Source organism: Streptomyces sp. NPDC048295, from assembly GCF_040652135.1.
Classification (GTDB): Bacteria; Actinomycetota; Actinomycetes; order Streptomycetales; family Streptomycetaceae; genus Streptomyces.
In genome coordinates, this window is sequence record NZ_JBEZLL010000031.1 from 55,461 (window position 1) to 113,131 (window position 57,671).

50 protein-coding genes (2 of these 50 cut by a window edge) are annotated in these 57,671 nt (G+C 71.4%); 37 read left to right on the forward strand and 13 right to left on the reverse strand.

Annotated features, from left to right (window positions below):
• From AB0D53_RS34435 to AB0D53_RS34460, 6 genes are all read left to right on the forward strand, one after another.
• Positions 1-679 carry the 3' portion of a hypothetical protein gene (locus AB0D53_RS34435; protein ID WP_362453183.1) on the forward strand. The gene continues 572 nt to the left of window position 1, outside the view, so the window shows 679 of its 1,251 coding nt (coding positions 573-1,251); the start codon falls outside the window, past its left edge; it ends in the stop codon at positions 677-679.
• 67 nt (positions 680-746) lie between these two features.
• The gene (locus AB0D53_RS34440) at positions 747-1,358 is read left to right on the forward strand and encodes a TlpA disulfide reductase family protein (protein WP_362453184.1); all 612 of its coding nucleotides are present in this window, start codon (positions 747-749) and stop codon (positions 1,356-1,358) included.
• Between the two features lie 4 nt (positions 1,359-1,362).
• Complete coding sequence (locus AB0D53_RS34445; protein ID WP_362453186.1) at positions 1,363-2,127, forward strand: cytochrome c biogenesis protein CcdA; 765 nt, start codon at positions 1,363-1,365, stop codon at positions 2,125-2,127.
• A 5-nt stretch (positions 2,128-2,132) separates the two neighbouring features.
• The gene (locus AB0D53_RS34450; protein ID WP_362453187.1) at positions 2,133-3,923 is read left to right on the forward strand and encodes a cytochrome c biogenesis protein ResB; all 1,791 of its coding nucleotides are present in this window, start codon (positions 2,133-2,135) and stop codon (positions 3,921-3,923) included.
• On the forward strand, positions 3,920-5,008 hold the full coding sequence (gene ccsB, locus AB0D53_RS34455; protein ID WP_362453189.1) for a c-type cytochrome biogenesis protein CcsB: 1,089 nt from the start codon (positions 3,920-3,922) through the stop codon (positions 5,006-5,008). The genes AB0D53_RS34450 and ccsB overlap by 4 nt, the downstream gene beginning before the upstream one ends.
• A 50-nt stretch (positions 5,009-5,058) precedes the next feature.
• Positions 5,059-5,586 (forward strand): hypothetical protein, encoded by a 528-nt coding sequence (locus tag AB0D53_RS34460; protein WP_362453191.1) that lies wholly within the window; start codon positions 5,059-5,061, stop codon positions 5,584-5,586.
• Positions 5,587-5,638: 52 nt separating this feature from the next.
• Here AB0D53_RS34460 and AB0D53_RS34465 read toward each other — a convergent pair whose 3' ends face one another.
• The 4 genes from AB0D53_RS34465 to AB0D53_RS34480 all read right to left on the reverse strand — a co-directional run bounded on the left by AB0D53_RS34465 (position 5,639) and on the right by AB0D53_RS34480 (position 10,248).
• Entirely contained in the window at positions 5,639-7,204 is a 1,566-nt protein-coding gene (locus AB0D53_RS34465) for a hypothetical protein (RefSeq protein ID WP_362453192.1), read from the reverse strand.
• Positions 7,197-9,308 carry a hypothetical protein gene (locus AB0D53_RS34470; RefSeq protein WP_362453193.1) on the reverse strand — a complete coding sequence of 704 codons (2,112 nt, stop codon included), beginning with the start codon at positions 9,306-9,308 and terminating at the stop codon, positions 7,197-7,199. The genes AB0D53_RS34465 and AB0D53_RS34470 overlap by 8 nt, the downstream gene beginning before the upstream one ends.
• Positions 9,309-9,426: 118 nt before the next feature.
• Entirely contained in the window at positions 9,427-9,840 is a 414-nt protein-coding gene (locus tag AB0D53_RS34475; RefSeq protein WP_362453249.1) for a nucleoside deaminase, read from the reverse strand.
• 12 nt (positions 9,841-9,852) lie between these two features.
• Positions 9,853-10,248, reverse strand: a complete 396-nt coding sequence (locus tag AB0D53_RS34480) for a PLD nuclease N-terminal domain-containing protein (protein ID WP_362453194.1) — start codon at positions 10,246-10,248, stop codon at positions 9,853-9,855.
• A 191-nt stretch (positions 10,249-10,439) separates the two neighbouring features.
• Between AB0D53_RS34480 and AB0D53_RS34485 the strand changes: the two genes are divergently transcribed.
• From AB0D53_RS34485 to AB0D53_RS34495, 3 genes are all read left to right on the forward strand, one after another.
• Entirely contained in the window at positions 10,440-11,897 is a 1,458-nt protein-coding gene (locus AB0D53_RS34485) for a menaquinone biosynthesis decarboxylase (protein ID WP_362453196.1), read from the forward strand.
• Entirely contained in the window at positions 11,894-12,811 is a 918-nt protein-coding gene (gene mqnP, locus AB0D53_RS34490; RefSeq protein WP_362453197.1) for a menaquinone biosynthesis prenyltransferase MqnP, read from the forward strand. Before AB0D53_RS34485 ends, mqnP begins: the two co-directional genes overlap by 4 nt.
• 481 nt (positions 12,812-13,292) lie before the next feature.
• On the forward strand, positions 13,293-13,952 hold the full coding sequence (locus AB0D53_RS34495) for a DUF4232 domain-containing protein (RefSeq protein WP_362453198.1): 660 nt from the start codon (positions 13,293-13,295) through the stop codon (positions 13,950-13,952).
• A gap of 65 nt (positions 13,953-14,017) precedes the next feature.
• Here AB0D53_RS34495 and AB0D53_RS34500 read toward each other — a convergent pair whose 3' ends face one another.
• Entirely contained in the window at positions 14,018-14,653 is a 636-nt protein-coding gene (locus AB0D53_RS34500) for a rhomboid family intramembrane serine protease (RefSeq protein WP_362453199.1), read from the reverse strand.
• Between the two features lie 139 nt (positions 14,654-14,792).
• Between AB0D53_RS34500 and AB0D53_RS34505 the strand changes: the two genes are divergently transcribed.
• On the forward strand, positions 14,793-15,467 hold the full coding sequence (locus tag AB0D53_RS34505; protein ID WP_362453201.1) for a UbiX family flavin prenyltransferase: 675 nt from the start codon (positions 14,793-14,795) through the stop codon (positions 15,465-15,467).
• An 8-nt stretch (positions 15,468-15,475) separates the two neighbouring features.
• Here the strand turns inward: AB0D53_RS34505 and AB0D53_RS34510 are convergent, their stop codons facing one another.
• Positions 15,476-15,610, reverse strand: a complete 135-nt coding sequence (locus AB0D53_RS34510; protein WP_256260259.1) for a hypothetical protein — start codon at positions 15,608-15,610, stop codon at positions 15,476-15,478.
• 132 nt (positions 15,611-15,742) lie between these two features.
• Between AB0D53_RS34510 and AB0D53_RS34515 the strand changes: the two genes are divergently transcribed.
• The 6 genes from AB0D53_RS34515 (at position 15,743) to AB0D53_RS34540 (ending at position 21,094) form a co-directional block, all read left to right on the forward strand.
• Complete coding sequence (locus AB0D53_RS34515; RefSeq protein ID WP_329814571.1) at positions 15,743-16,198, forward strand: Lrp/AsnC family transcriptional regulator; 456 nt, start codon at positions 15,743-15,745, stop codon at positions 16,196-16,198.
• Positions 16,199-16,295: 97 nt separating this feature from the next.
• Positions 16,296-17,459, forward strand: coding sequence for an aminofutalosine synthase MqnE (gene mqnE / locus AB0D53_RS34520; RefSeq protein ID WP_329814572.1), 1,164 nt, complete (start codon positions 16,296-16,298; stop codon positions 17,457-17,459).
• A 120-nt stretch (positions 17,460-17,579) separates the two neighbouring features.
• Positions 17,580-18,107 carry a GNAT family N-acetyltransferase gene (locus AB0D53_RS34525; RefSeq protein ID WP_362453203.1) on the forward strand — a complete coding sequence of 176 codons (528 nt, stop codon included), beginning with the start codon at positions 17,580-17,582 and terminating at the stop codon, positions 18,105-18,107.
• 151 nt (positions 18,108-18,258) lie between these two features.
• Positions 18,259-18,513, forward strand: a complete 255-nt coding sequence (locus AB0D53_RS34530; protein WP_124722707.1) for a DUF4229 domain-containing protein — start codon at positions 18,259-18,261, stop codon at positions 18,511-18,513.
• 441 nt (positions 18,514-18,954) lie between these two features.
• Positions 18,955-20,301: a dicarboxylate/amino acid:cation symporter gene (locus AB0D53_RS34535; RefSeq protein WP_362453204.1), complete on the forward strand. Its 1,347-nt coding sequence runs from the start codon at positions 18,955-18,957 to the stop codon at positions 20,299-20,301.
• A 163-nt stretch (positions 20,302-20,464) separates the two neighbouring features.
• Entirely contained in the window at positions 20,465-21,094 is a 630-nt protein-coding gene (locus AB0D53_RS34540) for a TetR/AcrR family transcriptional regulator (RefSeq protein ID WP_362453250.1), read from the forward strand.
• Here AB0D53_RS34540 and AB0D53_RS34545 read toward each other — a convergent pair.
• Positions 21,048-21,908: a MaoC/PaaZ C-terminal domain-containing protein gene (locus AB0D53_RS34545; protein WP_362453205.1), complete on the reverse strand. Its 861-nt coding sequence runs from the start codon at positions 21,906-21,908 to the stop codon at positions 21,048-21,050. The genes AB0D53_RS34540 and AB0D53_RS34545 overlap by 47 nt on opposite strands.
• 4 nt (positions 21,909-21,912) lie before the next feature.
• Positions 21,913-23,232, reverse strand: coding sequence for a 3-oxoacyl-ACP reductase (locus tag AB0D53_RS34550; protein WP_362453206.1), 1,320 nt, complete (start codon positions 23,230-23,232; stop codon positions 21,913-21,915).
• A gap of 71 nt (positions 23,233-23,303) precedes the next feature.
• On the opposite strand from AB0D53_RS34550, the gene AB0D53_RS34555 reads away from it, so the two are divergent.
• From AB0D53_RS34555 to AB0D53_RS34610, 12 genes are all read left to right on the forward strand, one after another.
• Complete coding sequence (locus AB0D53_RS34555) at positions 23,304-24,572, forward strand: acetyl-CoA C-acetyltransferase (RefSeq protein WP_362453208.1); 1,269 nt, start codon at positions 23,304-23,306, stop codon at positions 24,570-24,572.
• A gap of 111 nt (positions 24,573-24,683) precedes the next feature.
• Positions 24,684-26,585, forward strand: coding sequence for an AMP-dependent synthetase/ligase (locus AB0D53_RS34560; RefSeq protein ID WP_362453209.1), 1,902 nt, complete (start codon positions 24,684-24,686; stop codon positions 26,583-26,585).
• 122 nt (positions 26,586-26,707) lie between these two features.
• Positions 26,708-27,670, forward strand: coding sequence for an aminoglycoside phosphotransferase family protein (locus AB0D53_RS34565; RefSeq protein ID WP_362453212.1), 963 nt, complete (start codon positions 26,708-26,710; stop codon positions 27,668-27,670).
• Between the two features lie 488 nt (positions 27,671-28,158).
• Complete coding sequence (locus tag AB0D53_RS34570) at positions 28,159-29,022, forward strand: isocitrate lyase/PEP mutase family protein (protein ID WP_362453213.1); 864 nt, start codon at positions 28,159-28,161, stop codon at positions 29,020-29,022.
• A gap of 135 nt (positions 29,023-29,157) precedes the next feature.
• Positions 29,158-29,568, forward strand: coding sequence for a hypothetical protein (locus AB0D53_RS34575; RefSeq protein ID WP_362453215.1), 411 nt, complete (start codon positions 29,158-29,160; stop codon positions 29,566-29,568).
• 324 nt (positions 29,569-29,892) lie between these two features.
• Positions 29,893-30,837, forward strand: coding sequence for an LLM class F420-dependent oxidoreductase (locus AB0D53_RS34580; protein WP_362453216.1), 945 nt, complete (start codon positions 29,893-29,895; stop codon positions 30,835-30,837).
• Between the two features lie 10 nt (positions 30,838-30,847).
• Entirely contained in the window at positions 30,848-31,645 is a 798-nt protein-coding gene (locus tag AB0D53_RS34585; protein WP_362453217.1) for an SDR family NAD(P)-dependent oxidoreductase, read from the forward strand.
• Positions 31,646-31,753: 108 nt separating this feature from the next.
• Positions 31,754-32,875, forward strand: coding sequence for an LLM class flavin-dependent oxidoreductase (locus tag AB0D53_RS34590; RefSeq protein ID WP_362453218.1), 1,122 nt, complete (start codon positions 31,754-31,756; stop codon positions 32,873-32,875).
• 168 nt (positions 32,876-33,043) lie between these two features.
• Positions 33,044-34,783: a D-aminoacylase gene (locus AB0D53_RS34595; protein WP_362453219.1), complete on the forward strand. Its 1,740-nt coding sequence runs from the start codon at positions 33,044-33,046 to the stop codon at positions 34,781-34,783.
• Positions 34,780-36,243, forward strand: coding sequence for an aldehyde dehydrogenase family protein (locus AB0D53_RS34600; protein WP_362453220.1), 1,464 nt, complete (start codon positions 34,780-34,782; stop codon positions 36,241-36,243). Before AB0D53_RS34595 ends, AB0D53_RS34600 begins: the two co-directional genes overlap by 4 nt.
• A 247-nt stretch (positions 36,244-36,490) precedes the next feature.
• Entirely contained in the window at positions 36,491-38,056 is a 1,566-nt protein-coding gene (locus AB0D53_RS34605) for an APC family permease (protein WP_362453221.1), read from the forward strand.
• A gap of 228 nt (positions 38,057-38,284) precedes the next feature.
• On the forward strand, positions 38,285-39,460 hold the full coding sequence (locus AB0D53_RS34610) for a macrolide family glycosyltransferase (RefSeq protein WP_362453222.1): 1,176 nt from the start codon (positions 38,285-38,287) through the stop codon (positions 39,458-39,460).
• Positions 39,461-39,481: 21 nt separating this feature from the next.
• Here AB0D53_RS34610 and AB0D53_RS34615 read toward each other — a convergent pair whose 3' ends face one another.
• Both AB0D53_RS34615 and AB0D53_RS34620 read right to left on the reverse strand, forming a co-directional pair.
• Positions 39,482-40,186, reverse strand: a complete 705-nt coding sequence (locus AB0D53_RS34615; RefSeq protein ID WP_362453224.1) for an endonuclease — start codon at positions 40,184-40,186, stop codon at positions 39,482-39,484.
• Positions 40,183-40,788, reverse strand: coding sequence for a DNA polymerase ligase N-terminal domain-containing protein (locus tag AB0D53_RS34620; protein ID WP_329816045.1), 606 nt, complete (start codon positions 40,786-40,788; stop codon positions 40,183-40,185). The genes AB0D53_RS34615 and AB0D53_RS34620 overlap by 4 nt, the downstream gene beginning before the upstream one ends.
• Positions 40,789-41,040: 252 nt before the next feature.
• Here AB0D53_RS34620 and AB0D53_RS34625 point away from each other — a divergent pair, with 252 nt between their 5' ends.
• The 3 genes from AB0D53_RS34625 to AB0D53_RS34635 are packed head-to-tail and all read left to right on the forward strand — an operon-like array spanning position 41,041 to position 44,033.
• Positions 41,041-42,351, forward strand: coding sequence for an MFS transporter (locus AB0D53_RS34625; protein ID WP_362453225.1), 1,311 nt, complete (start codon positions 41,041-41,043; stop codon positions 42,349-42,351).
• Between the two features lie 30 nt (positions 42,352-42,381).
• Positions 42,382-42,993 (forward strand): TetR/AcrR family transcriptional regulator, encoded by a 612-nt coding sequence (locus AB0D53_RS34630; RefSeq protein ID WP_362453226.1) that lies wholly within the window; start codon positions 42,382-42,384, stop codon positions 42,991-42,993.
• Entirely contained in the window at positions 42,990-44,033 is a 1,044-nt protein-coding gene (locus AB0D53_RS34635) for a DMT family transporter (RefSeq protein ID WP_362453228.1), read from the forward strand. The genes AB0D53_RS34630 and AB0D53_RS34635 overlap by 4 nt, the downstream gene beginning before the upstream one ends.
• A gap of 64 nt (positions 44,034-44,097) precedes the next feature.
• Here AB0D53_RS34635 and AB0D53_RS34640 read toward each other — a convergent pair whose 3' ends face one another.
• Positions 44,098-45,942, reverse strand: a complete 1,845-nt coding sequence (locus AB0D53_RS34640) for a hypothetical protein (RefSeq protein WP_362453229.1) — start codon at positions 45,940-45,942, stop codon at positions 44,098-44,100.
• A gap of 355 nt (positions 45,943-46,297) precedes the next feature.
• Here AB0D53_RS34640 and AB0D53_RS34645 point away from each other — a divergent pair, with 355 nt between their 5' ends.
• Positions 46,298-47,047 carry a hypothetical protein gene (locus AB0D53_RS34645; RefSeq protein ID WP_362453230.1) on the forward strand — a complete coding sequence of 250 codons (750 nt, stop codon included), beginning with the start codon at positions 46,298-46,300 and terminating at the stop codon, positions 47,045-47,047.
• 21 nt (positions 47,048-47,068) lie between these two features.
• Here AB0D53_RS34645 and AB0D53_RS34650 read toward each other — a convergent pair whose 3' ends face one another.
• A complete protein-coding gene (locus AB0D53_RS34650; RefSeq protein WP_362453231.1) occupies positions 47,069-48,601 on the reverse strand; it encodes a CehA/McbA family metallohydrolase in 1,533 nt (510 codons plus the stop codon).
• A gap of 278 nt (positions 48,602-48,879) precedes the next feature.
• Between AB0D53_RS34650 and AB0D53_RS34655 the strand changes: the two genes are divergently transcribed.
• The 5 genes from AB0D53_RS34655 to AB0D53_RS34675 all read left to right on the forward strand — a co-directional run bounded on the left by AB0D53_RS34655 (position 48,880) and on the right by AB0D53_RS34675 (position 57,089).
• The gene (locus AB0D53_RS34655; RefSeq protein ID WP_362453233.1) at positions 48,880-49,725 is read left to right on the forward strand and encodes an LLM class F420-dependent oxidoreductase; all 846 of its coding nucleotides are present in this window, start codon (positions 48,880-48,882) and stop codon (positions 49,723-49,725) included.
• Between the two features lie 213 nt (positions 49,726-49,938).
• On the forward strand, positions 49,939-51,420 hold the full coding sequence (locus AB0D53_RS34660) for a penicillin-binding protein 2 (protein WP_362453234.1): 1,482 nt from the start codon (positions 49,939-49,941) through the stop codon (positions 51,418-51,420).
• 187 nt (positions 51,421-51,607) lie between these two features.
• Positions 51,608-55,108: a hypothetical protein gene (locus AB0D53_RS34665; RefSeq protein ID WP_362453236.1), complete on the forward strand. Its 3,501-nt coding sequence runs from the start codon at positions 51,608-51,610 to the stop codon at positions 55,106-55,108.
• Positions 55,109-55,386: 278 nt separating this feature from the next.
• Positions 55,387-56,025 (forward strand): hypothetical protein, encoded by a 639-nt coding sequence (locus AB0D53_RS34670; protein WP_362453237.1) that lies wholly within the window; start codon positions 55,387-55,389, stop codon positions 56,023-56,025.
• Positions 56,026-56,387: 362 nt separating this feature from the next.
• Entirely contained in the window at positions 56,388-57,089 is a 702-nt protein-coding gene (locus AB0D53_RS34675) for a hypothetical protein (protein WP_362453238.1), read from the forward strand.
• A 46-nt stretch (positions 57,090-57,135) separates the two neighbouring features.
• Here the strand turns inward: AB0D53_RS34675 and AB0D53_RS34680 are convergent, their stop codons facing one another.
• Positions 57,136-57,671 carry the 3' portion of an HAD family hydrolase gene (locus AB0D53_RS34680; protein ID WP_362453239.1) on the reverse strand. 112 nt of this gene lie beyond the right edge of the window, so 536 of the gene's 648 nt are visible here — the last part of the coding sequence; its start codon lies beyond the right edge, outside the window; its stop codon occupies positions 57,136-57,138.

Here is a 57,671-nt window from a genome sequence, read left to right on the forward strand (position 1 = left end):
CGCGAACTGGTCCTCCGCCCAGTGGCGGAACGAAATCGATCAAGCGGTCTCCTTCGTCACCGAATGGCGTACGAACACCGGCTGGACCGACCTCGACCCGCTGCCTTTCGACTACCGCAAGGAACTGGTCGGAGGCCGTGCCCCCTGTCTGCTCGGCCAGGAGAATCTGCTGCCCACGGCGAGCAAGCTCGGCTGGCGCTACGACGCCAGCTCACCCGGCGGTACCCAGGTCTGGCCCAAGAAGCGGGAGGGCGTCTGGGACCTGCCGCTCCAGGCCATGCCGTTCCCGGGGCACACCTTCGAGGTCCTCTCGATGGACTACAACATCCTCGCCAACCAGTCGCTGAATTCGACCAAGGGCATGCCCTCGCGCTATCCCGAATGGCGCAAGCAGGCCACCCAGTCGTACCTCGCCGGTTTCAACCGCGCGTACTCGACGAATCGCGCGCCCTTCTACATCGGAAACCACTTCGAGGAGTGGAACGGCGGCATCTACATGGACGCCGTCGAGGAAGTGCTCAAGAAAATCGCGGGCAAGCCGGATGTGCGCCTCGTCTCCTTCCGGCAGTTCGTCGACTGGCTCGACGTCCAGACCCCGGACGTACTCGACAAGCTCCGCACGCTGGAGGTCGGACAGTCCCCCGAAGGCGGCTGGAACGCCTTCTTTAAACAAGCCTGACAACGGGCTTTACGGGCACTGAGGGGGGTGCCCGAGATCGTCGAAACAGCCATGCGAAACTTTTCACATGAGCTATGGCCGCGCACCCCGACGCCGCTTCACCCTGCTCGCCGCCCCCGCAGCGGCCGCCGCACTCGCCCTCACGCTGACCGCGTGCGGCGGGGACGGCAACAAGGCCGGAGGCGGTGGCAACACCAACTTCGTCACGGGCAGTGGCGGTATCTCCACCGTGGACAAGGGCGACCGCAAGGCCGCCCCGAAGCTGGACGGCGAGACCCTCGACGGCAAGCAGCTCGACGTCGCCGACTACAAGGGCAAGGTCGTCGTACTGAACATGTGGGGCTCGTGGTGCGGGCCCTGCCGCCTGGAGGCCCAGTACTTCTCGCGGGTGGCGAAGGAGACGAAGGACAAGGACGTCCAGTTCGTCGGGATCAACACCCGGGACCCCAAGAGGGGCCCCGCGATCAGCTTCGAGAAGGACTACGGGGTCCCCTACCCGAGCCTCTACGACCCGACCGGCAAGCTCATGCTCCGCTTCCCCAAGGGCACGCTGCGTCCGCAGGCCATTCCGTCGACCGTGGTCCTGGACCGGGACGGCAGGATCGCCGCCCGCTCCCTGGCCGCGCTCGACTCCGACAAGCTGCACAAGATGATCGACCCGCTGATCGCGGAGAAGTGATTCCGTGCACACCCTTGCCGCGCTCCAGGGCGAGAACTCGACGATCGTGGACGGGGCGCTGATCGTCGCGCTGCCGCTCGCCGTGCTCGCCGGGCTCGTCTCGTTCTTCTCGCCGTGCGTCCTGCCGCTCGTTCCCGGCTACCTCAGCTACGTCACCGGGGTCAGCGGCACGGACCTGGCGCAGGCCCGGCGGGGGCGGATGGTCGCGGGCGCCTCGCTCTTCGTACTCGGCTTCACCGCCGTGTTCGTCTCCGGCGGCGCGCTCTTCGGCTTCTTCGGTCAGACCCTCCAGGACAACAGCGGGATCCTCACCAAGGTCCTCGGCGTGCTGATGATCCTGATGGGGATCTTCTTCATGGGGCTGATGCCCTGGATGACGCAGCGTGAGTTCCGTATCCACAAGAGGCCGGTGACCGGGCTGGCGGGCGCACCGCTGCTGGGCGCCCTCTTCGGGATCGGCTGGACCCCGTGTCTCGGCCCGACGCTCAGTTCGGTGAGCATCCTCGCGATGGACCAGGGCACCGCCGGACGCGGGGCGGTACTGACCATCGCGTACTGCCTCGGCCTCGGCGTCCCGTTCGTGCTCGCCGCCGTCGCCTTCCGCAAGGCGCTCGGCGCGTTCGGCTGGGTCAAGCGGCACTACGCATGGGTCATGCGCATCGGCGGCGTCATGATGATCGTGACCGGTCTGCTCCTGCTGACCGGCGTGTGGGGCACGATGATGCAGCAATTGCAGGGCTGGTCCAACGGCTTCACGGTGGGGATCTGAGTTCCATGAGCAACACCAAGTCCAACCCCCCCGCCCCGGAGCGCGAGCGCCCGGACGAGCGGGACCGGGAGAGCGCCGGTGAACTGGGCGCCGCCGGCTCCCAGCTCTCCACCGCCCCGAGCGAGGAGAGCGCGGCCGCTCTGCCCGCCATGGGCGTCATCGGCTGGGTCCGCTGGTTCTGGCGGCAGCTCACCTCGATGCGGGTCGCGCTGATCCTGCTCTTCCTGCTGTCGCTCGGCGCCATCCCCGGCTCGCTGATCCCGCAGAACAGCGTGGACGAGCTGAAGGTGGAGAACTTCAAGAAGCTCCACACCACCGTCTCGCCGATCTACGAGAAGCTCCAGTTCTTCGACGTCTACAGCTCGGTGTGGTTCTCCGCGATCTACATCCTGCTGTTCATCTCGCTCATCGGCTGCATCGTGCCGCGCACCGGCCAGTTCGTCGGCCAGCTGCGCAGCCAGCCGCCGGGCGCCCCCAAGCGTCTGACCAGGCTGCCCGCGTACACCACCTGGCGGACCGAGGCCGAGCCCGAGCAGGTCCGTCAGGCCGCGCTCGCGATGATGCGCAAGCGGCGCTACCGCGCACACACGGTGGGCGACGCGGTCGCCGCGGAGAAGGGCTATCTGCGCGAGGCCGGGAACCTGGTCTTCCACGTCGCCCTGATCGTGATGCTGGTGGCGTTCGCCGTCGGGCAGCTCTTCAAGTCCGAGGGCGGCAAGCTGATCGTCGAGGGCGACGGCTTCTCCAACACGATCACCCAGTACGACGACTTCAAGTCCGGTTCGCTCTTCGACGACGACTCGCTCGTCCCGTTCAGCTTCACGCTCGACAAGTTCACCGGCACCTACGAGCGCCGCGGCCCCCAGATCGGTACGCCCAGGACCTACGAGGCCCATGTGACGTACGAGAAGGGTGCGTACGGCAAGCCGCAGAAGACCGTCATCAGGGTCAACGAGCCCCTCGTCGTCGACGGCACCAAGGTCTATCTCAACGCGCACGGCTACGCGCCGGTCGTCTCGGTCAAGGACGGCAGGGGCAAGGAGGTCTACCGCAACGCGGTGCCGCTGCTGCCGATCGACAACAACGTCACCTCGACCGGTGCGATCAAGGTCTTCGACGGCTACCGCGACAAGAACGGCAAGAAGACCCAGCTGGGCTTCCAGGCGTTCTTCGTGCCGACCTTCGCGGGCAACGGCAAGGGCACGATGTTCTCGCAGTTCCCGGCCGCCGACATGCCCGTACTGGCCCTCAACGGCTACCACGGCTACCTCGGTCCCGACTCCGGGCTGGCGCAGAACGTGTACCAGCTGGACAAGTCCAAGATGACGGAGTTCAAGGACGCCAAGGGCAAGCAGCTCAAGCAGCGGCTGCTGGTCGGCGAGACGATGAAGCTCCCCGACGGCGCGGGCTCCATCACCTTCGAGGGCATCCAGGAGTGGGCCAGCTTCCAGGTCTCGGAGCAGCCGGCCAGCGGCTGGGCGCTCACCGGAGCCGTCGCCGCGATCGCCGGACTCGCGGGCTCGCTCTTCATCCAGCGGCGCCGGGTCTGGGTCCGGGTGGCCCCCGGTGCGGACGGCGTCACGGTCGTCGAAATGGCGGGTCTCGGCCGCAGCGAGTCCGCGAAGCTTCCCGAGGAGCTGGCCGATCTCGCGGTCACGCTCATCGCCTCGGCGCCCACAGCGCCCGAGACCGATACCGCGCCCGGCACCGATACCGAGCCCGGTTCATCCCCCGAACCGGATTCCGACTCCGTCGAAGAATCCTCCGAAGAACCTGCCGAAGGGGCTGAGAAGTGAATCTCGCCGCCGCAACCAACGAGAACCTGGCGCACACCAGCAATGTGCTGATCTATTCGTCGATGGCCGTCTACACCCTGGCCTTCTTCGCGCACATCGCGGAATGGGTGTTCGGCAGCCGCAGCAAGGTCGGCCGCACCGCCGCCGCGCTGACCGGGGCCGAGGGCGCGGGCGCCGCAGGCTCGGTGAAGGTGCAGGTCGCGCAGAAGGGCGGCGGCACCGCCGTACTGGACCGCCCGAAGATCGTCACGCGCGCGGCGGCCGGCACCCGTGACGTGCCGGACGGGCCCGGCGCGGCCGGCGGCACGTTCAAGGGCGACCTCTACGGGCGGATGGCGGTCTCCATGACCGTGCTCGCCTTCCTCGTCGAGGCCGGCGGGGTCATCGCCCGCGCGATGTCCGTGCAGCGTGCCCCCTGGGGCAACATGTACGAGTTCTCCATCACCTTCTCCACGGTGGCGGTCGGCGCGTACCTGATCCTGCTCGCGCTGAAGAAGAACGTCCGCTGGATGGGGCTGCTCCTGGTCACCACCGTCCTGCTGGACCTCGGCATCGCGACCACCGTGCTCTACACCTCCAGCGACCAGCTGGTGCCCGCGCTGCACTCGTACTGGCTGTGGATCCACGTCTCCACCGCCATCATCTGCGGTGCCGTCTTCTACATCGGCGCGGCCGGCACCCTGATGTACCTCTTCCGCGACAGCTACGAGAACAAGCTCGCCAACGGCGGGCAGCCCGGTTCGTTCGCCCAGTCCGTGCTCTCCCGGCTGCCCGCGGCCGCGACGCTCGACAAGTTCTCCTACCGCGTCAACGCCGCCGTCTTCCCGCTGTGGACGTTCACGATCATCGCGGGCGCCATCTGGGCGGGCGACGCATGGGGCCGCTACTGGGGCTGGGACCCCAAGGAGGTCTGGTCCTTCATCACCTGGGTCGCGTACGCCTGCTACCTGCACGCACGCGCCACCGCGGGCTGGAAGGGCCGCAAGGCCGCCTACCTGGCGCTGATCGCCTTCGGCTGCTGGCTCTTCAACTACTACGGCGTGAACATCTTCGTCACCGGCAAGCACTCCTACGCCGGCGTCTGAGAACCCCCTGTACGGGTGCGGATCCCGCACCACCGCGCCACGCTGGAACCATGACCGTTGCGAGCCCCCTCATCGAGCCCGGCACCAGCGAAACCCATGGTGACCTGCACACTCTGAGGTTCGTGCTACGGCTGCCCCACCCCGTTCCGCGGGTGTGGGCAGCCGTTGCCAGTTCCGGGGGACTGCCGGGCTGGCTCGCCGCCGCCGACCCCTTCGAACCCCGCGTGGGCGGAGCGATCACGCTCCGCTGGCTCAGCACCGACCAGGAGGGCCGGGCCGCGGTCGCCCCCGGCACCATCACCGCCTGGGACGTCGAGCGGGTCGCCGAGTACACCCTCGAAGGGCTCCACGGCCGTATCCGCTTCCACCTGGAGCCACCGCGCGGCGACCATGTGCTGCTGCGGTTCACCAATGAGTTCCGGGGCGACGACGAACTACGCCTGGACTGCCTGGCGGGCTGGCACGACCACTTCTGCTACCTCGTGGACGCGCTCGACGGGTACCCCGCCGACTGGTCGAAGTGGACCCCGGTCCGGTGGGCCGGGCTCCGTGAGGAGTACGTGGCGGCCGAGGGGTGAGAGGTCGTCGGGCGGCCTCTCCGGCGGGCATCACGGCGCCGAGGGACGGGCGTCACGGCGCCGAGGACGGCAGCAGGCACTTCCCGTCCGGCGGTGCGCCCTCCGGCCAGGCGATCGACACGAACCGCTGACTGGCGTCCTCGGGTGCCAGCTCCACCACCGGGACCGCCTTGTTGTACGGGTTGCCGTGGTTGTCCAGGCAGATCCAGCCGCTGGCCCCCGACACCCGCAGCGAGCCCTTCACCCGCGGCCACTGCTCGCCCACGTCCGCGAGCTGCGGCAGCCGCTCGTCCTCGGGGGTCGCCTGCCGGACGGCCTGCACCGCCAGCATCATCGCGTCGTGCGCGATGATCACCTGGCCGTCGGTCAGGGCCTTGTGATCCGTCGGGCCGATCGGGCCCGCGGGCTTCTTCGACACCGTGGCCAGCAGGTCCAGGAAGGCGCGGTAGTCCGCCGGGGAACCGCCCGTGGCGGCCCGGCCCCTGCCCGTCGCCGACACCCAGGCGTCCGGGTGCGCCAGCGAGGCGTAGCGGACGGTCACCTTCCGGCGCAGTGCGCTCCGGTCGAGCTTCTTGTCGCTGCCGAGGTACGAGCCCTCGTCGCCGGTCAGGATCGTGAACGCGCGGTTCTGGCAGCCCCGGGCCCCGAGCGCGTTGATGAACTGCCGCAGCTGGACGTGGCGTCCGGCGAAGAACACCGTCTCCGCGTCCGTGTCGCAGATCAGGTGCGTGATCTGCTGGAAGGTGTTGGCCGTGGTGCCCTCGTCGTTGGGGTCGCTGCGCGAGGTGAACAGCTCCGGCTGGTAGCGGGTGCCCTTCACCAGCGAGGTGAAGGCGGCCCGCAGCGTGTCCGTGTAGTGGTCCCCGGTACGGGTGTCCTGCACCAGCAGCGCCTTCTCCGCCTTGACCTGCCCGAAGCGGGCCAGAGCACGCGCCTCGTCCCGGTTGGTCGGCGACACCCGGGCCAGGCCGGGGAACGGGTCGCCCTTCGCGCCGTTGGCGATGTCGTCGGCCGTGATCGTGGTGCCGACGACCGCGATGTGCGCGGCGGTCAGCTCCTTGACGGCCGACTTGATCTGCGTACTGCTGGTGGCGACGCCCGACACCGCCCGCAGGTGGTCCGGGGCCCCGGTCATCGTCTTCAGCCGGTCGACCGCGGGCCGCCACAGCAGGCTGTTCTTCCCGGTGTTGGCGAGCACCAGCCGGATCTTCGGGACCTGGTCGTTGGAGAGGTGGTTGGCCCGGTACTGCTCGGCGAACGCGCCCTGGAGCTCGTGCTGCATCTTCGTCTGCATCGCCCCGTCCGTCGACGTCAGCGGCAGCAGCAGCGCGACCGTCGCGTACCGGCCGGGCTTCAGACTGTCGTTCTCGCGGGCGATGGCCGCGGCGACCTCGGTCAGTTTCGGCCGCCCGAAGTCGTAGCCGTCACCGGAGACGCCGATGCACTCGTCGCTGCCCTGCGGCCGCTCGACGCCCCGGGCGCAGGAGCGGTCCTCGGGGGCGGTGAGCCGGCCGATGCCGTACCAGCCGGACGTGATCACCACGGCGGCGGCCACGACCGAGGTGACGACCTTCTGCCGGGCCGTGTACCAGAGGCGGTAGCGCAGTGGATTACGCATCGGGGCCGCCGTTCCCCCGCCGCCCCGGCCCGCCGTCGCCCGCGCCCGGTGCGCCCGGCGGCATGGACAGCGGGCGCCAGGCCCGGATGTCCCGGGGCCAGTGCGTCGCCGCGTCCCACAGCAGGCTGTTGCCCGTCGGATGCCTGCCGGACAGTTGCCGCAGTTCGTGCGCCATCTTGTCGATCACCTCTTCGTCCGGCAGGGCCAGTGGATCGGACAGCAGCCATACGGCGTGCAGCAGCCGGCGCAGCAGCACGTGCAGCTCCCCGGCCGACGGTTCGAGCCCTCTCGGCACCGTGTTGTCCGCCCGGCCGAGCGCGACCGCGCGCCGCGGATCGGGGCCGACGGCCCCTCGGGTGCGCGGGTACGGTGCCGAAGCGATGAAGCCCAGCAGCGCGAGCCACGTCGGCACGTCCGGTTCGTCGAACCGCAGCCGCAGATGTCCCACGCACGCCTCGACGTCGCCCAGCAGCAGCTTCTGGTACAGCAGGTGGGGGACGCTCGGGTGGCGGCCGCCGGGGCCGTACGCCCCGCGCAGCGAGACGTGCACCGCCTGCCACACCGCGTAGGACGGATGGTCGCCGTCCTGGAACCGCAGGCGGTGCAGGAGCAGCGAACGCAACAGCGGATCGGCGATGAAGTGGCCGGGTCCGACCGGCCAGTCGTCCGCCCGCAGCGCATCGCGCATCCGCAGCGCCACGTCGCCGTCCGGCGCCCCCCGGCCCAGCCGGCTCCCCGCCAGCAGCCGCGCGGAGTCCTCGCCGTGCGCGGCGGCCAGCACGGCGAGGAAGTCCAGCCGCTGCTCGGCCCCCGGCAGCAGCCGGGTCAGCAGCTCGTCCGCCACCTGCGCCGGCGCCCGGTCCTCGCGCACCTCCACCATGCGGTCCAGCAGCGATCCCGGCACCAGCGAGGCGGGCTCCGGAGCCTCGCCCGCCGCCAGCGCCAGCAGCTCCACCGCCAGCGGGCGCCCGCCCGTCAGCCGGTGCACACCACGGGCCAGCCCGGCCGGGACACGGCCCGCCCGGTCGTGCCGGTCGAACGCCGAGCGCACCTGCTCCGGATCGAGCGGGGTCAGCTCCACGGCCAGGATCCCGGACGTCACGCCGGTGCCCCTGGACCAGCGCGAACCGTGCGCCACCTCCGGCAGCCGGCGCCGCACCGCATGACTGAGCCCCTCGTGGTCCCGGACCCGGGAGGAGGCGAACACCGCGATCCGGTCGCGGGCCCCGGCGGCCCGCTGCCGCAGCAGCGGCTCCACCAGCTGCCGGCCCAGCGGCGTGTGCGCGTTGTCGATCAGCAGCACCGGGCGGCCCCGGCGGGCGCCCCTGGCCAGACCCCCGTAGGCGGCGACCAGGTCCGCGGCCAGCGCCAGCACCAGATGGTCCTCGGCCCGGCCGCGCAGATCGCCGCCGCGCTCGAAATCGACCGCCAGCTGCCGCAGCCCGATCCGGCCGTTGCCGCCCGCGTGCGGGTAGCCGCCGTACCAGTCGGCCGAACGGCGCTGGAAGCGGCTGAACGATTCCTCCAGGACCGTCTCGACGGTGGCTTCCGCGATCATCCCGGCCATCGGGGCCACCGAGTCGAAGGCGCTGGCGGCCAGCTTGGTGAGTACCTTGGTGACCCAGCCGGTCGCCGCGTCCCCGCGGCCGTCGACGGTCGCCAGGATCGGACCGAGCGACTGGAGGTCCCGCCGTGCCCGCGTCTCGTCCTCGCGGGTCCAGGAGATGGAGGCGACCGCCACGAGCCCGAGGCTCAGCCGGGGGAACGACACCGGACGTGCGGCGTGCACCTTCGCCGTCAGCTGGGTGGCGAACTCCGGCAGCGCGCCGGTGACCGGGGTCCAGCCGGGGCCCGCGTCCTCGGGCGCCACGACGGCCTCGCAGTCGACCAGGGCGACCGGCGTGATCTCCCGGTACAGATGGCGCAGTTGCTTGAGCACGGCCGTCTTGCCCATGCCGCGACCGCCGGTCAGCACGGCGACCGGCGGATCGTCGCGGTGCTCGTAGGCGACCCGGGCGGAGCCGTACGGAGTGAGGCCGGTCAGGCGCGCGGCAAGTCCGTCGTTGTCGAAGATCGCCTCGCGTCCGTACAGCTCTCTCTCCACAGCACCCCCCGGCGTCGACGCTTCATCCGATCTGTCACACCGTCAACATGAGGATATCGCCCGAGAGTTGGGGAGTGGAGAGGATTTTCGAACGTTCTGGGGGGTGTGCGGCAGCGGATCAGCCGGCGCCGATGTCCTCGTTCCGGAGGCCGGGGTGGTCCCGTACGAAATCCCGCATCAGTGCCACGCGCACGGCGTCGTCGAGCAGCACGATCTCCACCCCGTGCCGGGCCGGCCACTCGTGCCCGCCGCTGAACGTCCGCGCCTCGCCGATCACCACCCGCGAGATCCCGAACCGCCGCACGAGGCCGCTGCGGTACCGGCACGGGGAGAGCGCCGTCGCCGTCGTCGTACCGCGGTAGGAGCGCTGGCGCCCGGCCGCACGGAAGGCCGCGGTCTCCGCGTGCAGCGACGGATCGCCGTCCTGGACACGGCGGTTGCGGCCACGGCCGGGGAGAGTGCCGCCCGGTCCGTGGAGGGCGGCGCCGACGGGAACGCCGCCCTCGGCGAGGCCGGTACGGGCCCAGGGCAGGCCCGGTGGGGGCTACTCGCCCGAGGGGCTCGGGCTCTCCCCGCTCTCGCGGCGCTTCAGCTCCTCCTCGCGGCGGCGCAGGTCGGCCTCCCAGTCCTTGAGGAGCGACTCGTCCTTCTTGTTCTCTTCCTTCAGCGCGTTCAGGAAATCCGGGTTGTCGTCCGGCGCCACCCACTGCGAGCGGTGATTGCGGTGCCATTCGGACGGCGTACGGCCTCCGGCGGGCGCGTGGCGCATCTTGCCCGCGGCCAGCCAGACGATCGGGCCGACGATCCAGAACAGCAGGATGATGAAGACCCAGGCGATCTTCGGCAGGTGCTTGGCCTCGTCCTCGGGGGTGTTCAGGCAGTCGATGAACGCGTAGATCGTCAGCGCCAGAGGCAGGAGATAGATCAGGGCCCGGAACATGATGGAAAGGTCCCCCTGCGGAGAGTTGGCGGGGCTTGTCCCGCCCCGGTTGGGGCCCAGAGTAACCGGTGCCTGTGACGTATCACGGCGAGCGGGGTGAACCGGCCGCGGGACGCCGGAGCGACCGGGTCGCGGGCCGCCCGGGTGGGGTCCCCCGGTTGATCGCCGACGGTGATGACAAACTGGACGGCATGGCTTACGACGATCTTCGTTCCCTCCTCCGGGCCCTGGAACGCGAGGGCGAACTCAAGCGCATCAAGGTTGAGGTCGACCCCTACCTGGAGGTCGGCGAGATCGTCGACCGGGTGAACAAGGCGGGCGGCCCCGCGCTGCTCTTCGAGAACGTCAAGGGGTCCTCGATGCCCCTGGCCATGAATGTCTTCGGGACCGACAAGCGCCTGCTCAAGGCGCTCGGGCTGAAGTCCTACGCCGACATCAGCGACAAGATCGGCGGGCTGCTCAGGCCGGAGCTGCCGCACGGCTTCGTCGGGGTGCGGGAGGCCTTCGGCAAGCTCGGCTCGATGGTGCACGTGCCGCCGAAGAAGGTGAAGCAGGAGAGCGCCCCGGTGCAGGAGGTGGTCCTCACCGGCGACGACGTGGACCTGGACCTGCTGCCCGCGCTCTTCACCTGGCCCGAGGACGGCGGCTCCTTCTTCAACCTGGGCCTCACCCACACCAAGCACCCGGAGACCGGCGTGCGCAACCTGGGGCTGTACCGGCTCCAGCGCCACGACCGCCGCACCATCGGGATGCACTGGCAGATCCACAAGGACAGCCGCAACCACTACCAGGTCGCCGCCAAGCGCGGTGAGCGGCTGCCGGTCGCCATCGCGTTCGGCGCGCCGCCCGCGGTGACGTACGCCTCCACCGCGCCGCTGCCGGGGGACATCGACGAGTACCTCTTCGCCGGGTTCATCCAGGGCAAGCGGATCGAGATGGTCGACTGCAAGACCGTGCCGCTCCAGGTCCCGGCGCAGGCCGAAGTGGTCATCGAGGGATGGCTGGAGCCCGGGAAGATGCTTCCCGAGGGCCCGTTCGGCGACCACACCGGCTTCTACACGCCGCAGGAACCGTTCCCCGCGCTGACCATCGACTGCGTGACCATGCGGAAGCGTCCGCTGCTCCAGTCGATCGTGGTGGGCCGGCCGCCGACCGAGGACGGTCCGCTGGGACGCGCCACCGAGCGGTTCTTCCTGCCGCTCCTCAAGATCATCGTGCCGGACATCGTGGACTACCACCTGCCGGAGGCGGGCGGCTTCCACAACTGCGCGATCGTCTCGATCGACAAGAAGTACCCGAAGCACGCCCAGAAGGTGATGAGCGCCATCTGGGGCGCGCACATGATGTCGCTGACCAAGCTGATCGTGGTCGTGGACTCCGACTGCGACGTCCACGATCTGCACGAGGTGGCGTGGCGGGCGCTCGGCAACACGGACTACGCGCGGGACCTGACGGTCACCGAGGGCCCCGTCGACCATCTCGACCATGCCTCCTACCAGCAGTTCTGGGGTGGCAAGGCGGGCATCGACGCGACGAAGAAGTGGCCCGAGGAGGGCTACACCCGGGACGGAGGCTGGCCGGACATGGTCGAGTCCGACCCCGGGACGGCGGCGAAGGTCGACCGCCGGTGGAAGGAATACGGACTGTGAGCGCCGCCGAAGCAGCACTGGGCTCAGGGCCCGTACATCCGAACAGCAAGGTCAAGGCGTTCCTGCGGCTCGTGATGATCGAGCACTCGGTCTTCGCGCTGCCCTTCGCGTACATCGCCGCCCTGACCGCAATGTTCCAGGCGGACAGGTCCATCCACTGGGGCACCCTGCTCCTCGTCACGATCGCGATGGTGGGGCTGCGGACCTTCGCGATGGCCTGCAACCGGATCATCGACCGGGAGATCGACGCCCGTAACCCGCGTACCGCGAGCCGGGAGCTGGTCACCGGGGCGGTCTCGGTGAAGTCGGCGTGGACCGGGGCGCTCGTCGCCGTCGTCCTCTTCCTCGGCGCCGCCGCACTGCTGAACCCGCTCTGTCTGGCCCTCGCGCCGGTCGCCGTCGTGCCGATGGTGGTCTATCCGTACGGGAAGCGGTTCACCCACTACCCGCACGCCATCCTCGGCATCGCGCAGGCCATAGGGCCGATCGGCGCCTGGCTCGCGGTGACCGGCGGCTGGTCGTGGGACGCGGTGATCCTCGGTCTCGCGGTGGGCATCTGGATCGGCGGCTTCGACCTGATCTTCGGCTGCCAGGACGTCCAGGCGGACCGGGCACACGGGGTGCTCTCGGTGCCGGCCCGGTTCGGGATCCCGGCCGCGCTGTGGGGCGCGCGGGTCTGCCATGTGGTGACGACCGGGCTGCTGGTCTGGTTCGGGCTGGCCACGGAGGCCGGGCTGTTCTACTGGATCGGCATGGCGATCGTCGCCGTCGCGTTCGTGTACGAGCACCGGGTGGTGCGCCCGCACGATCTGTCCCGGCTGAACCGGGCGTTCTTCTCGGTCAACGGCTTCATCGGGATGGCGCTGTTCGCGTGCGCTCTCCTGGACCTGCTGGTGCGGGGCCTGACCGTCTGAGCCCGCCCGGGGCCGTGTCCGGGGGCATGCCCGGCGGGTCCCGGACCTCGTCCCCGACGGACTGCCGCCCTGGGCGTGGGCGCGCCGGGTCGACGAGGCAGGTCACCCGGGGCGGTCAAGGACCGCCGCGTCACGGGTCCGTCCCAGTGGACCGCGGGTGCCGGCGGGTGCGCGACGGCGGTGGGAACCGCCGCCCCGGCCGGCCGGCGGCGTCTCCCCGCGCGCTGCGGCGGGCCGTGTCCGGCCCCTGTTTCCCTTGCCGGACGGCGGCGGGAAGCGTGCGCGGCAGGGGGCGGGTGCGGGCGGGGCAGGCCCGGCGGTGGTGCGCGTTGTGCCTGGCTGTGCGTGTAACAGGGGTGTATTAGCGGGTGGTTGGGCGGAACGGGTCGCCGGGCCTGGCGACTCCTGGTGATCAGAAACGCTCGCTCGTACCGACCGTGCCGAGCCGCCGACACCCCCCACTGACACTGAGGAAGAAACGATGCGCGCACGCAAGCTCACCTTCGCCGCCCTGGCCGTTGTCGCCGGTCTCTCGCTCACGGCCTGCCAGGACGGCGAGGACGACCTGGGACAGACCGCTCCTCCGTCCTCCGCGTCGTCGGCGAGCGGCGGCTCGGGCTCGGGCGGTGCGGACCAGGACGGCGGCAAGGACTCCGACGGAAAGGGGTCCGGCGGGCAGGGCACGGCCGCCGGGACCGGCTCCGGCGGGAACAGCGGCATCGGCAAGTGCCGCACCGACGACCTGGACATCACCGCGACGGACAGCACCATCGACGGCGACACCGAGGGCACCGTCGCGGTGGAGTTCAAGAACGGCGGCGGCCGGGACTGCGTGCTCTCCGGTTACGCGGGCGTCGACCTGAAGACCAGCGCGGGGTCGCTGTCCGCGGAGCGCACCGGCGAGAAGTCCACCCCGATGACCCTCAAGGACGGGAAGTCGGTGTACTTCGGCATCAACTACCCGATCAACAAGTCGGGCGGCTCCGGCGTCCGCATCACGGCCCTGGTGGTGACCCCGCCGGACGAGACGAAGTCGTTCTCCCTCGAATGGCCCGGCGGTGCCACGCTGCCCGTCACGGACGGATCCGGCTCCCAGGTGAAGGTCGGCCCGATGGGGAGCGCCGGTCAGGGCGAGGGCTGACCCGGACACCACGGGACCGGTCCGCGCCCCACGGCATGAGCGCGCTCCATGGCATGGAGCGCGCTCTACGGTATGAGCGGCCGGGCGGGCGGCACCGTGCTCCGGCCGCGCGCGGGGCGGCGGAAGACGAAGGCCGCCGCCACGCCCGCCGCCAGCCCGAACAGATGCCCCTGCCAGCTGACCGAGGTGTTGGCGGGGGAGAGCCCCACCAGGATCGACGAGCCCCATATCGCGCCGACCACCAGACCGGCGGCGATGTCGAGGACCCTGCGGTCCACGAACCCCCGGACGAGCAGATAGCCGAAGAGGCCGAAGACCAGCCCGGACGCGCCCGCCGTGTTGGAACCGTCCGGTGAGACCAGCCAGACGCCGAGCCCGTCGACCACGATGATCATCGCGGCCACGGCGGCGAACCTGCGGACGCCGCTCAGCGCCGCCAGGAAGCCGAAGACCAGCAGCGGCACGCTGTTGGAGGCGACATGGCCGAAGCCGAAGTGGATGAAGGACGCGGGCACCACGTCCAGCAGCTCCCCGGCCCGGCGGGGCTCGATCCCGAACGAGTCCAGCGCATGGCCGGTCGCGGCGTCGACGGCTTCGAGCAGCCAGAGGAACGCCACCCAGCCGAGCATCAGCTTGGCCGCGGTCCTCGCGCGGTCGCCCGCCGTCCACACCGGCGCGGACCGGTCCCACGACGCGGCCATCGTGCCCCCCTGTCGTCCCCCGTCGTTCCTCGCGGTTGCCCGCCGTCCCTGTTCCCACCCCTGGAACGCCCGAGGCACCTTACTCAGTTCCGGTTCCGTACCGCCGGATAGGCTCAGGAGTGTGGATTCCGGGACTTCAGTGACTCAGCACCAGCGACAGCCTTGGATTGTCGGGGTTTCAGGCGCTTCGGGCACTCCATTCGCCGCCGCCGTGCTGCGCGGTCTGCTGGCCGCGGGGGAGAGCGTCGACCTGGTGGTGAGCCGGGCCTCGCGGCTGACGCTGCTGGACGAGACCGGGATCGCGTTCCGCGACGGGCACTGGCAGGAGGATCTGCGCAGCTGGCTGGCGCGCGGGGCGGACGGGAAACCGCACACCTTCGACGTGGACATCGAGGGCGTACGGCACTGGGCGGCCGGTGACCTGGGAGCGGGCCCGTCCTCGGGGTCGTATCCGGCGAAGGGGATGCTGATCGTCCCGGCCTCGACGGCCTGTGTGGCCGGAGTGGCGCTCGGGCTCTCGAAGGATCTGCTCCAGCGGGCCGCGAGCGTGACGCTCAAGGAGCGGCGGAAGCTGGTCGTCGCGGTGCGGGAGACCCCGCTGAACGGGCAGACGCTGAAGCATCTGGTGAGCCTGGACGAGGCGGGCGCCGTGGTGCTGCCCGCCTCTCCGGCGTTCTACGCGGGGGCGACGCACATCCAGGATCTGGTGGACTTCGTCGCCGGGCGGGTACTGGACGCGGCGGGTGTGCCGCACGACCTGTACCGCCGGTGGGAGGGAGAGCTCGGTGGCGGCTCCCGTGACTCCCGTGGCTGACCCCGGTGTCAGCGCTTCTTCATGGCGCGCGGCTTGCGGGTCCGGTCGACCCGGTGCGCGGCGGCGGGCTGGTGGGCACGCGAGCGGTTGGCCAGGTCCTGCAGCTCGCGCATCCGGGCGTAGGCCATCTCGATCGTGTACACGGTGTTCTCACTCCTGAAGATTCGAAAGCGTTTTTTGGATGTTCGGAAAGATTTACAGGCAATGAAGCCTGCATGCCTTAGATTCTACACGTAGACTCGCGATACTGCTGAACAATGGAAGGTTTCAGTCACATGGACGCGGTGGACAGGCAGCTCATCCAGGCCCTCAGGGAGAACGGCAGGGCCTCGTACGCCGAGCTGGGACGGCTCGTCGGGCTCTCCGGGCCCAGCGTCACCGACCGCATCAACCGGCTGGAAAGCGCCGGTGTCATCACCGGTTACCGCGCCACCGTCGACGCCGCGTCCCTGGGGCTCGGGGTCACGGCCCTGATCGGCATCTCGCTCTCCGACGCGGCCGATCACGAGGACGTCGCCCGCCGGCTGAAGGACCTCGCGGAGATCGAGGACGCCTGGTTCATCGCGGGCGACGACTCGTACATGCTCAAGGTGCGCGTCGGCGACGTGGACGGTCTGGAGAAGACCATCCGCCGGCTCAGCGGCACGAGGGGTGTCTCGCGCACGCGCACCACGATCGTGCTCTCCACCAAGTGGGAGAACCGGGTCGGAGAACTTCCCGACGAGGCGTAGGCGTAACGTGGTGGGGCCCCCGGGGTGACCGGGGGTTTCGCCCGGTATCACCGGCACCGGGGAACGCACAGCACGTCGACAACTGGGAGGCAGCCGCATGGACGTCGGGCTCAAGCGCGAGCTGGAGGAGAAGGTCCGCGCAGGGGAGCGGCTGACCCGTGAGGACGGCATCGCCCTCTACGCCTCGGACGACCTGGCCTGGCTCGGCGGCCTCGCCCACGAGGTGCGCACGCGCAAGAACGGCGACGTCGTGCACTTCAACGTCAACCGGCACCTCAACATGACCAATGTGTGCACCGCGTCGTGCGCCTACTGCTCGTTCCAGCGCAAGCCGGGCGAGAAGGACGCGTACACCATGCGGATCGAGGAGGCCGTCCGCCTCGCGAAGGCGATGGAGGGCGAGAACCTCACCGAACTGCACATCGTCAACGGGCTGCACCCCACCCTGCCGTGGCGTTACTACCCGCGCTCGCTCAGCGCGCTGAAGGAGGCCCTGCCGCAGGTCTCCCTCAAGGCGTTCACCGCCACCGAGATCCACCACTTCGAGACCATCTCAGGGCTCTCGGCCTCCGAGATCCTGGACGAGCTGATCGAGGCCGGCCTGGAGTCGCTGACCGGCGGCGGCGCGGAGATCTTCGACTGGGAGGTCCGCCAGCACATCGTGGACCACGCCACCCACTGGGAGGACTGGTCGCGGATCCACCGCCTGGCGCACGAGAAGGGGCTCAAGACCCCGGCGACCATGCTGTACGGGCACATCGAGGAGCCCCGGCACCGTGTCGACCACGTGCTGCGGCTGCGTGAGCTCCAGGACGAGACCGGCGGCTTCCAGGTCTTCATCCCGCTGCGCTACCAGCACGACTTCGTGGACATGAAGGACGGCAAGGTCCGCAACAAGCTCCAGGCGCGGACGACCATGGCGACCGGTGCCGAGGCGCTGAAGACCTTCGCGGTCTCGCGGCTGCTCTTCGACAACGTCCCGCACGTCAAGGTCTTCTGGGTGATGCACGGTGTGCAGACCGCCCAGCTCGCGCTCCAGCACGGCGCGGACGACATGGACGGCTCCGTCGTCGAGTACAAGATCACGCACGACGCGGACAACTACGGCACGCCGAACAAGCTCGGCCGCGAGGATCTGCTGGACCTGATCCGCGACGCGGGCTTCCGGCCCGTCGAGCGCAACACCCGGTACGAGATCATCCGCGAGTACCCGGGCCCGGACGCCGGGCGGCGCGAGTCGCCGCAGCCGATGCGCGTCTGACCGGCCGCCCCGCGCGTCGTCAGCGGTTCGGTTCCACGGGAGCCCCGGCCTTCGGCCGGGGCTTTCTCGCGTACCGGACATGGCTTGAGGTCGGGAGGGTGTAATGGCTAATCTGCCCGGATGACACTTACATTCGAGCTGGATCCGACGTTCGACCGCACCCTGCGGGACGGCATCGCCGAACTGTGGGCCGATGTCTCCAACGCGGGCGGCGCGGTCGGCTTCGTGCCGCCCGTCACCGTCGAGGACATACGGCCCGAGCTGGTCAAGCACCTGGTCGCCATGGCCGAGGGGCGCACCCGCCTGCTGATCGGGCGCGACGAGGACGGCGCCGTCGCGGCCACGGCCTTCCTCGCCCTCAACACCCACCGGCTGATGGCGCACTGGCTCTGGCTGTACACGGTGATGGTCCACCCCCGCCACCAGGGCAAGGGCTACGGGCGCGACCTGATGGACGCCGCGGCGCGGGCCGCCCGCGGGATCGAGGGGATCGAAGCCGTCCGGCTCACCTGCCGCGGCGGCACCGGCGTCGACCGCTTCTACGCCTCGTGCGGATACAAGGAGGTGGGGCGGGTGCCCGACGCGATCCGGGTGGCCGACGGCGACGACCGCGACGACATCATCATGCTGCTGCCGCTCGGCCTCTGAGGCGGGTCCGCCCCCATTGGCGGAGCCCTGCGAACTGATCGATTCCGGGGCATGCTTCACTGGTCGGGCAGGATCGAAGGACCGCCATACGTCGAGAGAGGGGCCAACTGTGTCCGCTGCCAAGCCGAGCGCGACCATTCGGTACACCGCGATGCGCCTCAGCATCTTCGTCGGCTGCTTCGCCGTCGCGGCCGTGGCCGTCCACTTCGGTCTGCTGCCCTCCGGGACGAACGGCTCCAATCTCGTCTGGGTGATTCTGCTCGCCCTGGTCCTGTCCGCGCCGCTCAGCTATGTGCTGCTGCGCAAGCAGCGCGACGAGATGTCCGAGCAGATCGTGTCCACGGTCGACCGCGCCAAGGGGCGCCTCGAAGCGAACCGCACCCGCGAGGACCACGTCACCCCGTGACGGTGGCGACGGCGTGAGGGCTGCATAAGGACTACGTAAGCTTCCTCACACCCACAGACCTTTCCATCGAAACCCCAGCGCCGGAGCGCCCGCTCCTGTACTGGGGTTTTGTCGTTCCCGCGGGTGTCCGGGGCGGTCCTGGGCGCGATGACGGCGGTGTCGCGGGCCCATCTGGGTCAAAGAAGAGCTTTGAGCTTCTCAAAGTTCAAGTGTTAACGTGTTCGACATGAAGACAGCAGTGCGCCATCGACACGCCGCGAGCGTCCCGCTCGTGGAGCGCCTGCATGTCGATCTCTGCCGCTGTATGTCCGCGGTCTGTTGCCGCAAGGTCTGAACGGCACCATGCAGCGGCGCCGCCCCTGACGCGGGCGCCGCACCCCACCCCCGTCCCCCGCACAGTCGTCCCCGTGCGTCCCGATGCGTCACATCTGGAGTGTGTCCGTGTCCGCGAACCCCGCGTCCACCGCTGCCGACAGCCCGTCCGGCTCCGGTTTCCGTATACCCAAGGTCCCGTTCTGGGCCCAGATCGTCGCCGGTCTCGTCCTCGGTGTCGTACTCGGCTGGCTCACGCGTACGTATGACATCGGCTGGCTCTACACCACGCTCGACAAGGTCGGCCACATCTTCGTCCAGCTGCTGAAGTTGGCCGTCGCGCCCCTCGTCTTCTTCGCGATCCTGGTGTCGATCACCAACCTGCGCAAGGTCAACAACGCCGCCCGGCTGGCCACCCGCACCCTGCTCTGGTTCATGATCACCTCGCTGATCGCGGTCGCCATCGGCCTCGCGATCGGCCTGGTCACCAACCCGGGCTCCGGAACGGGCCTCACGCCGAAGGACGGCAAGCTGCCGGAGCACGCGGGCTCCTGGCTCGACTTCCTCACCGGCATCATCCCGGACAACGTGATCACGCCGTTCACCGAGCTGAACGTGCTCCAGATCGTCTTCATGGCCGCCGTCGCCGGTATCGCGGCGCTCCAGCTCGGCGAGAAGGCCCAGCCGATCCTCACGCTCAGCGAGTCCGTCCTGGAGCTCCTCCAGAAGGCCCTGTGGTGGGTCATCCGCCTCGCCCCCATCGGCACCGTCGGCCTCATCGGCTACGCGATCGCCGACTACGGCTGGGACCTGATCGGCAAGTACGCGACGTTCACCGCCGATGTCTACATCGGCTGCGCCCTGGTGCTGTTCGGCGTGTACCCGCTGCTGCTCGCCACCGTCGCCAAGCTCAGCCCGGTGCAGTTCTTCAAGGGTGCCTGGCCGGCCATCCAGCTGGCCTTCGTCTCCCGCTCCTCGGTCGGCACCATGCCGGTCACCCAGAAGGTCACCGAACGCCTCGGTGTCCCGAAGGAGTACGCCTCCTTCTCGGTCCCGTTCGGCGCCACCACCAAGATGGACGGCTGCGCCGCGATCTACCCGGCGCTGGCGGCGATCTTCATCGCGCAGATCTTCGACGTGCAGCTCGGCGTCGGCGACTACATCCTGATCGCGTTCGTCTCGGTGATCGGTTCGGCGGCCACCGCCGGTCTCACCGGTGCGACGGTCATGCTGACCCTCACCCTGTCGACGCTGGGTCTCCCGCTGGAGGGCGTCGGCCTGCTGATGGCCATCGACCCGATCCTGGACATGATGAGGACGGCCACGAACGTGGCCGGCCAGGCGCTGGTACCGGTGATCGTCTCGGCCCGCGAGAAGATCCTCGACCACGACGCGTACAACTCGGCCTCGTCCTCCCCGGTCGACGGCGACGAGGTGCGGGACACCGAGCCGGAGCGGGTGCCGGTCGCCGCGTAACCGCTCACCGCACGACACACGCCGGCGCCCCCGGTCCGCCTTCGGGCAGGACCGGGGGCGTCGGCGTGCACAACGGGGCGGAACCACGCGCCGTACCCTTGCCGGGGAGTGGCACACCGGGGGGCGGGAGGAAGTCGACGTGGGTGCTGTGAAGAGCAAACGGATGCCGCGGGCCGTGCGTGAGCAGCAGATGATGGACGCGGCCGTGCGGACCTTCGGCCGGCGCGGGTACCGGGCCGCCTCGATGGATGAGATCGCCGAACTGGCGGGGGTGTCCAAGCCGCTCGTCTATCTGTATCTGAACTCCAAGGAGGAGCTCTTCACCGCCTGTATCAGGCGCGAGGCGAAAGCGCTGGTCGAAGCGGTGCGGGCGGGTGCGGAGCCGGGCCTGCCGGCCGATCGGCAACTGTGGTCCGGGCTGCGGGCGTTCTTCACGCACACGGCGGAGCACCCGGACGGGTGGGCGGTGCTGCACCGCCAGGCCCGTACGCACGGCGAGCCCTTCGCCGCCGAGGTGACGGCGATGCGGGACGAGATCGTTGCTTTCGTGACGGAGCTGATCGGGGCCGCGGCCCGCGAGGCGCACCACGATCCGGCGCTGCCCGACCGTGATGTGTCGGGGCTCGCGCAGGCGCTCGTGGGCGCCGCGGAGTCGCTCGCGGGGTGGGCGAACGAGACTCCGGGCGTCTCGGCGAAGGAGGCCGCGGCCACCTTGATGAACTTCTCCTGGGCGGGGCTGGAGAACCTCATGAACGGCCGTCCCTGGCAGCCGCCGGGCCCGTCCGCCCGGTGAGGTGGACGCGGCCGTTGCCGCGCAGCTGGAAGCCGGTGGCGTCCGCCGCGTAGGTGACGGTGGCGGGCAGCAGGACCGGGGCCCTGAAGTCGGCCCGCACCCGGTGGATCTCGTCGGGGCGCGGTGCCTCGGCCAGGCAGCGGGCGACGGTCCACATGCCGTGGGCGATGGCACGGGGGAAGCCGAGGAGCCGGGCGGTGAACGGGTACAGATGGATGGGGTTCCGGTCGCCCGAGGCCGCGCCGTAACGCCGGCCCAGATCGCCGGGCAGCTGCCACGCGGCGACGGCGGGGAGTTCTGCGGGGGGCGTGGCTTCTGCCGGTCCGGACGGTTCGGGCAGGTGTTCCGTGGGTGGGGCGGTTCTCGTGTGCCGGGAGAGGTAGCCGCTGCGGGACTCCCAGACCGGCTCGCCCGCCAGCCGTGCCTCGGTGACCATCGTGACCTCGGTGCCGCGCCGGTGCGGCGTCAGCTCCTCGGCGTACACGGTGAGTTCGAGCGCGTCGCCGGGGTGCAGGGGGCGGTGCCGGGTGATCTCGATCCAGGTGTGGACGAGGCCGACGACCGGCAGCGGGAACCTCCGGGCGGTCATCAGCCGCATGGTGGCCGGGAAACCCAGTACGTGCGGGTAGGTGAGCGGCAGCGGTCCCGGGTCGGGGTAGCCGCAGATCCGGCGGTATGCGGCGAGCGGGGCGGCGGCGATCGGAGCGGCCGGGAGCGCGATCCGGTCGGCGGGGAGGGTGGCACCCGGTCGGCCGGCCCTCTTGAACGGCGACGTGACAGCTGCCCGTACGAGTGACACGTTCGGATTCGGCACCGGCTCACGCCCCCAGCAGGCTCTGGCCGCAGACGCGCACGACCTGGCCGTTGACCGCGGTGGAGGCGGGCTGGGCGAACCAGGCGGTCGTCTCGGCCACGTCGACCGGGAGACCGCCCTGCGAGAGGGAGTTCATCCGGCGTCCCGCCTCCCGGATGAAGAGGGGGACGGCGGCGGTCATCCTCGTCTCGATGAAGCCGGGGGCCACCGCGTTGACCGTGACGCCGTGGTCGGCGGCGGCGCGCGGGGCCAGCGCGCGGACCAGCCCGATGATGCCCGCCTTGCTCGCCGCGTAGTTCGTCTGGCCGTTGTTGCCCGCGATGCCGGCGATGGAGGCGGTGGCGACGATCCGGCCGCCGCGGTTGACGGCGCCCGCCGCCAGCAGTGCGTCCGTGGTGCGCAGCACGCTGCCGAGGTTCACGTCGAGGACCGAGGCCCAGCGGTCCGCCGGCATGTTGGCGAGGCGGCGGTCGCGGGTGATGCCCGCGTTGTGGACGAGGACGTCGAGGCCGTCGGGGGCCGCGGCGGCGATCCGTTCCGCCGCGTCGTCGGCGGTGATGTCCAGCGGCAGCGCGGTGGCGCCGAGCCGCTCGGCGGTACGGGCCAGCTCGTCTTCCGCCTGCGGGACGTCCAGGCAGACGACCCGGGCGCCGTCCCGGGCCAGTACCCCGGCGACCGAGGCGCCGATCCCGCGCGCCGCGCCGGTGACCAGTGCGGTGCGCCCGGCGAGCGGTGCGGCCCAGTCGGCGACGGGGCCGGGCGTGGCGGCGGTCAGCTCGATCACCTGACCGCTGATGTACGCGGAGCGGGGCGAGAGCAGGAAGCGCAGGGTGGATTCGGCCCCGGCGACGCCTTCCGGTGCGATACGGAGCAGCTGTACGGTGGCGCCCCTGCCGATCTCCTTGCCCAGTGAGCGTACGAACCCTTCCAGCGCCTGCTGGGCGGCTCCCTGGTGGTGGTCGTCGGCCGACGGCCGCACCCCGAGCACGACGACGCGCCCGCCCGGGGCGAGGGAGCGGACCACGGGGTGCAGCGCGGCGTGGACCGCCGCGAGGCCGCCGGGGGTGTCGACGGCCGTGGCGTCCAGCACGATCCCGGCGGGCCGGTCGGCGCGTCCGGTGACGTCGAGGCCGGTGGCCGCGAGGAGTGCGCCGAGCTCCTTCGTGACCGCGGAGTCCCCGGCGGTGAGGTGCAGCAGCGGGCCGTCCAGCGCCGGGGCCGCCGACGACCAGCGGCGCAGCGGGGCGGGCTGCGGGAGCCTGAGCCGCCGGGTCAGGAAACGGCCGGGTGCTGTGCCGGTGAAGTGCAGATAGCGGTCGGCCATTGTCCAGACTCCCTGCTCGGTCGTAGATTTACTCCAGAGTAAGGTTACTCAAGAGTCAGGAGCTGGTCGAGATGATCCCCCTCGAACTCCCGCAGCCCCGCAGGGTCGCGGTCATCGGCGGCAGCCGCGTCCCGTTCGCGCGCTCCGACGGCCCGTACGCGCAGGCCTCCAACCAGCAGCTGCTCACGGCCGCCCTGGACGGTCTGGTCGAGCGGTTCGGACTCCGGGGGGAGCGGGTCGGCGAGTTCGCCGCGGGCGCCGTGCTCAAGCACAGCCGCGACTTCAACCTGGCCCGCGAGACCGTGCTCGGCTCGGCACTCGACCCGCGCACCCCCGCGTACGACGTCCAACAGGCCTGCGGCACCGGCCTCCAGGCGGTCGTCGCCGCCGCGAACAAGATCATGCTCGGGGCGATCGACTCGGCGATCGCGGGCGGCACCGACACCACGAGCGACGCGCCCCTCGGCGTCAACGACGAGCTGCGCAGGCTGCTGCTCGACGCCCGGCGGGCCAAGTCGGCGGGCGCCCGGATCAAGGCGCTCGCGGGCGTACGTCCCCGGCACCTCGTCCCGGACGTCCCGCGCAACGCGGAACCCCGCACCGGCCTCTCGATGGGCGAGCACGCGGCGGTCACCGCCCGCCGGTGGGGCATCACCCGCGAGGACCAGGACCTGCTCGCGGCCACCAGCCACCAGCGGCTCGCGGCGGCGTACGAGCGCGGCTTCCTGGACGACCTCGTCGTCCCGTTCCGGGGCCTGACCCGCGACCAGAACCTCCGCCCCGGCTCCACGGTCGAGAAACTCGCCACGCTGAAGCCGGTGTTCGGCACCGGCCGGCCCGACGCGACGATGACCGCGGGCAACTCCACCCCGCTCACCGACGGCGCCGCGACCGTCCTGCTGGCGAGCGAGGAGTGGGCCCGCGCGCACGGCCTGGAGCCGCTCGCCTTTCTCTCCCTGTACGAGACGGCGGCCGTCGACTACGTGAACGGCGACGACGGACTCCTGATGGCGCCCGCGTACGCCGTGCCGCGCATGCTGGAGCGCGCCGGGCTCACCATCGAGGACTTCGACCTGTTCGAGATCCACGAGGCCTTCGCCTCCCAGGTGCTGGCCACCCTCGCGGCCTGGGAGAAGCAGGGCCTCGCGCCGGTCGACCGGGACCGGCTCAATGTCGCCGGCTCCTCGCTCGCCACCGGCCATCCGTTCGCCGCGACCGGCGCCCGGATCGTCGCCACCCTCGCGAAGCTCCTGGCGGAGCGGGACGCGCCGGGCAGGGGCCTGATCTCGATCTGCGCGGCGGGCGGCCAGGGCGTCACGGCCGTCCTCGAACGCCCCTGACGCCCTGGCACTCCTGGCATCTCCGGCACCCACCACACCCCTGACGCCTCGGACGAACCGGCCGCCGGACGGACCGGCGAGATCACCCGACCCCACGTTGAGGAGCCGCACGTGTCCACGCCACCCACCGCCCCCGCCCCCGTCCTCGTCGAGCCGGCCAGGTCCAGGGCCGCGGACGGCTCGGTGCGGCAGGTCTCCGTACCGCCCGCCGCACCGCCCGTCCGCCGCGGCTCGCTCGCCGAGATCCCGTTCGACAACGCCCGCGAGGCCCCCGCCGACGCCGTGCTCAGCCGCAAACGGCCGGACGGCGGCTGGCAGGACGTGACGGCGGCGGAGTTCGCCGACGAGGTGCTCGCCGTCGCCAAGGGCCTGATCGCGGAGGGCCTCGCCGCCGGCGACCGGATCGCGATCATGGCCCGGACCACGTACGAGTGGACCCTGCTGGACTTCGCGGCCTGGGCCGCCGGGCTGGTCACCGTCCCCGTCTACCCGACCTCCTCCGCCTTCCAGGCCCGCTGGATACTCCAGGACTCCGGCGCCGTCGCGTGCGCCGTCGAGACCGCGGACCAGGGCCGGCTGATCAGCCAGGAGCGCAAGCAGCTCGGCCATCTCGTCCACCTGTGGCAGTTCGACACGGGCGCGCTCGGCCGGCTGAAGACCCTCGGCCGGGACGTCCCCGACGAGACCGTCACCGCCCGCCGCGCCACGCTGGAGCCGGAGACCCCCGCGACCCTCATCTACACCTCCGGCACCACCGGCCGGCCCAAGGGCTGCGTGCTCGGCCACGGCAACTTCTTCGCCGAGGTGGACAACGCGATCGAACTCCTCCACCCGGTGTTCAAGTCGATCAGCAAGGACCCCGCGTCCACGCTGCTCTTCCTTCCGCTCTCCCACGTCTTCGGGCGGATGGTCGCGATCGGCTGCCTGCGCGCCCGGGTCCGCCTCGGCCACGCCCCGTCCATCCGGACCGAGGACCTGCTCGCCGACCTCGCCGGTTTCCGGCCGACGTTCCTGCTGGCCATCCCGTACGTGCTGGAGAAGGTCTACAACACCGGCCGCGCCACCGCCGAGAAGATGGGCCGCGCCGCGTCGTTCGACCGTGCCGCAAATATCGCCCAGCGGTACGGGGAGGCCGTGGAGGCCGCCGAACACGGCACCGGCCCGGGTCCGGGCCTGGGCCTGCGGGCGGCGCGCGCCCTGTACGACCCGCTGGTCTACCGCCGGATCCGGGCGGCGCTCGGCGGTCACGTCCGGTACGCGATCTGCGGCGGCTCCCCGCTGGGCCACCGGCTCGCGGCGTTCTACGCGGGCGCGGGCATCGAGATCTTCGAGGGCTACGGCCTGACCGAGACCACCGCCGCCGCCACCGTCACCCCACCGCTCAGACCGCGCCTGGGCACCGTCGGCTGGCCGCTGCCCGGCACCGCCGTGCGGATCGCGGACGACGGCGAGGTGCTGCTCAGCGGCGGCCAGGTGTTCCAGGGCTACTGGGACGCGGAACAGGGCCGGGCCGTACCCGTACAGGAGGGCGGCTGGTTCGCCACCGGAGACCTGGGCGCGCTCGACGAGGACGGCTACCTCACGATCACCGGCCGCAAGAAGGACATCATCATCACCTCCGGCGGCAAGAACGTCACCCCGGCGCCCCTGGAGGACTGGCTGCGCGCCCACCCGCTGGTCGGCCAGTGCATGGTGGTCGGCGACAACCGCTCCTTCATCACCGCCCTGATCACCCTGGAGCCGGACGGGCTCGCCCACTGGCGCCGGATGAAGAAGAAGGAGCACGTACCGATACGGCAGCTCGTCGACGACGACGAGCTGCGCACGGCGCTGCAACGCGCCGTCGACGAGGCCAACCGGCTGGTCTCCCGCGCGGAGTCGATCCGCAAGTTCGCCGTCCTGCCCGTGGACTTCACCGAGGAGAGCGGTCATCTGACGCCCTCGCTGAAACTGAAGCGGGACGCGATCGCGCGGGACTTCGGGGAGGAGATCGAGGCGCTGTACCGGAAGTGAGAGGGACCGTCGGCCGCCGCTGGGCCCTGCCCTCGAACCGGGCCCAGGGGGCCGGCCGTTCGGATCGGGCCTGACCCCGCGAGCCCTGCGTGATCCGAACGGACAGCCCTTAGGCTCCCCGTATGGGTGAAGCGGCGGACGACGGATCCGGCTGGGCCGCGACGCGGACGTGGGCCGAGAAGAACCTGGCGCCCGGGGAGCGGATCGAGGGTGTGCGGCGGCTGCTCGGCGGGTGGAGTTCGCAGATGCGGCGGCTGGACATCTCCGGTCCGCGGGGCGGTCGTTCGCTGGTCCTGCGGTCTTTCGTCAAGCCCTTCTACGTGCGCCACGCACCGGGGCTGCTCACCCGCGAGGCGGACATCCTGCGGCTGCTGGACGGTACGGACGTCCCGGCGGCGCGGTGCGTGGCCGTCGACGCCCGGGGCGAACACTGCGACCATCCCTCGCTGTTGATGACCCTGCTGCCCGGCGAGGTGCGGGTCGAGGACGCGGGGGCGGAGCGGCGCATCGGGCTGCTGGCCGGGCAGCTGGCGGGCATTCACGCGGTCGGGGTCACCGACGCGACCCGTCCGCGCGACTACGAGGCGTGGACCGCGCCGGACCGGGTGCGGGTGCCGGGCGCCACCGGGCGGCCGCTGCTGTGGCGGCGGGCGGTGGACGTGATCCGCCGCGAACCTCCCGCGTACGTACCGAAGTTCCTGCACCGCGACTTCCATCCGGGCAATGTGCTCTTCGACGGTGCGGGGGCGCGGTCGCGGATCAGCGGGGTCGTCGACTGGGTCGAGACCTCCTGGGGCCCGGCCGACCTGGATGTCGCGCACTGCTCGACGGCGCTGGCGCTGCTGCACGGCGTCCCGGCCGGGATGAGCTTCGCCGGGCGGTACGAGGCGGCGGGCGGGCGGACGGCCGCGAGCGCGGCGGACCACCTGTACTGGCGGCTGCTGGACGCGCTCGCCTGCGCCCCGGACGCGGAGAAACTGGCGACCCCGTGGCGGGAGCTGGGGCGGACCGACCTGACGCCCCCGGTGCTCGCGGAGCGCCTGGAACGCTATGTGGAGAGCCTTCTCGAACAGTTCGACCGGTAGGCCCGCCGCCGAAGGCCCACGGAACGGCGGAACGTTACTGCTGAAGCGGTCGGGGAAACCGCCGGACGGCGGCCTCCGCGCTGCCGCCCCGGCCGTCCCGTAAAACGTCAACACAGCGTATACGCAAGGCATTCCGCACTTTCCCGGGTTGTTGTTTCGGATGATCCGAAAGAAAGCGCCCGCCGCATTCCGCGCGCCGTCCGAAGGCTCCCTGCGTGCGCCCGATAAGCCTCGCACACAGGGTAAAAAGCGGCGCGTTCCGGAGTAAAGACACGGTCATGGCTGTATAGATATACGGGTCTTCGCAAGAGGGCAGTCCTACGTCCCGTGCGGCTGGAAATGCCGCTGCCTTTTTCGCGGGCGAGCCCGCGTGCGGTGTTCCCGCACCCGAGGCATCGGTGGCTCCGGGTCCGGCGTCGACGGAGCCCGCGGCACCCGGGACGTAAATCACCCGACACCCGTTCATCCATTGGTCAAGGAGAGACGCTGTGCGCTACGGAACTGCACTGAGGGAAGAAGTCCGGTCTCCGGGAACGACTCCGCTCATCGGTATTTACGATATGTACTCGGCCTCCGTCGTGGCCCGGCACTACGACGGATTCTTCGTGTCCGGATTCGGCTTCGCCGCCTCCCACTACGGGCTCCCCGACATCGGCTTCATCGCCTGGCCGGACATGGTGGCCTTCGTGGAGCGGCTGCGGCTGGCCTTCCCCTCCCACCACCTGCTGGTCGACATCGACGACGGCTACGTCGATCCCGAGGTCGCCTGCCACGTGGTGCAGCGACTGGAGCGGATCGGCGCCTCCGGCATCATCCTGGAGGACCAGAAGCGCCCCCGCAGGTGCGGTCACGCGGACGGCAAGCAGGTGCTGCCGCTGGAGGAGTACCTGGAGAAGCTCAACCTGGTGCTGGAGAGCAGGCGGGACCTGGTGGTCGTCGCCCGCACGGACGCCACGGAGGAGGCCGACATCCTGCGCCGGGCCGAGGCGCTGGCCGAGACGGACGCCGACGTCGTCCTGGTCGACGGGGTGCGCAGCGTCGAGTGGATCAAGCGCATCCGGGCGGTGGTCGGTGACAAGCCGCTGCTCTTCAACCAGATCGCGGGCGGCAAGTCGCCCCGGCTCTCGCTCTCCGAGCTGACCGACCTGGAGTGCCAGGTGGCCATCTACAGCACCCCCTGCCTCTTCGCCGCGCACGCGGCCATCGACAGCGCGCTGACGAATCTCAAGCGCTCCGACGGGCGGCTTCCCGAGTTCGTGCCCGCCGAGGGGATCGGGGTGCAGCGTTCGACGGAGCTGCTGGAGAAGAACATCAGCAGGCATCACTCGGCCGCCGAGCCCGTGACCGTCTGACGCGGACTGCGCGCCGGGTGCGGGGGAGCGCCCGGCCGTATCCGCTCCGCCCGAACGCCGGGGCCCGTGGAGCAACCCCCACGCTCCACGGGCCCCGGCGCCACGTGAACCACAGCGAAAGAAGGACACGGACACATGGCACTCACCTCGTCCAGGGCGCGTGCGGCCCTGGCTTCGGTCGTCCTCGGCGCGCTCTGCCAGGGCCAGTGGGCCGCGGGCGCCGCCTGGGCCGACGCCCCGGACGGCGGCATGGAGACGCACCACGGACCCTCCCTGGTCACCATCGACAATTCCAACGCCGACTCCTGGCTGGAGGTGGACCGCACGCTCAACGTGCTGGCCCCGCTCAGCAAGGGCACGGCGGGCAGCGACCACGACGGCGGCGGTGGCGCGATCGACCAGAACGTGTCGGCCTCGCAGGGCGTGGGTCTCCAGGCCGCCCCGGACGAACACGAGGACGAGGAGGAAGAGGAGGAGAAGGAGGCGACGGCCCCCGAGAGCGCGGCGACCGGCGGGGACGACTACGAGGGCGACGCGGACGCCTGACGCGGCGTGCGGTTCCGCCGTCGGGCCGGCGCGGCGTGCGCGGGCCCGACGGCGGAACGTTCCCCGGTCCGGCGGCGGAGTGCGGCGTGCTGGACGACGACGGTCGTACGCGGCGCGCGATCGCCCTGCTCGTCGGCGGAGTCCGCCGCGACGTCGCGCCGCGGGCTGAGAGGCCGGCCGGTGGAGGCGGCCCGTCGGGCACCGGAGGCGTGACGGGGTGCGCACACCCCTTGTCTGATGCATCGTCACGTACGACGATGGCCCCCGCGGCCGTCATATGACGGTGCGTCAGATTCCTCCGGTGCAACGGAAGGAGGCCGCCCGATGCCGATCGCGACCACCGGGCCGCTGTCGTACGGGATGCAGCTCCCGATCCAGTCGCAGAGCGCGATCTTCGCGGAGCGGTGGGAGGCCGCGGCCGGCCCCGCCGATCTCGCCGAGATCGCCCGCACCGCCGACCGGACGGGATTCGCCTACCTCGCGAGCTGCGACCACGTGGCGATCCCGCGCCGGCTCGCCGACGCCATGGGCACCGTCTGGTACGACCCGGTCGCCACCCTCGCCCTTCTCGCCGGGATCACCGAGCGGGTCCTGCTGATGAGCCATGTCGCCGTCGTCGGGCTGCGCCACCCGCTGGCCACCGCCAAGCAGTACGCCACCCTCGACCACCTCAGCGGCGGCCGGCTGATCCTCGGGGTCGGGGCCGGGCACGTACCGGAGGAGTTCGAGGCGCTCGGGGCGGACTTCGAGCGGCGGGGTGCCGTGCTCGACGAGACCATCGACGCGCTGAAGGCGGCGCTCGGCCCGGAGGAGTACCCGGAGTTCGCGGGGGAGCGGTTCTCCTTCGGCGGCCTCGGGCAGCTGCCCCGGCCGGCCCAGGAACGGGTGCCGGTGTGGGTGGGCGGCTCCTCGCCGGCGGCCGTGCGCCGGGCGGCCCTGCGGGGCGACGGCTGGCTGCCGCAGGGCGACCCCCGGGAGAAGCTGCCCGCGCAGATCGCCCGGCTGAAGCGGCTGCGGGAGGCGGCCGGGATCGAGGCACCGATCGTCATCGGTGCGATCACCGAGCCGCTGTACGTCGGTGAGCCGGCGTGGTCCGTCGGGCGGCGCACCCTCACCGGGAAGCCGGAGGCCGTCGCCGAGTCGCTGCGCGCGTACCGGGCCATGGGCGTCCACCAGATCCAGGTGCGGTTCCGCAGCCGGAGCCGCAGCGAACTGACCGACCAGATGGCGGTGTTCGCCGCCGAGGTCGCCCCCCATCTCGACAGGTAGGAGTCAGGCCATGGGCAAGCTGGACGGGCGGACCGTACTCATCAGCGGTGCGGCACGCGGGCAGGGCGAGCAGGAGGCGCGGCTCTTCGCCGCGCAGGGCGCACGGGTGGTGATCGCCGATGTGCTCGACGAGCAGGGCGAGGCGCTGGCCAAGGAGATACGGGAGGAGCTGGGGGCGGACGTCGCCCGGTTCGTCCGTCTCGATGTGAGCCGGGAGGAGGACTGGCAGGCCGCGGTCGCCGCCGCGAAGGACGCCTTCGGGCGGATCGACGGGCTGGTCAACAACGCGGGGATCCTCCGGTTCAACGAGCTGGTGTCCACACCGCTGGAGGAGTTCCAGCAGGTGGTGCAGGTCAATCAGGTGGGCGCGTTCCTCGGGATCAAGAACGTCGCGCCGGAGATCGAGGCCGCGGGCGGCGGGACCATCGTCAACACCGCCTCGTACACGGGGCTCACGGGCATGGCGTTCGTGGGCGCGTACGCAGCCACCAAGCATGCGGTGCTCGGGCTGACCCGGGTGGCGGCGGTGGAGCTGGCCGGGAAGGGGATACGGGTCAACGCCGTCTGCCCCGGTGCCGTGGACACCGCGATGACCAACCCGGCGGCGCTGGACCCGGACGCGGACCCGGAGGAGTCGAAGGCGGCGGTGGCCGAGCTGTACCGCAAGCTCGTGCCGCTGGGCCGGATCGGGCAGCCGGAGGAGGTGGCCGCGCTGGCGCTCTTCCTGACCTCGGAGGACTCCTCGTACATCACCGGGCAGCCGTTCGTCATCGACGGGGGATGGCTGGCGGGCGTCAGCCTGTTCTGAGCCGAGCTGACGATGCGTCAGGTATTGACGGGTACGGGTGCCGGTGGAACAGTCGGACGCATCACGATCTGACGGAGTGTCAGAAACGATTGAGGACGGTGAACCCCCTTGGAATTCGGGCTCTTTGTACAGGGGTACGTGCCCGCCGCGCGGGCCAAGGTCGACCCCGGGGCAGAGCACAAGGCGCTGATCGAGGAGACCGAGTACGTCATCCAGGCGGACAAGTCCGGCTTCAAGTACGCCTGGGCCTCCGAGCACCACTTCCTGGAGGAGTACTCGCACATCTCGGCCAACGACGTGTATCTGGGCTACCTCGCCCACGCCACCGACCGCATCCACCTCGGGTCCGGCATCTTCAACCCGCTGGCCCCGGTCAACCACCCGGTGAAGGTGGCCGAGAAGGTCGCCATGCTCGACCACCTGTCGGAGGGACGCTTCGAGTTCGGCTCGGGGCGCGGGGCCGGCAGCCACGAGATCCTCGGGTTCATGCCGGGCATCACCGACATGAACCACACCAAGGAACTCTGGGAAGAGACCATCGCCGAGTTCCCCAAGATGTGGCTCCAGGACGAGTACGTCGGCTTCCAGGGCAAGCACTGGTCGCTGCCGCCGCGCAAGATCCTGCCCAAGCCGTACGGGAAGTCGCACCCGGCGATGTGGTACGCGGCCGGCTCGCCGTCCTCGTACGCGATGGCGGGCAGGAAGGGGCTCGGCGTGCTGGGCTTCAGCGTGCAGAAGGTCTCCGACATGGAGTGGGTCGTCGAGTCCTACAAGACGGCCGTCAAGGAGGCCGAGCCCGTGGGGGACTTCGTCAACGACAACGTCATGGTCACCTCCACCGCCATCTGCGCCGAGACGCACGCCAAGGCCGTCGAGATCGCGGTGGGCGGCGGGCTGAACTACCTGCAGTCGCTGCTCTTCCGGTACCACGACACGTTCCCCCGGCCGGAGGGGATACCGGAGTGGCCCGAACTGCTCCCGGAGTACACCGAGGAGATCATCGAGCTGCTGATCGCCGAGGAGCTGATGATCTGCGGCGATCCGGACGAGGTGCTGGCGCAGTGCAAGCGGTGGGAGCAGGCGGGGGCGGACCAGCTGAGCTTCGGGCTGCCGATCGGGGTGAGCCGTCAGGACACGCTGAACTCGATCAAGCTGATCGGTGAGCACGTGATCCCGAAGATCGACACGGACCCGGTCCACCGGACGTCCCGCTTCCGCGACGCGGCGTAGCGGTTCCGGGGGCTCCGCCCCCGGCCCGCTCCGCAAGCGCCGGAGGGGCTCGATTCCGCCCCCGACCAGCGGCGTCTTCCCGGACCGCCGCTCCGTGGGGCCGGGGTGCGTACCGCGGCCGTGCGCACCCCGGCCGCACACCCACCCACCGCAGAAGGGAACCCCGTCATGCTCGACCACCTCATCCGCGGAGCGACCGTCGTGGACGGCACCGGCGGGCCCTCGTACCCCGCCGACATCGGCATCCGCGACGGCCGCATCGCCGTCGTCGCCGAACCGGGCACGCTCACCGAGGAGGCCGTCACCGCCGAGGACGCCACCGGTCTCGTCCTCGCGCCCGGATTCGTCGACCCGCACACCCACTACGACGCCCAGCTCTTCTGGGACCCGTACGCCACCCCGTCCATGAACCACGGCGTCACCACCGTCGCCGGAGGCAACTGCGGGTTCACCCTCGCCCCGCTGCACCCCGGGCGCCCCGAGGACGCCGACTACACCCGCCGGATGATGTCGCGGGTGGAGGGCATGGCCCTCAAGGCACTGGAGGAGGGCGTCGACTGGAGCTGGTCCAGCTTCCGCGAGTACCTCGACGCCCTCGAAGGGCGGATCGCCGTCAACGCCGGGTTCATGGTCGGCCACTGCGCCCTGCGCAGGCACGTCATGGGCGCCGACGCGATCGGCGGGCAGCCCACCCCCGCGCAGCTCGACGCCATGCTCGCGCTGTTCCACGACGCGATGGAGGCCGGGGCCTGGGGGCTGTCCACCACCCAGTCCGCCACCCACTCCGACGGCGACGGGCAGCCCGTCGCCTCCCGGCACGCGCTCCCCGAGGAACTCCTCGCCCTCTCCCGGGCCGTCGGCGAACACGAGGGCACCCAGCTCGAAGCGATCGTCGCGGGCTGCCTCGACCAGTTCTCCGACGAGGAGATCGAACTGCTCGTCGACATGACCGCCACCGCCGGACGCCCGCTGAACTGGAACGTCCTCACCATCGACGCCGCCGTCCCCGAACGCGTACCGCGTCAGCTCGTGCCCAGCGAGCGGGCCCGCCGGGCCGGTGGCCGGATCGTCGCGCTCACCATGCCCATCCTCACCCCGATGAACATGTCGCTGGGCACCTTCTGCGCACTCAACCTCATACCCGGCTGGGGCGAGATCCTCGCCCTCCCCGTCCCCGAGCGCATCGAACGGCTCCGCGACGCCGCCACCCGCGCCGAGATGCTCCGCCGCGCCGACAGCAAGGAGGCCGGCGTCTTCCGCCGCCTCGCCGACTTCGGCCGGTACGTCATCGGCGACACCTACAGCGAGGCCAACGAAGGACTGACCGGCCGCGTCGTGCGCGACATCGCCGCCGAACGGGGGCTCGACCCCTTCCACTGCCTCGTCGAGATCTGCGCCGCCGACGAACTGCGCACCGTGCTGTGGCCGATGCCCACCGACAACGACCCCGCCTCCTGGGCGCTGCGCCGCGAGACCTGGGAGCACGAGGACGTGATGCTCGGCGGCTCCGACGCTGGCGCGCACCTGGACCGGATGTGCGGCGCCCCGTACACCACCCGGTTCCTCGGCGACTGTCTGCGCGGGCGCAGGCTCGTCCCCCTGGAGCGGGCCGTCAAGATGCTCACCGACGACCCCGCCCGGCTCTTCGGGCTCCGCGACCGGGGCCGGATCGAGGAGGGCTTCCACGCCGACCTCGTCCTCTTCGACCCGGAGCGCATCGACGCCGGGCCCGCCACCCTCGTCCACGACCTGCCCGGCGACAGCCCCCGGCTCGACTCCCGGGCGATCGGCATCGTGTCGGTCCGGGTCAACGGGGTGGAGACGCTGCGCGACGACAAGGTGACCGGCGCGGTCCCGGGAACGGTGCTCCGTTCCGGGCGCGACACCAGGACGGTGAGCACGGTATGAGCGAGGGAAGCAGGCGTCTGTTCATCGGCGGGCGGTGGACCGAGCCCGAGCACGGCCACTACGAGGTGATCGACCCGGCCACCGAGCAGGTCGTCGGCCTCGCCCCCGAGGCGAGCCGCGAGCAGGTCCACGCGGCGGCGGCCGCGGCCCGGGAGGCCTTCGCCGGCTGGTCGCGCACCCGCCCCGAGGAGCGGGCCGAGATCCTCGACCGGGCCGCCGGACTGATGCTGCGCGACCTCGCCGACCACGCCGCGCTCGCCCGCGCGGAGAGCGGCGCCACCACGGCGACGGCCCGGGGCATGCAGGTCGCCGTCGGCGCCTCCCGCTTCCGCCGGTACGCCAGGGGCGCCCTGGAGCCGGTGGAGGAGGCGGTCGCACCGCAGATCAACGAGGCCGGGCCGATGGGACGGGCCGGGGTCTTCGGGGCGCTCGCCGTGCGCCAGCCGGTCGGCGTCGTCACCTGCATCACGTCGTACAACAACCCCTGGGCCAACCCGGCGGGCAAGGTGGCGCCCGCGCTGGCGATGGGCAACACGGTCGTCGTGAAGCCCGCCCCGCAGGACCCGCTCTCCGTCTACCGGATGGCCGAGGCGCTCGAAGCGGCGGGCGTCCCGGCGGGCGTCGTCAACGTCGTCACCGGATCGGGCTCCGAGGCGGGGGAGGCCGCCGTCGACTCGCCGGACGTCGACATGGTCAGCTTCACCGGCTCCACGGCCGTCGGGCAGCGCATCGCCGAGGTGTGCGGGCGGTCCATGAAGCGGCAGTTGATGGAGCTGGGCGGCAAGGGAGCCGCCGTCGTCCTGGACGACGCGGACCTGGACTCCGCGGTGGCGGGGATCGGCACCACGTTCTCCTTCTACAGCGGGCAGATCTGTACGGCCCCGACCCGGGTCCTCGTCCAGCGCGGCGTCCACGACGCGCTGCTCGGGAAGCTCGCCGCGTACGCGGACCGTCTGAAGGTGGGCGATCCGGCGGCCAGGGGCACGGTCGTCGGACCCGTCATCTCGGCCGCCCACCGCGACCGCGTCGAGTCCTATGTCGAGCTGGGCCGGAAGGAGGGGGCGAGGGTCGTCACGGGCGGCGAACGCCCGGCCGGGCCGGAGCGCGGCTTCTACGTCGCCCCGACCCTGCTCGCCGACTGCACCAACGACATGCGCGTCGTGCGCGAGGAGATCTTCGGCCCGGTCGTCGTGGTCGTCCCCTTCGACGACGAGGAGGAGGCCGTCGCGCTCGCCAACGACAGCGACTACGGACTGATCGACTACGTCTGGTCCTCGGACGTGGCCCGGGCCTTCCGGGTGGCCCGGCGGCTGCGCGCCGGCGGGGTCGGTGTGAACACCGTCGGGCGGAACATGGAGGCCCCGTTCGGCGGGTTCAAGAAGAGCGGCGTCGGGCGCGACGTCGGCTCGTACGCCCTGCACGCGTACAGCGAGCTCCAGTCGATCGTCTGGCCCGGCTGAACCGGCACACGACCGTGGGTGTCCGCTGAGCGGACACCCACGGGAAAATTTGAACCCACACAAAACGGACAGTGCTGCGGTTCCCGTACGATGCTGCGATCGAGCCTCGACCTCGCATCGAAAGGCGATGTTCGCGAACGGCCTTCAATTAATCAGGGTCTTTCCGTATTGTTGCCTGGAATTCAAGGGTGAGACACCGGAGTCTCACCTTCCGGATGTGGAAATCGCAGCGTTTATCGTCCTTTTCATGACTCAGCTGGACGTGCGGCCACCGGCCGAAGACGCGGTACGGGGCTCCGCCCCGGCCGGCAGCGGGGTACGCGGCAAGGGCCTCGGCGGGAACTCCGTCGGCCTGATGGGCAGCGCCGTCATCGGCATCTCCACCGTCGCCCCCGTCTACTGCCTCACCTCCACCCTCGGCTCCACCGCGGGCGAGGTCGGCGTGCAGATGCCCGCCGTCTTCCTGGCCGGCTTCCTGCCGATGCTGCTCGTCGCCTTCGCGTACCGCGAGCTCAACAAGGCCATGCCGGACTGCGGCACCTCCTTCACCTGGACGGTGAAGGCGTTCGGCCCGCGCGTCGGCTGGATGTGCGGCTGGGGCCTGGTCATCGCGACGATCATCGTCCTGTCGAACCTGGCGGGCGTCGCCACCTCGTACTTCTGGCTCCTGGCGGGCGAGATCACCGGCAACGACTCGATCGCCGCCCTGGACGACAGCAAACCCGTCCACATCGTGACCTGTCTGGCCCTGATCGCGGTCGCCACGGCGATCAGCTACCGGGGGATGACGGCCACCAAGGGCCTCCAGTACGCACTGGTGGGGCTCCAGCTGGTCGTCCTCGCGGTGTTCGTGGCGATGGCCGTGCAGAAGGCGCACAGCGGTGAGTTCGCCTCGTCGCTCGACTTCTCCTGGTCCTGGCTGAACCCGTTCGCCGTGCAGTCCTTCGCCGCGTTCACCGCCGGTCTGTCCCTGTCCATCTTCATGTTCTGGGGCTGGGACGCCTGTCTGACGGCCAATGAGGAGACCACCGGCAGCGAGAAGACCCCCGGGCGGGCCGCGCTCATCGCGATGGTCGTGCTGGTCGGCTCCTACCTGGCGACCGGCGTCGCCGCCCAGATGGCCGTCGGCTCCGGGACCTCCGGACTGGGCCTGGCCAACCCCGGCACCTCCGACAACGTCTTCGCCGCGCTGGCCGGCCCGGTCATGGGCCCCGGCCTCGGCGTCCTGCTCTTCGTCGCCGTGCTCGCCTCGGCCGCCGCGAGCCTCCAGACCACCTTCATCCCGGTGGCCCGCACGGTGCTCGCGATGTCCACCTACGAGGCCCTGCCCGCCTCGTACGCCCGGGTCCACCCGCGCTTCCGGACCCCGGGAAGGGCCACGATCACCGCCGGTGTCGCGACCGGTGTCTTCTACACCGTCATGACCCTGGTCAGCGAGCACGTCCTGGTCGACACGATCTACGCGCTCGGCCTCATGATCTGCTTCTACTACGCGCTGACGGCCTTCGCCTGTGTCTGGTTCTTCCGCGCCGAACTGACCCGCTCCTTCCGCGACCTGGTCTTCAAGGGCCTGTTCCCGGGCGTCGGCGGCATCCTGCTCACCGCGGTCTTCGGCAAGACCCTCTACGACATGTGGGACCCGGCGTACGGCTCGGGCTCGTCGGTCTTCGGGGTCGGTTCGGTGTTCGTCATCGGCGTCGGGCTGCTGGTGCTCGGTGTGGTGCTGATGCTGGTGATGCAGCGCCGCAGCCCGGCGTTCTTCCGCGGCGAGGTGCTGACCAAGGAGACCCCGGCCCTGGTCGTCGAGGACTGACGCCCCGGCGGCCCGGCCGGTCCCGTGCCGAAAACCCCGTGCGCCGCGCACGGGGACGGGCTAGGGTCCCCGGCGTGTACTTCATGTATCAGATCTACGGCTGACACGCGGGCGGGGCACGTACCCCGTCCCGCCGGGTCCGAGTGCGCCCACGGTGATTTCCGCCCGTGGCCGGCGCACCGGACCGCTGTGTCCTGTTCTCCGTAGACCTGAAAAGAGTGATTCTCCATGTCACGTCGTCGTGCCCATGTCGCGATGATCGGCATCCCCGCCGTCAGCCATGTCCTGCCCAGCCTCGAAATCATCCGCGAGCTGGTGGCCCGGGGCCACCGGGTGACCTACGCCAACGATCCGGCGGTGGCCGGGCTGATCGAGGCCACCGGCGCCGAGTTCGTGCCCTACGCGTCCGTGCTGCCGGTCGCCGACAACGACTGGCCCGAGGACCCCGTCGCCGTGATGGGCGTCTTCCTCGACGACGCGGTCCAGGCGCTCCCGCAGCTGCGTGCCGTCTACGACCGCGACCCCGCGGACCTGTACCTCTACGACATCGGCGCCTACCCCGCGCGTGTCCTCGCCGAGTCGCAGGGCCGCCCCCTCGTGCAGCTGTCCCCGACCTATGTGGGCTGGGAGGGCTACGAGGAGGAGGTCGCGGCGCACCTGTGGCAGCTGCCGGGGGCCGACACCTACCGGGCGAGGTTCACCCGGTGGCTCGCCGGGTGCGGGGCGACCACCACCGACATGGACGCCTTCTGCAGCCGGCCCGCGCACACCCTGGCGACGATCCCGGAGGCGATGCAGCCGCACGCCGACCGGGTCGACACCGGCACGGTCACGTTCGTCGGCCCCTGCTTCGGCACCCGGGCGGACACGGGGGCGTGGACGCGTCCCGCCGGTGCCGGGAAGGTGCTGCTGGTCTCCCTGGGCTCGGCGTTCACGCACCGGCCGGAGTTCTACCGCCAGTGCCTGGCCGCCTACGGCGACCTGCCCGGCTGGCACGTCGTGCTCCAGATCGGGAAGTACACCGACCCGTCGGAACTCGGCGCCATCGCGTCCAATGTCGAGGTGCACTCCTGGGTGCCCCAGCTCGCGATCCTGGAGCAGGCCGACGCCTTCGTCACCCACGCGGGGATGGGCGGCAGCAGTGAGGGGCTGTTCACCGGTGTCCCGATGATCGCCGTGCCCCAGGCCTCCGACCAGTTCACCAACGCGGACCGGCTCGTCGAGCTGGGGGTGGCCCGCCGCATCGACACCGAGGAGGCCACCGCCGAGGCCCTGCGGACCGCACTGACCGAACTGGCCGCCGATCCGGAGGTGGCCCGCCGCTCCGCGCAGCTGCGCGCCGCCGCGCGGGCCGAGGGCGGCACCACGCGGGCCGCCGGCCTCATCGAGGAACTGCTGGGCTGACCGGCCGCCCCGGCGGCTTCCTCAGACGTGGGCCCTGACGTCGTCCACGATGTGCTTGTCCAGTGCGGCGCGCACCAGTGCCGCCGCGAGCACGGCGATCCCGTGCCCGTCCGTCTGCCCGCCCCGGCCGGCCTCTCGCGCCGGCCGGGGCGGCTCGGCCGGCTCCGCCTGCTCCGCCAGTTCCGCCAGTTCCGTCGGGGAGGCGGGCAGCCCCAGCCGCTCGGCGCCCTGGAGGGCCTTCCCGTCCACGTACGGCGCCGTCTCCGGCCATACGGCCTGCACCTCGCGTACGAAGATGTCCGCGCCGGCCGGGCCGATGCCCGGAGTCCGGCGCAGCCCGGCCCGCAGGGTGTCCAGGTCGCCGTCGGCCTCCGCGCGCAGCCGCCGCAGGTCGCCCCCGTACGCGTCGAGCAGGAGCCGTGCCCCGTCGCCGAGCTGGGTGGCGGTCCGTTCGTCGTAGCGCCGGTAGCCGCCCTCGCCCAGTGCGTCCACCCGCTGCTGCCAGGTCGCCGCGGCCATCCGGCGCGGCGAGCGCATGCCGTGGCCGAAGAGCGCCCGCGCCGCGGACACCGCGACGGAGGCACGGATGCGGGCGCTCAGCAGATCGCTGAGGACGAGGAGCTGGTACAGCGGCTGCGGGGTGTTCCGCAGCCGGATCCCGGCCTCGGCCGCGTAGGTGGTTCCGTGGCGGGCGAGCAGGACCGCCACGGTGTCGCGGGAGGTCACGGGGGCCCGCTTCCCTCCTCGGCCGCGACCTGCGCGAGGGTGCGGCCGGTGCGGGCCGAACGCGCGAGGTAGGGGTCCGGCGCCTCGGGGCCGTCCTGGGTGGCCTGCCCGTCCTTGGCCTTGATCAGCATCCACACCTCCTCGCCCGGGGCGTCGCCGCCCTTGAAGCGGGTGAGGGCGAACTCGCCGTGCAGCTTGGTCCCGTCGAGCCAGAACGTCGCGTGCCCGTCCTCCAGGGACTGCTCGAACGGCACCGGCGCGCCCGACCGGTCGTGGCTGAGCGGCCGGTAGGTGCCCTGGTCCCAGACGATCACCGTGCCGCCGTCGTACGCGCCCTTCGTGATGACGCCCTCGAAGGTGCGGTACTCCAGCGGGTGGTCCTCGGTCGGGACGGCCAGCCGCCGCTCGCGCGGGTTCTCCGAGGGGCCGCGCGGCACGGCCCAGGACCTCAGTACGCCCCCGACCTCCAACCGGAAGTCGAAGTGCATGTGCCGTGCCTGGTGGATCTGCACGACGAAACAGGGCGCCGCGCCGGCCCGTGCCCCGTCGCCCGTCCGGTCGCCGTTGCGCGTCAGGTCCTCGTTGTCGCCGGTCGCATTCATCCGGACACCTCCTACGGCAGCGCCCCGCCCGGTGCTCCTTCCACTGTGACGCCCCTGGTCGCGAGGCGCACCGGGACGGGTTCCGGGACCGGCCGGACCATAGGTATCTCGCCATCAAGTATCTTGACATCGAGACTGTTTTCCGGGCAGTCTTCCCCTTGCTCAAGATCTCTTGATGTCAAGACATGCCTGCGGGCAGGTCCGAGGGGGCGCGTGATGAAGCGAGGCGAAGCAGGCAACAGGGGCGCCAGGGTGGGGACTTCGAAGAGCGGGCAGGGGCTGTGGGCCCAGCTGCGCAATCCACCGGGCGGCCGCAACGCGCGGATCATGCTGCTCGCGCTGGCCGTCGACCGGACCGGCTCGGGGCTCTGGGCCGCCTCCTCGGTCCTGTATCTGACCTTCGTGACGCATCTGAGCGCCCAGCAGATCGGCGTGCTGCTGGGCGTGGCCGGGGTCGCGGGCATCGCCGGTTCGCCGCTGGCCGGGCGCCTGGCCGGACGCTTCCCGGTGCGCCCGCTGCTGATCGGCTGCCACCTGCTGCGGCTGGTCACCCTCGTCCTGGTCCTGGTGTGCGCGGACTTCTCGGCGCTGCTTCCCGTCGTCGCCGTGACCTACCTGGGCGACCGGGCCGCGAAGACGCTGGAGATGCTCTTCGCCACCCGGACCGCGGGCGAGCGGCGCGCCGCCTACCAGGCGCTGTCGCGCAGCGCGGCCAACGCGGGCTACGGCGTCGGCGCGGGTGTCGCGGCCATCGGCCTGGCGGTGGGGACCACCGGCGCCTACCGCGCCCTGATCCTGGGTAACGCGCTGTCGTTCGTCGTCGCCGCCGTGCTGGTGTGGCGCACCGGTGAGCCGGGCGGGGGATCCGTGGAGGTGGCACGGGCCGGGGGCGTGGTGTCCGGCGCCCCGGTCGCGGGCGGGCGGCAGCCGGGCCGCCCGGCCGGTCCGTGGCGGGACCGCGGCTATCTCCGGTTCGTCCTCCTGGACATCCCGATGAACCTCGACGACTCGATCCTCGCCGTCGGCCTGCCGCTCTGGCTGGTGAACCGCACCTCCGCGCCGCACGCCCTGGTCCCGGCCTTCCTCGTCGTCAACACCGTGATGGTCGTGCTGCTCCAGCTGAGCGTGTCGCGGCGGGCCGAGGGTCCGCGCCGGGCGACCCGGGCGGTGCTGCTGTACGGGGTCCTGGTGTTCGTGTGCTGCGGCTTCCTGGCCGTGGCGACCCGGGGCGGGGCCTGGGTGGCCGGGGCGGTCCTGCTCGCGGCGGCGCTGCTGGTGACGCTGGCGGAGCTGATGCGCTCGGTGAGTTCGTGGGAGCTCGCGGTCCTGCTCGCGCCCGAGGACGCCCGTGCCGCGTATCTGGGAGTGGCCGGGATGTCGCAGTCCATCCAGAAGTCCGCCGGGCCGCCGCTGCTGACCGGCGTGGTGATGGCCGCCGGTCCGGCGGGCTGGCTGGCGCTGGGGGCGGTGGTCGCGGGCCTGGCGGTGGTGCAGGGCCGGTCCTGTGCGCACCGGCTGGGCGTCGGTTCGCCCGGTACGGACGCCGAGCCCGCTGTTGGGTAGACTGACCTACCTAATCAAGGAGGAGTGGACATGGGTGAGGCGAAGGCCGGGGAGAAGCAGCCGGTGAAGCGGCGGCGGGGCGCGGCGCGCGGACGGATCCTCGACGCCGCGGCACGCCGGTTCTACGCCGACGGCGTGGCCGCGACGGGCATCGACACGATCACGGCCGAGGCCGGTGTCGCCAAGATGAGCCTCTACAACAACTTCGACTCCAAGGCCGACCTCGTCCGCGCCTACCTGGAGGCCAGGCACGAGGAGTGGCTCGGCCTCTACCGGCACCGGCTGGCCGGGGCACAGGGCCCGGCCGGTGCAGTGCTGGCCGTCTTCGACGCCTACGCCGACCACGCCGACTTCGCCTACGAGCACGGCTTCCGGGGCTGCGGACTGCTCAACGCCGCCGCCGAACTGCCCACCGGACACGAGGGCCGGGCGGTGGTGCGCCGCCACAAGGAGCAGGTCGAGAGCCTGCTCACCACCCACCTCCAGGAGCTGCTGCCCGGCCAGGAGGAGCGGGCCCGGGCCATGGCCGAGCATCTGGCCTTCCTTCTCGAAGGGGCCATCGTGCGCGCCGGCCTCGAAGGCGACGGCACCCGCATGCGCAGCGCCCGGGACCTGGCGGCATCCCTGGTGGAGGCCCTGTGACCGGGCCCGCCGGACGTGCCGCCGGACGTGCCGCCGGACGTGCCGCCGGGCGCACCGCCGGGCGCACCGCCGGGCGCACCGCCGGACCGGGTCTCGGTGCGCTCGCGGTCCTGCTGGCCTCGGTGCTCTGGGGCACCACGGGCACCGCGGCTACCTTCGCGCCCCAGGTCGGGCCGCTGGCGATCGGCGCCGCCGCGATGGGCCTGGGCGGTCTGCTCCAGGCCCTGATGGCCGGACGCGGCATCGCGCGGGGCCGCGCCCGGCTGAGGGCGCAGTGGCGGACCGTGGTGCTCGGGGGCGTGGGCGTGGCGCTGTATCCGCTCGCGTTCTACACCTCCATGCACCTCGCCGGCGTCGCGGTCGGCACGGTCGTCTCCATCGGCTCGGCCCCGCTGGCATCGGCCCTGATCGAGCGGCTCGCCGACGGCCGCGGCCTGTCCCGGAGGTGGATGACGGGGGCCGCCCTGGGGCTGGCCGGCACGGTGCTGCTCTGCGCGGCCGAGGCCGTGCAGGCCGGCGGCGCAGCGGGCACGGGCTCCGCCCGGCAGACCGTCGTGGGCGTGGGCCTCGGGCTGGTCGCGGGCGTGACGTACGCCGTGTACGCGTGGGCGGCGCACCGCCTCATCACCCGCGGTGTCGCCTCGCGGGCGGCCATGGGCGCGGTGTTCGGCCTCGGCGGCCTGATGCTCGTACCGGTCCTGCTGGCCACCGGCGCACCGCTGGTCGCCTCGTGGGCCAACGCGGGTGTCGGGCTCTACATGGCGCTGGTACCGATGTTCACCGGGTACGTCCTGTTCGGCTTCGGCCTGTCCCGCATCCCGGTCAGCACCGCGACGACCCTGTCCCTGCTGGAGCCCGCCGTGGCGGCCGTCTTCGCGGTCCTGGTCGTCGGCGAGCACCTCCCGGCCCTCGGCTGGACGGGCATCGCCCTCGTCATCGCCTGCCTGGGCGTGCTCACCGCCCCGTCCCGGCCCGTGCGCCTGCCGGGACGCGGCGCGGTGGCCCCGGTCGCCGTTCCCGCCGTGGACGAGCGGCCCTGAGGGGGAGAGCCCCCGAGGCGTGCACCGGCCGTCCGCCGCGAAGCCCCTCGTACGCGTTCCGGGCTCAGCCCAGCAGCTCACCGATCGCCGTCACCAGTGCGTCGCCCGTCTGCTGGACGGCCGTCCCGGCCACCAGCGCGGGCAGGGAACGGACCGCCATGCGCAGGGCGGGGCGGAAGCCCTCGCCCTGAGGGGCCGTCAGCGCCCCGCTCAGCGTCGTCGTCTGATCCCGCAGGGCCTCCAGGTCCGCCAGCAGGGCCGCGTTGCGGTCGATGTCCGCGCGGAAGGAGGCCAGGAGGGCGGCGACGGATTCGAGCGGGGCGTTCCCCTGGCCGGCGCCGGTCTGGGTGATGTGGGACAGGCGGTGGCCGACGGCGTTCTGTGCGGTGCCGGAGTTGTCGCCACCGATGCTGATGCCGGACCCCGGGGCCCGTGCGGGCTCGGAGGGCGGGTTTCGGTGCGGGAATCCCGGGCTCATGGGTACTCCTTCGGTCGAGGCGGGCGCTATGGGCGTTGTCTGTGTCACCTGGGCCAGTGTCAGACCGCCCGCGAGCTGGATCCCCGCGTTGTTGTCGCCCAGCACCTGAATGCTGTTGATCACTGTGTGCCGGTCGGAGAGCGCGTCCGTCGCGAAGCCGTGGCGTTCGAGCAGGGCCTCCACGGCGCCGAGGACGGCCGCCTGCATGAGTTCGACATGGCGTGCCGCATCGCTGCTCTGGTGCACATCGGGAATCGTGGGCAGGGAGAGGAGGTCACGCAGGCTCAGCGGGCCCTCGGCCCCGGCCGGATCGGCCCCGGGGGCGGTCTCCTTCACCGGTCCCGCCCACAGTCCCTCCATAGCACGCAGACCTTCGAGCACCGCGGAGCCGATGGGCTCGGGCAGCGGCAGCAGCGGTGCCATCACCTGTGGCCGCAGGGTGAGCCGCAGTTCACCGGCCTGGAGCGCCGCGTGCACGAAGAGGCTCACCACGAGCTGCCCCTGCCAGCTGACGCACTGTGCCCGCAGATACAGCCGATCGGGCCGGCCCAGCCCGCCCGCCGTCTCCGACGCCCCGGCCCCGCCCCGGCCGCGCTCCAGCCACAGGGCGGCCGGCAGGGCGAGCACCTGGGCCACGGAGAAACCGGGCAGCGGTTCGGTCTCCGTGAGGTCGTCGGGCCTGCCCGCGCCCCGGGCGGCGGTGCTCATCGCGGCCTCGATGCCTGCCAGCAGTTCTGTCTCGCGCAGCGCCACGACGGGCCGGCCGGAGCGCCCGGGACGCAACGGCACGCGGATCTCCACCGCGCCCCGGGATTCCCGGCCCGCACCGATGAACCGGCCTTGGCCGTCGTACGGCAGGGCGGTGCCGTTCTGCTGGAGACCGACCCGCTCCACGCGTCTGCGGGCCCTCGGGCCGACGGTGGGCATCCGCTCCCGGTCGCCCCCCTCCCGGCCTGCCCGATCGCGCGCCGACCGGGCCACCACCGCGTCGGCGACGTACACCAGGGCCAGAGCGGACGCGAGCACCAGCAAAGGCGCATCGTGGGCGAATGCCTCGTACTTGTTCTTCCAGTCCTGCGGCCCGAACAGCGCGAACAGCAAGCTCGGCGCCCGGAAGGCAAGCCACAGGCAGAACAGTGTCAGCGGTGGCCAGTTGGAGCCCAGCAGCCGGGCGAGGCAGAGCGTGGCCAGCAGGATCAGGGGCGGCAGCGGTTCCCAGACCGCGACCAGGCCGAACACCGCTGCCACCGCGACCCGGCGGAGCAGCCGCCGCCGAAAGGCGCGCACCGCGTGCGTGAGGACCGGCACCAGGTCGAAGCCGTACGAGGGAACCGAGCGTGCCGGTTCGCGCAGCGCCTCCCTGGCCAGCTGGGGCAGTCGCTGCCCGGCCCAGGGGGCGACGGAGGCCGCCGGGCGGGTGTGCATCACCATGCAGAGTTGCCGTGTGACATCGGAACCCGCTGCCTGCGGCGGTGGCCCGCCCGCCGATAACCCTCCGGTGCCCAACCCTGATCGCTCCCCCGCGCGGCGTGTACGACCTCTGACGGACATTGTCGCCGCACGGACCCGCTCGCGCCATAACGTCTCACCACGGACGGACAGGGGAGGAACACGGACGGCTCGTGGCCGCGCTCCCTCGGCGCCCTGCCACGCCGCCCGTCCAACTGCCTTTTTCGGCAGGGGACTTCCTGACACACTGTTCGCCTTCACCGGCGCCGGACGTCCTGCGGCGCGGGGGTGCAGGGGGCACGGGGACGGTGGGATCCGTGGGGGACGGAGGACAGTCGTGGCGCTGATGGCGCGGGACCGGGAGATCGTCGAGCGCTACCTGAAACCGCCCGAGGACCGGATCCTGGACGACCGCCTCATCCAGGGCATCCAGCTCACCCGGTTCTGGTTCGGGATCTCGATCGCGATGCTCGTGGAGATCCCCCAAGTGGGGGCCCGCGACATCCCGTTGGGCGACTGGTACGCCAACTGGGCCGCGTCCGGGGCGGTCAGACTGCTGGCGGCCCCCTTCCTGGTGCTGGTGACGGTGCCCCTGGTCGTCGCGGCCCTCCTCGCCTTCGTGAGCGCCACGGACCGGCAGCGGATGACGGGGCGCCTGCGCGGGCCGGCCATCGCGGTCGGGATGTTCCTGGCCCACTGGCTGCTGCTCGTGGCCACCGCGATCGGACCGTTCTGGCTCGGCGACCACACGAACGCGCTGGTGGGCGGAGTGACCTTCCTGGCCGGGATCCCGCTGCTCCTGCGGGCCATCGGATTCGTGAGCATGTCGGTGCCGTGCGTCGCCCGCTACATGTTCCGCACCATGGAGATCCATCAGGCGCTGCCCGCGCTGCTGACCGTGGTGCTCTCGTGGGAGCTGCTGTTCGTGGGAGAGCTGTTCCCGGTCCACATCGTGAACAACGGCTACGACAGCCCCCTGTGGCTGTCGCTGGGCGGTGCGCTGGCCACCACCGCCGTCGCGGCCTGGGAGATCGGCCGGCTGCGGGCCCGCCACGGCATACGCCTGCGCACCAGGCCCAGCGCCTGAGCCCGGTCCCGACGGCGGGCCCTACCCCTCCAGGAACACCGGATTGGTGAGCGCCGCCAGGGCCCCCGGCAACCCGGGCACCGTCGCCGGATGCCGGACCTCGGCCCGCACATAGGCCGCGTAGGCCGGAGTCGTACGCCATTCCACCGTTCCCGCGCCCGACTCGGGCAGCCCGGCCGTGAACAGCGTGCCCTGGTCGGTGACGAAGTGCGCGGTGCAGCCGGGCGCCCCGCTCACCTCCAGCCGTACGGTGACCGGGGTGTCGTCCCCGTCCACCCGCAGCCGCTCACCGATCCCGGCGTGCAGCCCGCGCCCGCCGAGGACGCCGAAGGAGAGCGTGACGGCGGAGGACTCCGCGATGTACGAGTGCCCGGCCCGGATCCCGGCCACGATCGCCTCGCGCGACAGCTCCTCGGCGAGGACGACGGTCTGCGGCAGCCCCACCACGTCCGGCTCCCGGTGGGCGTCGCTGCTGCCCATCGCCGCGACCCACGGCTTGGACCAACGCGCTGCGGCCACGAGGGAGTTGTCCCACTCGGCGAGGGCGATCTCGTCCTCCGGGGAGTACGCCCCGTTCCACACCTCCACCGCGTCCGCCTCGCCGAAGCCGAACTTCCAGTGGCAGCCGATGCAGGTGGCGTGCGGGTGGGCGGGCACCACCAGGCCGCCGGCCCGGCGCACGGCCTTCGCGTAGTGCCCGAACCGGTTGTCCCGGGCCCGGTAGCGCCAGTCCACGAACGTGCCCGGGTCGGTCGCCACCGCGAGGACGTGCCCGTTGCGGGTGGTGATCTCCTCACCGGTGAGGACGAGCAGGTCGTCGCCCCACAGCCCGTCCCACGCCCCGTGCGCGGAGTACGTGTTGTGCTCGCTGCTGTTGATGAAGTCGAGCCCGGCCGCGCGCGCCGCGGCGGCGATCTCGGCGGGGGTGCGCCTGCCGTCCGAGTGCACCGAGTGCAGATGGCAGTCCCCCCGGTACCAGGCCCGCCCGCGCCCCTTCGCCCGCTCCGGCGGGTACACCGGCTCCGGGGGGGACCCGGCGGGCCCGAAGCGCAGGGTGATCGTCACCTCGTACGGCAGCCCCTCGGGGGCGACGGTGTAGGGGCCGAGCGCGATGTTCCACGTGCCGGCCCGCACCGGATCCGCGATGTAGCCGGGCGTCGCCTCGTCCGCCCGGATGAAGAAGCTGCCGCGCGACCCGCCCGACCACCCCCGGAACCCGTGCCCGCCCAGCGCGGTGCCGCGCTCGTCGAAGATGCCGATGTCGAGGGCGTTGCCCTGCGTCCCGGCCGGCACGGGAGGCTTCTCGTACGTGTACGAGACGGCGATCTCCCGTACTCCGCGCGGTACTTCGACCGGCAGGTACACGAAGTCGGGCGACCCGGCCGGCAGGGTGCCGCGCACGGTCCTGGTCCGGTCCGTCCCGTCGTTGCCCGGGTTCGAGGTGGTGGCGTCGGCGAAGCTCACGGTGCCCAACGTTAGAGCGGTGGCGGCCGTCCCGACGAGAAGGCCGCGCCTGGCCATCGGGTGGCCTTGAGCGGAATGCGATGCGGACATGCGATGGGCTCCCCGGGGTCGTGGCGGCAGGGCGCGTGCGGCAAGGAACGACGCGCACCCGAAAGCCTGGCCTCCGGCGGTGAACCAGGGAAGAACGCCGGTGGACCTGACCGGACCGGCCCACCGACTCCTCGCCTTCCCGCCCCCACCGACTCCTCGCCTTCGCGCCCCCACCGGCTCCTCACCATTCCGTCCCCTCCGGAAGCTCGGCTTTCCGCACCGCACGGCATACGTTGGGGCCCCAGGGCCTGTCACCGGATCACGACGGAGGTGTCCCCATGAGGATCGCCGCAACGATCTTCCTCACCGATGAGACGATCACGCCGCTGCGGCTCGCCCGCGAGCTCGAACAGCGCGGCTTCAGCGGGCTGTATCTGCCCGAGCACACCCACATCCCGGTGAGCAGGGACACCCCCTACCCGATGGGCGGCGAACTCCCGCCCGAGTACGCCCGCACCCTCGACCCCTTCGTCGCCCTCGCCCAGGCCGCCGCGGTCACCGAACGCCTGACCCTGGGCACCGGCATCACGCTCGTCGCCCAGCACGACCCGATCGACCTGGCCAAGCAGATCGCCACCCTCGACCACCTCTCCGGCGGCCGGTTCACGCTGGGCGTCGGCTACGGCTGGAATGTCGAGGAGGCCGCCGACCACGGGGTCCACTGGCCGTCCCGCCGCGACCTCGTCCGTGACCGGATGGCCGTGATGCGGGCCCTGTGGGCGGACGAACCCGCGCCGTACGAGGGCGAGTTCGGCTCGGTCCGGGCCAGCCACGCCTACCCGAAGCCGGTCCAGGAGCCCCGCGGCCCGGTGAACGGCCCGCGCACCCTGATCGGCGGCGCGGCGGGCCCCAGGCTCTTCGCCCACATCGCCGAGTACGCCGACGGCTGGCTCCCCATCGGAGGCCGGGGCCTGACCGAGTCCCTGCCGCAGCTTCGCGCAGCCTGGGAGGCGGCCGGCCGCGACCCGAAGCACCTCCAGGTCGTCCCCTACGCGGTCCTCCCGAGCGCGGGCAAGCTGGCCCACTACGCGGACCTGGGCATCGAGGAGATCGTCCTGCAACTGCCCCCGGCGGACGAACCGGAAGTACTGCGGACGCTGGACGCGTACGCGGAGCACCTCTGACGGACGAAAAGGCGCGGGCAGGGGCGGACGGAGCTCCGGCCACGGTGACGAGGAGAGCTGGGGGAGAGGCGGCGGCCAGGTCCTCCCGGCGCCGGGCGCAAGCGCATGCACCGACACGGCAACCCGGTTGGTTGTGAGTGCAACCATTTGCCCGTAATCGGTATCTTCCTAAGTTGAGGATCACGCGCGGGCGAGTACGGGAGTGGATCGACGATGAACAGGCCATTGCGGCACATAGCCATATTCTGCGGGCTGCTGGTGATGGCGCTGCTACTGCGGGCGAACTGGATCCAGTACGTCAAGAGCGAGCCCCTGGCCACTCACGAGAACAACCGCCGGGTGAAGATCGCCCAGTTCGCCACCCCGCGCGGCGACATCGTCGTGGGCAGCGACGCGATCACCGGTTCCAAGGCGGTCGAGGGGACGGACTTCAAGTACAAGCGGACCTTCAAGCAGGGCCCGATGTACGCCCCCGTCACCGGATACGCCTCCCAGTCGCAGGGCATGTCCCTCCTGGAGAAGACGTACGACAGCATCCTCAGCGGCCAGGACGACCGCTTCGCGTTCCGGCACGCCAAGGACATCATCACCGGCGAGCAGCGGCGCGGCGGTGATGTGATCACCACGATCGACCCGAAGGCGCAGAAGGCCGGTTACAAGGGGCTGACCGACCTCGGTGCGCGGGGCGCGGTCGTCGCGCTGGAACCGAGCACGGGGAAGGTGCTGGCTCTCGTCTCCACGCCCTCGTACGACCCGTCCGTCTTCGCCGGGAACTCGTTCAAGGAAGGGGACAAGTTCCAGGCGCTCGTCAAGGACAAGAGCAAGCCGCTGGCCAACCGCCCGCTGCGGGAGACCTTCCCGCCCGGCTCGACGTTCAAGATCCTCACGGCGGCCGCGGCCCTGGAGAACGGCGTGGTCACCGATGTCGACGCGCGGTCCGACGCCGTCTCCCCGTACCCCCTGCCGCTCTCCACGAACAAGATCGGCAGCGAGGCCGGCGACGCGGTGTGCAACAAGGCGTCCATGAAGACCGCGATGCAGTACTCCTGCAACAACGTCTTCCTCGACGCGGCGTCCAAGGTCGGCGACAAGAAGATGCGGGAGACCGCGGAGAAGTTCGGCTTCAACTCGGATGTGTACTCCGAGGAGTTCGGCGACATGCTCGCCACCAAGAGCCTCTACCCGGAGAAGCTGGACAAGCCCGGCACCGCGCTGACGGGTATGGGGCAGGGCAGCCTCACCAGCACGCCGATGCAGATGGCGATGGTGACGGCCGCCCTCGCCAACGACGGCAAGCTGATGCAGCCCTACATCGTGGACGAGCTGCGCGGCCCCGACCTGTCGGTCCTGGAGAAGAACGAGCCGAAGCTCAAGAGCCAGGCCGTGTCCGAGGAGACGGCGAAGAAGGTCCAGGAAATGATGGAGTTCACGGCCAAGGAGGGCAGCGCCCAGCGCGCCCTGATCGACGGTGTCACGGTCGGTGGCAAGACCGGGACGGCACAGCGCGGCGTCAATGTGAAGGACGAGGTGCCGTACGGCTGGTTCGTCTCGTACGGCAAGTCCGGCGACAAGTCGGTGGCGGTCGCGGTGTTCATCGACCCGACGGACATGGACATCTCCCGGTCCGACATCTCCGGTGGCCGGCTGGGTGCGCCGATCGCGAAGAACGTGATGAAGGCGGTACTGGGCAAGTAGCCCCTGACCGGAACCAAAATCCCTCGGCAGTCCCGGACGCGTGTGCGATGATCACGTGCGCTCATCTCCACGAGTCGCACACATCCCGCTTGTGTTCCGGGTGGTTCGGCGTTCGCGCGCTCGTGCTCGTGCGTCGACCGTGAAGCCCCGGCAGAAGCTCACACTTCACCGGTCCGGGGGGAACGGAATGCCCAGCTATCCACGCACGGCGGCGAGATCCAGAAGATCGGGGGCGTACGCCGCGCTGCTGCTCGCGCTGTCGGTCCTGCTCACGCTGCTGGTCCCCGCGAGCGCCGCGCAGGCGTACGCCCCCGCAGCGCGGGCGGCGGGTGCCGCGGCCGACGAGGACTGCGCCGCCCTGCCGCTCTCCGGCTTCGGCGAGGCCGCCCCTGCGGAGGGCAGGCCGACGATCCCGGGCGGCGGCACGGCCTGCTTCACGATCACGGCCGGGGCCCCCGGGCTGCACAAGGTCGTGCTCGTCGGTGGCGCCAACGGCAGCACGTACGTCTCCGTCTACGACGGCGACACGGAGATCGACTGCTACGACCCTCCGTGGGGCGAGGGCTGGTGCCGGCTGCCCCGCGCGGGCGAGTTCACGCTCCGGCTGTACAACAGCTGGTCCGAGACGAGCAGGCCCACCATCGCCGTCACCCCCCTCGCCACCACCGAGGGCTGCGCGCCGGAGATCGGCACCGCCTGGGACACCGCCCCCGTCGTCGGCTCGGCCGCCGGGCCGACCGCCATCCAGTGCCGGCTCTTCACCGGCAAGCCGGGCGAGCGGATCACCACCGAGATCAGGACGACCGCGTACGGCCAGGCCCTGGCCTGGATCACCGACGAGACCGGCGCCCGGATCTGCCCGCACCTCAACGAGGACGGCAACAAGGGCTGCGTACTGCCCGGCGACGGCCCCTACCGGGTCCTCTCGCTGGTCGGCGAGGCCGAGCACGGCTTCCCCGCCGAGTACACCCTCGCCGTCCGCCGGATCTCCGACCCGGCCGGCTGCTCCCACCCGGCGCTGAACGGATACAACTCCGGCCCCACGGCCGCCGACCCGGCCCACGGCTGCCGCACCTTCACCGCCCCGGCCGCCGGACGCTTCGACGCGTACTCCGTTTACGACGGCGTGCGCTCCGCGCTCACCGTGTACGACCGGGACGGCAAGACCGCCTGCGAGACCTGGACCGACTTCTGCACCCTTCCGGCCGCCGGTGACTACACCGTCTACACCGACGCCGCCACGCTGATCATCGACGGCTCCGCCACCACGGGCTGCGAGCCGGTCGACATGGGCGTGCACCGTTCCGAGTTCACCGTCGGCGGCGAGATCGACTGTCTGTCCCTGCCGCTGCCCGCAGGCTCCCGGATGGCCGCGCTGGAGCCCGTCAACAACGGAGCGCCGTACCCGGCCGTCTCTGTCGTCGATGCCGACGGCGTTCAGGTCTGCGTCCCCTCCCGGCCCGCGAACGGCACCTGCGGGCTGACCGGCAAGGCCCCGTTCCGGGCCCTGGTCACCAACGACAGCGAGTCCAAGCCGACCGGCCCGTACACCCTCGCCCTGTACCGCACCGACGCGGCGGCCGACTGCCCGGCCCTCCCGGCGGGCGACTTCACCGCGACCGGCCCCACCGCCCGCGTCACCACTGGTGACGGCGTCTTCTCGCGCTGCCTGAGCATTCCGGCGAACGACCACAGCGCCGGGGAGACCATCCAGCTCCGGGCGGCACCCGGCACCACGGCTCTCGCCCAGTTCGTCGTCGTGGACGTCCAGGGCAAGGAGATCTGCTCGACCCGCCCCTCCGTCTCCACCTGGACGACCTGCGCCCTGACCCCGGGCGTCGCCCACACCGTGCTGGTCACCGGCCGCGACACCCCCGCCGAGTACGTCCTGGCCCGCCGCGACGTCACCGCGACCGCCAAGGGCTGCGCCGCGAACCCGGCGACGAAGCCCGGCGGCCCGTCCACCGGCGGCACCATGGGCGCCCCCGGCGAGCTGCGCTGCCGTCAGGTCACCACCGCCGATGCCAAGGACACCCTGCACATCAATGTCCGCGACCCGCTCGGCACCGCCAACGCGGTGGTGTACGGCGCCGACGGCACCCCCCTCTGCGACAGAAACCAGGCGTGCGCCGTCACCGGCTCCACCCACTACCAGGTCCTGGTCACCGTTCCCACGACGCTGAAGGCCGCCGACTCGTACCGCTTCGACGCCCTGCGCATCGCGGGCCCGGACGGACCGGCCGCCGAGTGCGAGAAGGTCGCGAGCATCGCGTACGGCTACGGCCCGGTCACCGGCACCCTCGACGAGGAGCACACCGCCGTCTGCGCCGCGCTGCCCACCGCGTACAGCGACCACTTCACGATGGACATCAGCGACACCACCGGTGCCACCGACACGGCGGTGCCCGCGCTGTACGACCCGAGCCTCGACAACGGCTGCACGTACTCCACCTCCAGCGGCTACCAGTGCTCGGTGATCGAGCGGTACTCCAGGGAGGTCACCCCGAGCATCCTGGTCCTCTCCCTGCCGGAGAAGGCCTCGCAGACCTCGTACAGGGCCGAGGCGGTCTGCCCGGGGATCTGCGGCACGGAGCGGGTGACCGTCACGAAGCTCACCCCGGCCACCGGCGTCTCCGGTACGAGGACGACGGTCACGGTCACCGGCACGGCCCTGCACAAGGACGACCACGTCGTACTGCGCAACGCCGGCCGCGAGATCTCCGGGACCACGGTCTCCGTCTCGCCGGACCGCCGCACCCTCACCGCCGAGCTCGACCTGACCGGAGCGGCCGAGGGCGCCTGGAGCGCGAGCGTCATCACCCACCGCGGCGCGGAGTACGCGCGGGGCAGCTTCACCGTCACCTCGGCCCCGCTCCGCAACAGCGCACCGCCGACCATCGGCACCACCGCCCGCGTCGGCGACCACCTCACCGCGGCCCCCGGCACCTGGGCCCCCGCCCCGACCTCGTACGCCTACCAGTGGAACGCCGACGGGCAGCCGATCAGCGGGGCCACCGCCGCCACCTACACCGTCCCGCTCTCGCTGCTCGGCAAGAAGATCGGCGTCACCGTCACGGCCCGCCGCACCGGCACGGCGGACGTCCCGGCCACCTCGGCGGCGCTCACGGTCGCCAAGGGCGCGGCGCCCAGGGTGACGACCGTTCCGGACATCGTCGGCACCGTGAAGGTCGGCGCCAAGCTGACGGCCACGAACGGCAGTTGGACACCCACCGCCACCTCGTACGCCTACCAGTGGAAGGCCGACGGTAAGGCCATCAAGGGCGCGACGGCGTCCACGTACACCGTCCCGGCCTCGCTGCTCGGCAAGTACCTCACCATCACCGTCACGGCCCACCGCACCGGTCACGCCGACGGTTCCGTGACGCCCGCCTCGGTGAAGGTGGCCACGGGCAGCGCGCCCAAGGCCACCAAGCAGCCCACCATCTCCGGCACCGCGAAGACGGGCCGCACCCTCAAGGCCGCCCACGGCACCTGGACGCCCACCCCGACCTCGTACGGCTACCAGTGGTACGCGAACGGCAAGGCGATCTCCGGCGCGACCAAGTCCTCGCTGACGCTCAAGTCCGCCCAGCGCGGCAAGAAGATCACCGTCAAGGTGACCGCCCGCCGCACCGGCCACGCCAGTGGTACCGCCACCAGCAAGGCGACCAAGGCGGTCGCCCGCTGACGTAGCCGAGCCGTACACAAGGGCCGGGCGACCCGCACCAGACGGTGCGGCGCCCGGCCCTTGCGCTTACGGACGACCGGAGTTGACCGTCCGTCGCCGAACGTCAGCAGGGCATCAGTGGGGCATCAGCGGGATTGGTCATCATGGGGCCGCCGCGGTCGTCGGCCCCCGTGGGCCGACGACCGCGGCGGCGTGGTCGCGAGGAAACTTCATGGCACCCCCCGCCACGAATGCTTCGCATGCGCGCCGTCCGGAATGTGACATTCGAAGAGGGAACGTTGAGAGCAAAGATCGCCAAAATCGCGGCGGCCGCATTACTGGCCGTCGGTTCCGCCGCCGTGATCGTCGCCACCGCCTCCGCCTCGGAGGACACCGACATCCCCGTCCCGGCGTCGAGCGCTTCAGGGCAGCCGGAACCCGGCTCCAGCATGACCGAGTCGCCGCGTTCCACTCTCGTCCCGGAACCAAGTGGGACGACGACGCCTCCGGAACCGGGCAGCTCCACAACAGCGCCGCCCCCGGAGCCGGGCCAGACAACGATGCCGCCCTCGGAGCAGGCCACGGCGACACCCCCGGCGTCGGCCCGGACGTCGGGGCCGCCCACGGAGCCGCCGTCGGGCAGCTACCACGGGCGGGCGACGTACTACCCGACCGGACTGACGGCGTGCGGCATAACGATGACGGACAGAGATTTCGGTGTCGCGCTCGACCCCGACATGTTCGGATCGGCCTACCCGTCTCCCGTCTGCGGGAAGAAGGTCGAGATCACGTACAACGGAAAGTCCATAACCGCGACGGTCGTTGACCGGAGCGAGGGTGCGGGCAGGTACGGCCTCGATCTGACGCCCGGCGCATACAGTGCGCTCGCCTCCTTCGAACAGAGTTCGATCGACGTCACCTGGCGTTTCGTGCAGTAGCCGGCTTGCCCTTGAGCAGGGGCTCTCGAAAGTGTCGCGAGGCGGGACCCGGCCGACCGGGTCCCGCCTCGTGGATTTCGCGAGTCGCGTCGCCGCACTGTCCGGCAGCCTCGCAACCGCTGACGCCCGGCCCTGGTCCGGAACGCCCGGCTCCCGGACGGCGGCAGCGGCAGCGGTATCGGCGGCGGGATCAGTGGCGGCATCGACAGCGGTATGGATATGCGTGGAATGGCTTCTTTGTACCCGACCGGTCCTGTGGTGTCACGCCCTGGACTTGCCCGAAATGACAGGTATGTGGCCCCTCGGTACGTTCGCCGCAGGTCGGCCGTCCGGCCGACGTCTCTGAGACGGAGAGAAGTGACATGCCCTCGCGTACCTTCACGGTGGCCGCCGCTGTAGTCAGCACAGCGGTCCTTGCCACCGGCATCACCTATGCCTCGACCGACGGATCCACCCAGGCCGAACCGGCCCCCGCGCGGGCCGAGCAGCCCGTCCACCGGGCCGCCCCGCCCGCCCGGCAGGCCGTTCCCGCACCGGCCCCCGTCGGCAGCGAAAGCGGAACGCAGGCCAAGGGGGACAAGGGGGGCAACGGCGGCGGCGACGAGGGCTCCGACCGCGGTGGCTCCGACCGCGGTGGCTCGGACCGCGGTGGCTCCGACCGCGGTGGGCGGGACGACGAGGGCGGCGGCCGCGGTGGGCGGGACGACGAGGGCGGCGGCCGGGGCGGGCGCGACGACGACGGCGGCGGCCGGGGCGGGCGCGACCGGGGACACGAACGGAGGGAGAGGATCTTCTTCAACGAGCGGGAGTACGGCGCCTATCCGGGGGGCTGTATCCCCGCGGCCAGCGGGCTGGGATCGAGCAGCTTCAGCATCTACAACGACAGCCGGCATGCGGTCGAGGTCTTTCGGGGGTTCGCCTGTGACGGCGGTTCTCCGGTCGCCACGGTCGGCCCCTACGGCAGCACCTACGGTGTCGTGACGCCCAACGTCCGAGGCGGCGGGTTCATCGACAACGGCGTCGTGGGCAGCTTCCGGGTGATCGGCCACGACGAGGAGTGGTGACGGTCCGGACCCCCACGAGGCGCGGGAGGCGGCGGGCCGGGAACTCTCAGCTCCCGGACAGCAGTGTCGGCAGCTTGCGCATGTCGTCGAAGACCACGGTGTCCGGGCCTTCCAGCCAGTGCGCCGGGGTCAGCCCGCCCGCGTAGCCGAAGGCGCACATTCCGGCCGAACGGGCGGCCTGCACACCGTACTTGCTGTCCTCGACGACCACGCAGGCGGCGGGGTCGACCCCCATCCGCCGGGCCGCGTGAAGAAAGAGATCGGGAGCGGGCTTCCCGTGTGCGACCTCGGTGGCGCTGAAGATGCGTCCCTCGAAGTGCGCGTGGAGCCCGGTGTGGCCCAGCGTGTGGCGCATCTTGTCGTGGCTGCCGCTGGAGGCCACGCAGGTGGGGAGCGTGAGGGCGGCCAGCGCTTCGTGGATGCCCTCCACCGCGACGAGTTCGGTCTCGACCGCGTCGCGATGGAGGCCCTCGAAGCGCCGCTGCCAGGCGGCCGAGGTGCCCGGCAACCGGGCGTCTACCAGTTCGCCGATGGACTTGTTCGACCGCCCCACGAACTTCTCGACGACCTCCTCCGCCGTCA

What these genes read in the sequence shown, in the direction of transcription:
- AB0D53_RS34450 (WP_362453187.1), top strand. Translation starts at nt 2,133, where the DNA reads ATGAGCAACACCAAGTCCAACCCCCCCGCCCCGGAGCGCGAGCGCCCG.
- AB0D53_RS34480 (WP_362453194.1), bottom strand. Translation starts at nt 10,248, where the DNA reads ATGTTCCGGGCCCTGATCTATCTCCTGCCTCTGGCGCTGACGATCTAC.
- AB0D53_RS34500 (WP_362453199.1), bottom strand. Translation starts at nt 14,653, where the DNA reads ATGGCCGCGTCGTGGGACCGGTCCGCGCCGGTGTGGACGGCGGGCGAC.
- AB0D53_RS34665 (WP_362453236.1), top strand. Translation starts at nt 51,608, where the DNA reads ATGCCCAGCTATCCACGCACGGCGGCGAGATCCAGAAGATCGGGGGCG.
- AB0D53_RS34530 (WP_124722707.1), top strand. Translation starts at nt 18,259, where the DNA reads ATGCGCCTCAGCATCTTCGTCGGCTGCTTCGCCGTCGCGGCCGTGGCC.
- AB0D53_RS34640 (WP_362453229.1), bottom strand. Translation starts at nt 45,942, where the DNA reads ATGGTGATGCACACCCGCCCGGCGGCCTCCGTCGCCCCCTGGGCCGGG.
- AB0D53_RS34580 (WP_362453216.1), top strand. Translation starts at nt 29,893, where the DNA reads ATGCCGATCGCGACCACCGGGCCGCTGTCGTACGGGATGCAGCTCCCG.
- AB0D53_RS34465 (WP_362453192.1), bottom strand. Translation starts at nt 7,204, where the DNA reads ATGCGTAATCCACTGCGCTACCGCCTCTGGTACACGGCCCGGCAGAAG.
- AB0D53_RS34595 (WP_362453219.1), top strand. Translation starts at nt 33,044, where the DNA reads ATGCTCGACCACCTCATCCGCGGAGCGACCGTCGTGGACGGCACCGGC.
- AB0D53_RS34485 (WP_362453196.1), top strand. Translation starts at nt 10,440, where the DNA reads ATGGCTTACGACGATCTTCGTTCCCTCCTCCGGGCCCTGGAACGCGAG.
- AB0D53_RS34610 (WP_362453222.1), top strand. Translation starts at nt 38,285, where the DNA reads ATGTCACGTCGTCGTGCCCATGTCGCGATGATCGGCATCCCCGCCGTC.
- AB0D53_RS34540 (WP_362453250.1), top strand. Translation starts at nt 20,465, where the DNA reads ATGCCGCGGGCCGTGCGTGAGCAGCAGATGATGGACGCGGCCGTGCGG.
- AB0D53_RS34620 (WP_329816045.1), bottom strand. Translation starts at nt 40,788, where the DNA reads ATGAATGCGACCGGCGACAACGAGGACCTGACGCGCAACGGCGACCGG.
- AB0D53_RS34575 (WP_362453215.1), top strand. Translation starts at nt 29,158, where the DNA reads ATGGCACTCACCTCGTCCAGGGCGCGTGCGGCCCTGGCTTCGGTCGTC.
- AB0D53_RS34495 (WP_362453198.1), top strand. Translation starts at nt 13,293, where the DNA reads ATGCGCGCACGCAAGCTCACCTTCGCCGCCCTGGCCGTTGTCGCCGGT.
- AB0D53_RS34525 (WP_362453203.1), top strand. Translation starts at nt 17,580, where the DNA reads ATGACACTTACATTCGAGCTGGATCCGACGTTCGACCGCACCCTGCGG.
- AB0D53_RS34440 (WP_362453184.1), top strand. Translation starts at nt 747, where the DNA reads ATGAGCTATGGCCGCGCACCCCGACGCCGCTTCACCCTGCTCGCCGCC.
- AB0D53_RS34630 (WP_362453226.1), top strand. Translation starts at nt 42,382, where the DNA reads ATGGGTGAGGCGAAGGCCGGGGAGAAGCAGCCGGTGAAGCGGCGGCGG.
- AB0D53_RS34515 (WP_329814571.1), top strand. Translation starts at nt 15,743, where the DNA reads ATGGACGCGGTGGACAGGCAGCTCATCCAGGCCCTCAGGGAGAACGGC.
- AB0D53_RS34675 (WP_362453238.1), top strand. Translation starts at nt 56,388, where the DNA reads ATGCCCTCGCGTACCTTCACGGTGGCCGCCGCTGTAGTCAGCACAGCG.
- AB0D53_RS34555 (WP_362453208.1), top strand. Translation starts at nt 23,304, where the DNA reads ATGATCCCCCTCGAACTCCCGCAGCCCCGCAGGGTCGCGGTCATCGGC.
- AB0D53_RS34600 (WP_362453220.1), top strand. Translation starts at nt 34,780, where the DNA reads ATGAGCGAGGGAAGCAGGCGTCTGTTCATCGGCGGGCGGTGGACCGAG.
- AB0D53_RS34565 (WP_362453212.1), top strand. Translation starts at nt 26,708, where the DNA reads ATGGGTGAAGCGGCGGACGACGGATCCGGCTGGGCCGCGACGCGGACG.
- AB0D53_RS34650 (WP_362453231.1), bottom strand. Translation starts at nt 48,601, where the DNA reads ATGTCCGCATCGCATTCCGCTCAAGGCCACCCGATGGCCAGGCGCGGC.
- AB0D53_RS34550 (WP_362453206.1), bottom strand. Translation starts at nt 23,232, where the DNA reads ATGGCCGACCGCTATCTGCACTTCACCGGCACAGCACCCGGCCGTTTC.
- mqnE (WP_329814572.1), top strand. Translation starts at nt 16,296, where the DNA reads ATGGACGTCGGGCTCAAGCGCGAGCTGGAGGAGAAGGTCCGCGCAGGG.
- AB0D53_RS34660 (WP_362453234.1), top strand. Translation starts at nt 49,939, where the DNA reads ATGAACAGGCCATTGCGGCACATAGCCATATTCTGCGGGCTGCTGGTG.
- AB0D53_RS34605 (WP_362453221.1), top strand. Translation starts at nt 36,491, where the DNA reads ATGACTCAGCTGGACGTGCGGCCACCGGCCGAAGACGCGGTACGGGGC.
- AB0D53_RS34585 (WP_362453217.1), top strand. Translation starts at nt 30,848, where the DNA reads ATGGGCAAGCTGGACGGGCGGACCGTACTCATCAGCGGTGCGGCACGC.
- AB0D53_RS34460 (WP_362453191.1), top strand. Translation starts at nt 5,059, where the DNA reads ATGACCGTTGCGAGCCCCCTCATCGAGCCCGGCACCAGCGAAACCCAT.
- AB0D53_RS34655 (WP_362453233.1), top strand. Translation starts at nt 48,880, where the DNA reads ATGAGGATCGCCGCAACGATCTTCCTCACCGATGAGACGATCACGCCG.